At 63.5% G+C, this 56246-nt stretch carries 56 protein-coding genes, 1 tRNA gene and 1 pseudogene (2 of these 58 cut by a window edge); 39 read left to right on the top strand and 19 right to left on the bottom strand.

Annotation, left to right across the window (positions count from 1 at the left end):
• Window positions 1–1154 carry the 3' portion of a DEAD/DEAH box helicase gene (locus LB565_RS07710; protein ID WP_224582519.1) on the top strand. Its footprint begins 286 nt before the window's first position, so the window shows 1154 of its 1440 coding nt (coding positions 287–1440); the start codon falls outside the window, past its left edge; the stop codon is at window positions 1152–1154.
• A 72-nt stretch (window positions 1155–1226) separates the two neighbouring features.
• Here the strand turns inward: LB565_RS07710 and LB565_RS07705 are convergent, their stop codons facing one another.
• On the bottom strand, window positions 1227–2216 hold the full coding sequence (locus LB565_RS07705; protein ID WP_224582518.1) for an alpha/beta hydrolase: 990 nt from the start codon (window positions 2214–2216) through the stop codon (window positions 1227–1229).
• 84 nt (window positions 2217–2300) lie between these two features.
• Window positions 2301–3149 carry an SDR family NAD(P)-dependent oxidoreductase gene (locus tag LB565_RS07700; RefSeq protein WP_224582517.1) on the bottom strand — a complete coding sequence of 283 codons (849 nt, stop codon included), beginning with the start codon at window positions 3147–3149 and terminating at the stop codon, window positions 2301–2303.
• A 190-nt stretch (window positions 3150–3339) separates the two neighbouring features.
• On the opposite strand from LB565_RS07700, the gene LB565_RS07695 reads away from it, so the two are divergent.
• From LB565_RS07695 to LB565_RS07675, 5 genes are all read left to right on the top strand, one after another.
• Window positions 3340–4374, top strand: coding sequence for a cysteine synthase A (locus LB565_RS07695; protein ID WP_224582516.1), 1035 nt, complete (start codon window positions 3340–3342; stop codon window positions 4372–4374).
• Window positions 4374–5117 carry an alanyl-tRNA editing protein gene (locus LB565_RS07690; RefSeq protein ID WP_224582557.1) on the top strand — a complete coding sequence of 248 codons (744 nt, stop codon included), beginning with the start codon at window positions 4374–4376 and terminating at the stop codon, window positions 5115–5117. The genes LB565_RS07695 and LB565_RS07690 overlap by 1 nt, the downstream gene beginning before the upstream one ends.
• A 30-nt stretch (window positions 5118–5147) precedes the next feature.
• On the top strand, window positions 5148–5999 hold the full coding sequence (sseA, locus tag LB565_RS07685; RefSeq protein ID WP_224582515.1) for a 3-mercaptopyruvate sulfurtransferase: 852 nt from the start codon (window positions 5148–5150) through the stop codon (window positions 5997–5999).
• A complete protein-coding gene (locus LB565_RS07680) occupies window positions 5999–6562 on the top strand; it encodes a GNAT family N-acetyltransferase (RefSeq protein WP_224582556.1) in 564 nt (187 codons plus the stop codon). The genes sseA and LB565_RS07680 overlap by 1 nt, the downstream gene beginning before the upstream one ends.
• Before the next feature lie 111 nt (window positions 6563–6673).
• Window positions 6674–7141: a DUF1203 domain-containing protein gene (locus LB565_RS07675; RefSeq protein WP_224582514.1), complete on the top strand. Its 468-nt coding sequence runs from the start codon at window positions 6674–6676 to the stop codon at window positions 7139–7141.
• Window positions 7142–7568: 427 nt separating this feature from the next.
• Here LB565_RS07675 and ald read toward each other — a convergent pair whose 3' ends face one another.
• The gene (gene ald, locus LB565_RS07670) at window positions 7569–8684 is read right to left on the bottom strand and encodes an alanine dehydrogenase (RefSeq protein WP_128260656.1); all 1116 of its coding nucleotides are present in this window, start codon (window positions 8682–8684) and stop codon (window positions 7569–7571) included.
• A gap of 206 nt (window positions 8685–8890) precedes the next feature.
• On the opposite strand from ald, the gene LB565_RS07665 reads away from it, so the two are divergent.
• Complete coding sequence (locus LB565_RS07665; protein ID WP_040982960.1) at window positions 8891–9364, top strand: Lrp/AsnC family transcriptional regulator; 474 nt, start codon at window positions 8891–8893, stop codon at window positions 9362–9364.
• Here the strand turns inward: LB565_RS07665 and LB565_RS07660 are convergent.
• Window positions 9361–10020 carry a 5-formyltetrahydrofolate cyclo-ligase gene (locus LB565_RS07660; RefSeq protein WP_224582513.1) on the bottom strand — a complete coding sequence of 220 codons (660 nt, stop codon included), beginning with the start codon at window positions 10018–10020 and terminating at the stop codon, window positions 9361–9363. The genes LB565_RS07665 and LB565_RS07660 overlap by 4 nt on opposite strands.
• Window positions 10021–10193: 173 nt before the next feature.
• On the opposite strand from LB565_RS07660, the pseudogene LB565_RS07655 reads away from it, so the two are divergent.
• The 16 genes and pseudogenes from LB565_RS07655 (at window position 10194) to LB565_RS07585 (ending at window position 24833) form a co-directional block, all read left to right on the top strand.
• Window positions 10194–11457, top strand: a pseudogene (locus tag LB565_RS07655) (NAD(P)/FAD-dependent oxidoreductase).
• Window positions 11458–11655: 198 nt separating this feature from the next.
• The gene (locus LB565_RS29810; protein ID WP_263488404.1) at window positions 11656–11784 is read left to right on the top strand and encodes a hypothetical protein; all 129 of its coding nucleotides are present in this window, start codon (window positions 11656–11658) and stop codon (window positions 11782–11784) included.
• A gap of 102 nt (window positions 11785–11886) precedes the next feature.
• Window positions 11887–12177 carry a Dabb family protein gene (locus LB565_RS07650; protein ID WP_224582512.1) on the top strand — a complete coding sequence of 97 codons (291 nt, stop codon included), beginning with the start codon at window positions 11887–11889 and terminating at the stop codon, window positions 12175–12177.
• 69 nt (window positions 12178–12246) lie between these two features.
• Window positions 12247–13119 (top strand): VOC family protein, encoded by an 873-nt coding sequence (locus tag LB565_RS07645; RefSeq protein WP_224582511.1) that lies wholly within the window; start codon window positions 12247–12249, stop codon window positions 13117–13119.
• Window positions 13116–13961 (top strand): 3-deoxy-8-phosphooctulonate synthase, encoded by an 846-nt coding sequence (gene kdsA, locus LB565_RS07640; RefSeq protein WP_224582510.1) that lies wholly within the window; start codon window positions 13116–13118, stop codon window positions 13959–13961. The genes LB565_RS07645 and kdsA overlap by 4 nt, the downstream gene beginning before the upstream one ends.
• A 136-nt stretch (window positions 13962–14097) precedes the next feature.
• Window positions 14098–14463, top strand: a complete 366-nt coding sequence (locus LB565_RS07635; protein ID WP_095765629.1) for a PRC-barrel domain-containing protein — start codon at window positions 14098–14100, stop codon at window positions 14461–14463.
• A gap of 388 nt (window positions 14464–14851) precedes the next feature.
• Window positions 14852–16126 (top strand): phosphopyruvate hydratase, encoded by a 1275-nt coding sequence (gene eno / locus LB565_RS07630; RefSeq protein WP_224582509.1) that lies wholly within the window; start codon window positions 14852–14854, stop codon window positions 16124–16126.
• 156 nt (window positions 16127–16282) lie between these two features.
• Window positions 16283–16606, top strand: coding sequence for an FtsB family cell division protein (locus tag LB565_RS07625; protein ID WP_095818097.1), 324 nt, complete (start codon window positions 16283–16285; stop codon window positions 16604–16606).
• A 175-nt stretch (window positions 16607–16781) separates the two neighbouring features.
• Window positions 16782–17819 carry a pyruvate dehydrogenase (acetyl-transferring) E1 component subunit alpha gene (gene pdhA, locus LB565_RS07620; RefSeq protein WP_224582508.1) on the top strand — a complete coding sequence of 346 codons (1038 nt, stop codon included), beginning with the start codon at window positions 16782–16784 and terminating at the stop codon, window positions 17817–17819.
• 15 nt (window positions 17820–17834) lie between these two features.
• Window positions 17835–19229, top strand: coding sequence for a pyruvate dehydrogenase complex E1 component subunit beta (locus LB565_RS07615; RefSeq protein WP_224582507.1), 1395 nt, complete (start codon window positions 17835–17837; stop codon window positions 19227–19229).
• 18 nt (window positions 19230–19247) lie between these two features.
• The gene (locus tag LB565_RS07610) at window positions 19248–20615 is read left to right on the top strand and encodes a pyruvate dehydrogenase complex dihydrolipoamide acetyltransferase (RefSeq protein ID WP_224582506.1); all 1368 of its coding nucleotides are present in this window, start codon (window positions 19248–19250) and stop codon (window positions 20613–20615) included.
• 133 nt (window positions 20616–20748) lie between these two features.
• Window positions 20749–21387 carry an SGNH/GDSL hydrolase family protein gene (locus LB565_RS07605; protein ID WP_224582505.1) on the top strand — a complete coding sequence of 213 codons (639 nt, stop codon included), beginning with the start codon at window positions 20749–20751 and terminating at the stop codon, window positions 21385–21387.
• Window positions 21388–21414: 27 nt separating this feature from the next.
• Entirely contained in the window at window positions 21415–22863 is a 1449-nt protein-coding gene (gene lpdA / locus LB565_RS07600; protein ID WP_224582504.1) for a dihydrolipoyl dehydrogenase, read from the top strand.
• A 156-nt stretch (window positions 22864–23019) separates the two neighbouring features.
• Window positions 23020–23277 (top strand): GlsB/YeaQ/YmgE family stress response membrane protein, encoded by a 258-nt coding sequence (locus LB565_RS07595; RefSeq protein ID WP_095765464.1) that lies wholly within the window; start codon window positions 23020–23022, stop codon window positions 23275–23277.
• Window positions 23278–23405: 128 nt separating this feature from the next.
• Window positions 23406–24371 carry a lipoyl synthase gene (lipA, locus tag LB565_RS07590; protein ID WP_095765463.1) on the top strand — a complete coding sequence of 322 codons (966 nt, stop codon included), beginning with the start codon at window positions 23406–23408 and terminating at the stop codon, window positions 24369–24371.
• A gap of 6 nt (window positions 24372–24377) precedes the next feature.
• On the top strand, window positions 24378–24833 hold the full coding sequence (locus LB565_RS07585; protein WP_224582503.1) for a type II toxin-antitoxin system RatA family toxin: 456 nt from the start codon (window positions 24378–24380) through the stop codon (window positions 24831–24833).
• On the opposite strand, the gene LB565_RS07580 is transcribed toward LB565_RS07585, so the two are convergent.
• On the bottom strand, window positions 24830–25318 hold the full coding sequence (locus LB565_RS07580) for a CinA family protein (RefSeq protein ID WP_224582502.1): 489 nt from the start codon (window positions 25316–25318) through the stop codon (window positions 24830–24832). The two genes, LB565_RS07585 and LB565_RS07580, sit on opposite strands and share 4 nt — an antisense overlap.
• The gene (locus LB565_RS07575; protein ID WP_224582501.1) at window positions 25315–26544 is read right to left on the bottom strand and encodes a bifunctional 2-C-methyl-D-erythritol 4-phosphate cytidylyltransferase/2-C-methyl-D-erythritol 2,4-cyclodiphosphate synthase; all 1230 of its coding nucleotides are present in this window, start codon (window positions 26542–26544) and stop codon (window positions 25315–25317) included. The genes LB565_RS07580 and LB565_RS07575 overlap by 4 nt, the downstream gene beginning before the upstream one ends.
• Window positions 26545–26684: 140 nt before the next feature.
• Here LB565_RS07575 and dusB point away from each other — a divergent pair, with 140 nt between their 5' ends.
• The 8 genes from dusB (at window position 26685) to hflX (ending at window position 36868) form a co-directional block, all read left to right on the top strand.
• Complete coding sequence (dusB, locus tag LB565_RS07570; protein ID WP_224582500.1) at window positions 26685–27713, top strand: tRNA dihydrouridine synthase DusB; 1029 nt, start codon at window positions 26685–26687, stop codon at window positions 27711–27713.
• The gene (locus tag LB565_RS07565) at window positions 27710–28852 is read left to right on the top strand and encodes a two-component system sensor histidine kinase NtrB (RefSeq protein ID WP_224582499.1); all 1143 of its coding nucleotides are present in this window, start codon (window positions 27710–27712) and stop codon (window positions 28850–28852) included. The genes dusB and LB565_RS07565 overlap by 4 nt, the downstream gene beginning before the upstream one ends.
• The gene (gene ntrC / locus LB565_RS07560) at window positions 28849–30309 is read left to right on the top strand and encodes a nitrogen regulation protein NR(I) (RefSeq protein WP_224582498.1); all 1461 of its coding nucleotides are present in this window, start codon (window positions 28849–28851) and stop codon (window positions 30307–30309) included. The genes LB565_RS07565 and ntrC overlap by 4 nt, the downstream gene beginning before the upstream one ends.
• A gap of 121 nt (window positions 30310–30430) precedes the next feature.
• A complete protein-coding gene (locus tag LB565_RS07555; protein ID WP_224582497.1) occupies window positions 30431–32722 on the top strand; it encodes a sensor histidine kinase NtrY-like in 2292 nt (763 codons plus the stop codon).
• Window positions 32712–34073: a sigma-54-dependent transcriptional regulator gene (locus LB565_RS07550; protein ID WP_224582496.1), complete on the top strand. Its 1362-nt coding sequence runs from the start codon at window positions 32712–32714 to the stop codon at window positions 34071–34073. Before LB565_RS07555 ends, LB565_RS07550 begins: the two co-directional genes overlap by 11 nt.
• Before the next feature lie 154 nt (window positions 34074–34227).
• Entirely contained in the window at window positions 34228–35091 is an 864-nt protein-coding gene (locus LB565_RS07545; RefSeq protein ID WP_224582495.1) for a D-amino-acid transaminase, read from the top strand.
• A gap of 142 nt (window positions 35092–35233) precedes the next feature.
• Window positions 35234–35479 (top strand): RNA chaperone Hfq, encoded by a 246-nt coding sequence (gene hfq / locus LB565_RS07540; RefSeq protein WP_006202172.1) that lies wholly within the window; start codon window positions 35234–35236, stop codon window positions 35477–35479.
• Window positions 35480–36868 carry a GTPase HflX gene (gene hflX / locus LB565_RS07535; protein WP_224582494.1) on the top strand — a complete coding sequence of 463 codons (1389 nt, stop codon included), beginning with the start codon at window positions 35480–35482 and terminating at the stop codon, window positions 36866–36868.
• Between the two features lie 8 nt (window positions 36869–36876).
• Here hflX and mazG read toward each other — a convergent pair whose 3' ends face one another.
• The gene (mazG, locus tag LB565_RS07530; RefSeq protein ID WP_224582493.1) at window positions 36877–37701 is read right to left on the bottom strand and encodes a nucleoside triphosphate pyrophosphohydrolase; all 825 of its coding nucleotides are present in this window, start codon (window positions 37699–37701) and stop codon (window positions 36877–36879) included.
• Window positions 37702–37783: 82 nt separating this feature from the next.
• A complete protein-coding gene (locus LB565_RS07525; protein ID WP_224582492.1) occupies window positions 37784–38968 on the bottom strand; it encodes an aromatic amino acid transaminase in 1185 nt (394 codons plus the stop codon).
• A gap of 132 nt (window positions 38969–39100) precedes the next feature.
• Here LB565_RS07525 and LB565_RS07520 point away from each other — a divergent pair, with 132 nt between their 5' ends.
• The 5 genes from LB565_RS07520 to LB565_RS07500 all read left to right on the top strand — a co-directional run bounded on the left by LB565_RS07520 (window position 39101) and on the right by LB565_RS07500 (window position 42605).
• Entirely contained in the window at window positions 39101–39634 is a 534-nt protein-coding gene (locus LB565_RS07520) for a sigma-70 family RNA polymerase sigma factor (RefSeq protein WP_411970616.1), read from the top strand.
• The gene (locus LB565_RS07515) at window positions 39631–40404 is read left to right on the top strand and encodes an anti-sigma factor family protein (RefSeq protein ID WP_224582490.1); all 774 of its coding nucleotides are present in this window, start codon (window positions 39631–39633) and stop codon (window positions 40402–40404) included. Before LB565_RS07520 ends, LB565_RS07515 begins: the two co-directional genes overlap by 4 nt.
• Before the next feature lie 17 nt (window positions 40405–40421).
• Window positions 40422–41138 (top strand): Bax inhibitor-1/YccA family protein, encoded by a 717-nt coding sequence (locus LB565_RS07510; RefSeq protein ID WP_224582489.1) that lies wholly within the window; start codon window positions 40422–40424, stop codon window positions 41136–41138.
• Window positions 41139–41315: 177 nt separating this feature from the next.
• Window positions 41316–42191: an aldose 1-epimerase family protein gene (locus LB565_RS07505; protein ID WP_224582488.1), complete on the top strand. Its 876-nt coding sequence runs from the start codon at window positions 41316–41318 to the stop codon at window positions 42189–42191.
• Between the two features lie 3 nt (window positions 42192–42194).
• Window positions 42195–42605, top strand: coding sequence for a hypothetical protein (locus LB565_RS07500; protein ID WP_224582487.1), 411 nt, complete (start codon window positions 42195–42197; stop codon window positions 42603–42605).
• Window positions 42606–42621: 16 nt separating this feature from the next.
• On the opposite strand, the gene LB565_RS07495 is transcribed toward LB565_RS07500, so the two are convergent.
• The 10 genes from LB565_RS07495 to LB565_RS07450 all read right to left on the bottom strand — a co-directional run bounded on the left by LB565_RS07495 (window position 42622) and on the right by LB565_RS07450 (window position 53451).
• Entirely contained in the window at window positions 42622–43536 is a 915-nt protein-coding gene (locus LB565_RS07495; RefSeq protein WP_224582555.1) for an agmatinase, read from the bottom strand.
• Window positions 43537–43730: 194 nt separating this feature from the next.
• Window positions 43731–44573 carry an alpha/beta fold hydrolase gene (locus tag LB565_RS07490; protein ID WP_224582486.1) on the bottom strand — a complete coding sequence of 281 codons (843 nt, stop codon included), beginning with the start codon at window positions 44571–44573 and terminating at the stop codon, window positions 43731–43733.
• 311 nt (window positions 44574–44884) lie between these two features.
• A complete protein-coding gene (locus tag LB565_RS07485; protein WP_224582485.1) occupies window positions 44885–45706 on the bottom strand; it encodes an MBL fold metallo-hydrolase in 822 nt (273 codons plus the stop codon).
• 3 nt (window positions 45707–45709) lie between these two features.
• Window positions 45710–46504, bottom strand: coding sequence for a TatD family hydrolase (locus LB565_RS07480; protein WP_224582484.1), 795 nt, complete (start codon window positions 46502–46504; stop codon window positions 45710–45712).
• A complete protein-coding gene (gene metG / locus LB565_RS07475) occupies window positions 46504–48048 on the bottom strand; it encodes a methionine--tRNA ligase (RefSeq protein WP_224582483.1) in 1545 nt (514 codons plus the stop codon). The genes LB565_RS07480 and metG overlap by 1 nt, the downstream gene beginning before the upstream one ends.
• Before the next feature lie 127 nt (window positions 48049–48175).
• Window positions 48176–49231 (bottom strand): DNA polymerase III subunit delta', encoded by a 1056-nt coding sequence (locus tag LB565_RS07470; protein WP_224582482.1) that lies wholly within the window; start codon window positions 49229–49231, stop codon window positions 48176–48178.
• Window positions 49228–49902: a dTMP kinase gene (gene tmk / locus LB565_RS07465; RefSeq protein WP_224582481.1), complete on the bottom strand. Its 675-nt coding sequence runs from the start codon at window positions 49900–49902 to the stop codon at window positions 49228–49230. The genes LB565_RS07470 and tmk overlap by 4 nt, the downstream gene beginning before the upstream one ends.
• 72 nt (window positions 49903–49974) lie before the next feature.
• A complete protein-coding gene (locus LB565_RS07460; protein WP_224582480.1) occupies window positions 49975–51153 on the bottom strand; it encodes a D-alanyl-D-alanine carboxypeptidase family protein in 1179 nt (392 codons plus the stop codon).
• A gap of 115 nt (window positions 51154–51268) precedes the next feature.
• On the bottom strand, window positions 51269–52525 hold the full coding sequence (locus tag LB565_RS07455) for a septal ring lytic transglycosylase RlpA family protein (RefSeq protein WP_224582479.1): 1257 nt from the start codon (window positions 52523–52525) through the stop codon (window positions 51269–51271).
• 557 nt (window positions 52526–53082) lie between these two features.
• On the bottom strand, window positions 53083–53451 hold the full coding sequence (locus tag LB565_RS07450; protein ID WP_224582478.1) for a YybH family protein: 369 nt from the start codon (window positions 53449–53451) through the stop codon (window positions 53083–53085).
• A gap of 314 nt (window positions 53452–53765) precedes the next feature.
• Between LB565_RS07450 and LB565_RS07445 the strand changes: the two genes are divergently transcribed.
• Window positions 53766–53855: transfer RNA gene (locus LB565_RS07445), tRNA-Ser, on the top strand.
• Between the two features lie 415 nt (window positions 53856–54270).
• Here LB565_RS07445 and LB565_RS07440 read toward each other — a convergent pair.
• Window positions 54271–54546 carry a hypothetical protein gene (locus LB565_RS07440; protein ID WP_224582477.1) on the bottom strand — a complete coding sequence of 92 codons (276 nt, stop codon included), beginning with the start codon at window positions 54544–54546 and terminating at the stop codon, window positions 54271–54273.
• Window positions 54547–55137: 591 nt separating this feature from the next.
• On the opposite strand from LB565_RS07440, the gene LB565_RS07435 reads away from it, so the two are divergent.
• Together LB565_RS07435 and LB565_RS07430 are read left to right on the top strand one after the other, a co-directional pair.
• Window positions 55138–55545 carry a DUF930 domain-containing protein gene (locus tag LB565_RS07435; protein ID WP_224582476.1) on the top strand — a complete coding sequence of 136 codons (408 nt, stop codon included), beginning with the start codon at window positions 55138–55140 and terminating at the stop codon, window positions 55543–55545.
• 166 nt (window positions 55546–55711) lie between these two features.
• Window positions 55712–56246, top strand: the 5' portion of a protein-coding gene (locus LB565_RS07430; protein ID WP_224582475.1) for a TerC family protein. The gene runs 152 nt beyond the window's last position; 535 of the gene's 687 nt are visible here — the first part of the coding sequence; the start codon lies at window positions 55712–55714; its stop codon lies off the right edge, out of view.

Below are 56246 nucleotides of genomic sequence, written 5' to 3'. Positions count from 1 at the left end.
CCGTGCAGATCGAGGACACCATCAAGATCCTCGCCAAGGGCGCGCATGTCTCGACCGCGCTGGTGCTGGGCGGCGTCTCGCGTTTCAGCCAGGTGAAGAAGGTTGCGCCCGGCGTCGACATCCTGATCGCCACCCCCGGCCGGCTGACCGATCTGGTGCGCGAAGGCGACCTCATTCTTGCCGACACCAAATGGCTGGTGCTGGATGAGGGCGACCGCATGCTCGACATGGGCTTCATCAACGACGTCAAGCGCATCGCCAAGGCGACCGCGGCCGACCGTCAGACGGTGCTGTTCTCGGCGACCATGCCGAATGAAATCGCCGAATTGGCAAAGGGCCTTCTGAAGAACCCGATCCGCGTCGAAGTCGCGCCGCAGAGCACTGCGGCAGCCGAGATCGTGCAGAGCGTGGTGCTCGCCCGCACCAAGCAGAAGCGCCAGGTGCTGTCCAAGATGCTCGCCGACGAGGCAATGCGCTCGGTGATCGTGTTCTCGCGCACCAAGCACGGTGCCGACCGCGTCACCAAGGACCTTGCCCGTGACGGTTTCGAGGCTGCGGTCATCCATGGCAACAAGTCGCAGAACGCACGCCAGAAGGCGCTCAACGATTTCCGCGACGGCTCGGTTCGCATCCTGGTCGCGACCGATATCGCGGCGCGCGGCATCGACGTGCCCGGCATCAGCCATGTCGTGAATTTCGACCTGCCGGACGAAGCGGAAAGCTACGTCCACCGTATCGGCCGCACCGGCCGCAACGGCAGAGACGGTATTGCGATCACGCTGTGCGATCCTTCGGAAAACGCCAAGCTGCGGCAGGTCGAGCGCATCATCCGCATGAAGCTGCCGGTCGTCGCGGACCATCTCGGCAGCCCGGATCCGCAGCGCGACCCCAGGGAAAAGACCGAGCGTCATTTCGAACCGGCCAATGACCGCGAGCATCACGGCGCCCGCCGCGATGGCCGCCGCCCTGGCAACGGTGGCGACAACAAGCGCTTCGGCGGCCAGCCTTATGGCGAGCGCGCTCCGAAGCCTCAGGGCGAACGCCCGGCTGCGGCCAAGCCGAATGGCTCGAGCAAGCCCGACGGCTTCAAGCGCTTCAAGGGCAACAACAAGCGCCGCTTCGGCGGCAAGCGTCCGGCGAACCGGGCCGCTTGAGCCTAGCAGAATCAGGCGAACAGGAACGGCCGGAGCGATGCTTCGGCCGTTTTTCACTCCACTGGCCTGACTTCACTGGCCTGACTGCTGCTGCATCAGCGCCTTCACCCACACCACGATGCGTTGGGTAAGGAAGGCTGTGGTTTGCGGCGACAGCACATCGCCGGCGATGACGTGATTGTCCGGATCGCCGGTGTCGTCGACCGGCACCAGTTCGTGCGGGCCGCCCCAGCGCCCGGCGATCTCGCGCGTGCGGTCGGGCCGCACCACCTTGTCGGAATCCGAGAAGATGAACAGGGCAGGGATTTTCGCCTTCTCGACCGGCGCCTCATAGGCAAGATTGGTGAGCGCCGCCATCGGCAGCACCGACTTCATGGGATATTTGGTGGTCCAGAATTTCTCGTGCAGCGCATTGCGCGCAGGGAAGCTGCGCTCCTTGCCGCCGACAAGCTCGGCGAGCTGCCGGCCCCAGGGCATGATCAGCAACTCGGCGCCGGAGGCCTTGACGCCGAAATTCGGCGATATGAACGCGATGGCCACGACATCGTCGGATGCGCCCGGCTGCGTGGCGGCCCACGCCGCCAGCGAGCCGCCGGTCGAGGTTCCGATGACGATCACCTTGTCGCCGATGGCGCGGCCGATGGCCAAGGCCTCCTCATAGTCGTTTATCCACGCATTCACGCTGCCCTGCGCCATCGCCGCGCCGTCCTGGCCATGCCCGGTCAGGCGCGTGTAGAACAGGTTGGCGTCCAGTTCCTCCGCGATATCGTCCGGCAAGGGGCGAACCTCGCCCTTCGAGGCGGAAAAGCCATGGATATAGACGATGGCCAAAGGCGTCTTGGCGTGGACCATCGGATTCGCCCAGATAATCTCCTTGTCGAGGCCGTCGCGGATGTTGGGCACGGCAGCCTCTTCACGCGCCAGATAGGCCTGCGGATCATCGCCGATCACCGATGGATTGAAATGGATTGTAGTGTCGACCGGCACGCGCGGGCCGAGAAAGAAGCCGGCGACCAGGATGACTGCAAGGCCAAGCACCGCCAGCACGATCCGCCGCCCCATTACAGTCTCCAAATAATGATTCTCAACCTATGGCCGTACCCGCCGGCAGGCAATCGCCGTTTCGCCGGCTTATGTAGCCCCTACCTATGTGGCCTTGTCGCGGGATGGGTTTTTATCGCCAGGCAGCCTGCGATCGAAATGCAATGGCCGCCCCCACCAGTGGGTGGTGAGCCCGATGACGAAGCGGCCGATCGGTCGCGGCAGCAGGCCGAGCAGCTTCAACAGCCAGCTTATGTGGTACGGGAAGGTGACTTCGAAGCCGCCCTTCCTGATGCCGCGCGCCATGCGGCGCGACGCGCGGTGCACAGGCATGAGGCCCGGCATCGGCAGCTTGTTCTTTTCAGTCAAAGGCGTGTCGATGAATCCCGGATTGATGACCTGGACCCGGATGTTCATCTTGTCGAAGTCGTATTTCAGCGACTCCGCCAGGATGTTGATCGCGGCCTTGGTGCCGCCATAGGCGGCCGTCGTCGGCCAGCCGGAATAGGCAGTGACCGATCCGACCAGAACGACATGGCCGCGCCCGCGCACGCGCATATGCTCGACGACCGGCACCACGCCGTTGACGATGCCGAAATAGTTCACGGCAAAGGAGCGATGGAAATCGCGCACCACCAGATTCTCGCCGGGGGTGGCGATGTAGTTGCCGGCGTTAAAGACGGCAAGCACGATCGGCCCCATCTGTTCCTCGATCGCGGCGGCCGTGCGCGCCATACCGTGCTCGTCGGTCACGTCGCAGGGAAAGGATCTCACATGTCCCGACATTTGCGCCGTTTCGACGATCAGCGTCTCGACCGGATCGTCCGGCAGCGACGTCACCGCCACGGCATAGCCTTGATTGGCGAGATCCTTGGCCAGTGCGCGCCCAAGCCCACTGCTGCCGCCCGTGATCCAGGCGACACCGTCTTTTGGATTGGCCCGGTAGAGTGTCATGGGGTGTCCTGCGGATGTTCCGGTTTGCTCTAGCGGCGATGAAATCGGTTGAAAAGAGCGGTTTGCACCTGGCGTTGAAATGATTGCGAGCATTGCACCATGCGGAATGCGACTGGACCAGGCAAAATCTTGCCTTGAAACCGCGGCGTCCGGTTTTTAGGGTCTCGCCGCACACATGAAGGAATCCCGCATGCCCCGTTCTGTGATCGAAGCGATCGGCAACACGCCCCTGATCCGGCTCAACAAGGCTTCGGAGGCGACCGGCTGTGAGATTCTCGGCAAGGCCGAGTTCATGAATCCGGGGCAATCGGTGAAGGATCGGGCCGGCCTGTTCATCATCCGCGACGCCGAACAGCGTGGGCTGCTCAAGCCAGGCGGGCTCATCGTGGAAGGGACTGCCGGCAACACCGGCATCGGCTTGACGCTGGTCGCCAAGGCGCTCGGCTACCGCACCGTGATCGTCATCCCCGACACGCAGAGTCAGGAAAAGAAGGATGTGATCAAGATCCTGGGCGCGGAGCTCATCGAGGTGCCCGCCGTGCCCTACAAGAACCCAAACAATTACATAAAACTGTCCGGCCGGCTTGCCGAGCAACTGGCGCGCTCGGAGCCGAACGGCGCGATCTGGGCCAACCAGTTCGACAATGTCGCGAACCGCGACGGTCATATCCGCACGACGGCCCAGGAAATCTGGGCTCAGACCAACGGCAGGGTCGATGCCTTCGTTTCGGCCGTAGGCTCCGGCGGCACTCTCGCCGGCGTCGCGCTTGGCCTCAAGGGCAAGAGCAAGGACGTCAAGATCGCGCTCGCCGATCCGCTCGGCGCCGCGCTCTACAGTTTCTACACCAGCGGCGAGTTGAAATCGGATGGCAACTCGATCACCGAGGGCATCGGGCAAGGCCGCATCACAGCCAATCTCGAAGGCTTCACGCCGGATTTCTCCTACCAGATCCCGGACGAGGAAGCGTTGCCCATCATCTTCGACCTGATCCAGGAAGAGGGGCTTTGCGTCGGCGGCTCGACCGGCATCAACATCGCCGGCGCCATCCGGCTGGCGCGCGACCTCGGACCCGGCCACACAATCGTGACGATCCTTGCCGACTACGGCACGCGTTACCAGTCCAAGCTCTTCAATCCGGAGTTCCTGCGCGGCAAGAATCTTCCGGTGCCGGGCTGGATGGAAGAGAAAATCGACATTTCCGTGCCGTTCGAAAAGGTGGCATGATGGCGCACAGGACCGAGGCGCTGTTTCGCGACGACGCCTATCAGAAGACGGCCGAAGCCGAGGTCGTCGCCATCAACGATCGTGGCGGCATCCTTCTCGACCGCACGATCTTCTATGCAACGTCCGGTGGGCAGCCGGGCGATACCGGCATGCTCGAACGTGCCGACGGCGGCCGCATCGCGATCGCAGCCACCATCACCGGCGAGACCAAGGAGGAGATCATCCATGTGCCGGCCCCCGGGCAGACGCTCCCCGCGGTCGGCGAAAGGCTCAAGCTTCTGATCGACTGGGAGCGGCGGCACCTCCTGATGCGCATGCACTCCGCCTGCCACCTGCTGACCGTGGTCTGTCCGTTTCCGATCACCGGGGCGGCGGTCGCGGAGGACGACAGCCGCGTCGACTTCGACATTCCCGACGCCGGCTTCACCAGGGAGGATGTGACGGCTCGGCTGATGGAGCTGGTGCGCGCCGACCATCCGATCTTCACTCGGCTGATCACCGACGAGGCGCTGGCCGCCAATCCCGGCCTGGTCAAATCGAAGAACGTCCGCCCGCCGGTCGGCACCGGCAAGATCCGCCTGGTCTTAATCGGCGACAACGGCTCGATCGACAGCCAGCCATGCGGCGGAACGCATGTGAGGTCGACCGGGGAGGTCGGCGACATACATATCGGCAAGATCGAGAAGAAAGGCCGCGAGAACCGGCGATTCCGCATCCGCTTCGGGCCGATGCCGGCGAACTGACGTCAAAGCTAGGCGGGGCAGGAGAATAGAATGGCGCAGGACAGTCCCTTCATAGTCGACGCCGACTGGCTGCAGAAGCGGCTTGGCGAGCCCGGCCTCACCATTATCGACGCCTCCTGGTATCTGCCGGCGCAAAAGCGCGACGCCCGCGCCGAATACGATGCCGCCCACATCCCCGGAGCGCGCTTTCTCGACCAGGACGCGGTTTCCGATCCGGATTCGAAACTGCCGCACACATTGGCGTCGCCGCAGCACTTCGCTCAATATGTCGGCGCCATGGGCGTTTCGGCCGACGACACCATCGTCGTCTATGACGGGCCCGGCCTGTTCTCGGCGCCGCGCGCCTGGTGGATGTTCCGCGTCATGGGCGTCTTCCAGGTCTACATCCTCAATGGCGGATTTGACCGCTGGAAGGCCGAGGGCCGGCCCGTGACGGCCGAACCGACCAAGATCGCGCCGAGTGTCTTCTATGCCGATTTCGACAAGGACCGGGTTGTAGGCCTCGACGAGATGCGCAGGATCGTCGGCAGCCAAGGGAGCCAAATCGCCGATGCGCGATCGGCCGGCCGCTTTGCAGGCACCGATCCGGAGCCGCGGCAGGGCGTCCGTTCGGGCCATATGCCGGGTGCGCATAATGTCCCGATCACGGCGCTTGCCGAGAATGGCGAGCTGCTGCCGAAGGATCGCCTGCGCAAGGTGATCGAGGATGCCGGCATCGACCTCTCGAAGCCCGTTGTCACGTCCTGCGGCTCGGGCATCACGGCGGCGGCGATCACGCTGGCGCTGGAGACGCTCGGCCATACCGACAACCGGCTTTACGATGGGTCCTGGACCGAGTGGGGCAGTCTCAGCGACACACCGGTGGTGACGGGGAAAGAATGATGGAAAACAGCGCGCTGCAAGATATCGATGTCACCGTCACATTCCTGGAGATGCATGCGGCGCCGGCGGTTTCACCGCCGATCCCCTATAATCGCCAGATCGCGCTGCTGAAGACGAAAGATATCCCGCTCCATTTCTACCGCTATCTGATGGATCGCGTCGGTCGCAAATGGCACTGGGTCAATGTGCTGAGGCTCAGCGACGAGGAGCTCGCCGCCGGCTTGCACCGCGAGGACCGCGACATCCGCGTGCTCTATCTCGACGGCGCCCCCGCCGGCTTCTTCGACCTCAAGCCGCATCTTCCGGACGAAGTGGAGCTCGCTTATTTCGGCATGATGGAGCATGCGCATGGCCAGGGCATCGGCCGATGGTTCCTTGGCGCCGCGATCTCGGCGGCCTGGGCATATGGGCCAAGGCGCGTTACCGTGCAGACCTGCACCCTCGATCATCCGGCGGCTCTGCCGCTTTACCAGAAGCTCGGCTTCACGCCGGTGGCGCAGAAGAAAGAGGTCGTCCATCCGCTGACCTTCGCCGAGCGCTCGGCCAGCGTCATGCGAGACTAGAGCAATTCAGCAATTCCAGGACTGGTGAGAAACGGTTCCGCCAGTCAGGAATCGGGTGGGAGGCACTGTCGCCAAGGCATAATTTCCGGAGATCGACACCGGAGATTTGTCATGACCATCCAGTTCAAAGCCTTGCCGACCGAAGCCGTGCGCGCCTTGCAGCGGGGAGGGTCCGATGCCTATGGCCGCAGCCCGGAGCACCGCATTTCCGACGGCGACGGCGTGCCCTGCAGGCATTGCCTCAGGAACGTCGCCGAGGGTGACGGCTATCTGATCGTTGCCTACCGGCCGTTCCCGGAACTGCAGCCCTATGCCGAAACCGGCCCGATCTTCCTGCATGCCGACGAATGCGAGCGCGCCGCCGACGGGGATGCGCTGCCGGAAATGCTCGAAGGCAGCGACTACATCGTCAGGGGCTATGGCAAGGACGATCGCATCGTCTATGGCAGCGGCGCGGTCACGCCGACGGGCGACATCGCAGCTCGCGCGACAGCACTGCTTGAGCGCGACGACATCGCCTACATCCATGTCCGGTCGGCGCAGAACAATTGCTATCAATGCCGCATCGAGCGGCCATGATCCAAAAAAAAGCCCGCCGATGGTCGGGCGGGCCGTTGGAGGGTCTGACAGAAGCTGCCGGCAAGTGCTGTCCGGGCCGGACTTGTCCGACCGGGCAAGCAGCTCAGGCCGCCAGTAACGTCGCCTGTCTAGGCGTCTTTCCTGTCGGGCGAATGTGAAGCATTTCACACAAGGAGCACAATGGCCGGGAAGATGGAAACCGGACCTTCCAAGAACTGTCGTATTCCCGTCGTACTACTGCGCTAAACAGTAATCGTTGATGATTTGTCGACCGCGGATGGACCGGCGACAGATCGCAACATCGAGGAAGCGGGGCTTTTGCTCCGCTTTTTTGTTGCCCGGATTCGGGTGGGGATTAAGTTTTGCGCGCAAAAAAGCCCGCCGGAATGACCCGGCGGGCGCGACAGGAGGAAGTTCTGGCCGGATGTCAGGCGGCGAGCACCGCCTTCGGCTCGACCATTTCGTAGCCGAGCGCCTCGGCGACGGCGCGGTTGGTGATCTTGCCCTTATGGACATTGAGGCCGTTGCGCAGGTGGTGGTCATCGACCAGCGCCTTGAGGCCCTTGTCGGCGAGCTGCAGGCCATAGTGCAGCGTCGCGTTGTTGAGCGCGTGCGCCGAAGTGACCGGCACGGCGCCGGGCATGTTCGCGACGCAATAATGGATCACGCCGTCGACCTCATAGGTCGGATCGGCGTGGGTCGTGGCATGCGAGGTCTCGAAGCAACCGCCCTGGTCGATCGCGACGTCGACCAGCACCGAGCCCTTCTTCATGCCGGAAAGCATTTCGCGGGTCACGAGCTTGGGCGCCGCGGCGCCCGGAATCAGCACGGCGCCGATGACGACATCGGCCGAGAAGCATTCTTCTTCCAGCGCTTCGACGGTCGAGTAGCGGGTATGGACGCGGCCGCCGAAAATGTCGTCGAGCTGGCGAAGGCGCGGGATCGAGCGGTCGATGATGGTGACGTCGGCGCCGAGGCCGGCAGCCATCTTGGCCGCGTGCAGGCCGACGACGCCGCCGCCGAGCACCGTGACCTTGCCGGGCAGCACGCCGGGTACGCCGCCGAGCAGCACGCCACGGCCGCCATTGGCCTTCTGCAGCGCCGTCGCGCCGGCCTGGATCGACAGGCGGCCGGCGACTTCCGACATCGGCGCGAGCAGCGGCAGGCCGCCGCGATCGTCGGTCACGGTTTCATAGGCAATCGCGGTGACGCCTGAAGCAAGAAGACCCTTGGTCTGCTCCGGATCCGGAGCCAAATGGAGATAGGTGTAGAGGATCTGGCCGTCGCGCAGCTGGACCCATTCGTTTGGCTGCGGCTCCTTGACCTTGACGATCATGTCCGACTTGGCGAACACGTCGGCGGCCGTCTTGGCGATGGTGGCGCCGGCGGCGCGATAGGCGTTGTCGTCGGCGCCGATGCCGGCGCCAGCACCGGTCTCGACCAGCACTTCATGGCCATGCGCGACATATTCGCGGACCGAGCCCGGCGTCAGGCCGACGCGATATTCGTGGTTCTTGATTTCCTTGGGGCAGCCGACACGCATCTTTCTTCTCCCTGTCCGCGCCCTTCAAGGGGCGCTCTCACTGTCGCTCGTGCATGTCACCGGGTCGAAAATGCGGAGGGTGGACACGCAGTAACCGCAGTCAACCACGAATCGTTCCGTATGTGTTTGCGAATGCACTTGCGGCAATGGTCTCTCTTCGATAATCGTTGCGAAAAACGACTTGAAATTCGCAGGAACCACGAAAAATGCGGCTCGACAGGATTGATATCGCCATTCTGGAGACTTTGCAGAAGGATGGCCGGATCCCCAATGCGGCGCTTGCCGAGAAGGTCGGCCTTTCCCAATCGGCCTGTTCCCGCCGGCTCGACAATCTGGAGAAGTCCGGAACCATCCGCGGTTACCACGCGCGGCTGTCCAATTCCGCGCTCGGCCACCAGATGACGGCGATCGTGCACATATCGCTGTCGGGGCAATTCGAAAAGACGCTGTCGGATTTCGAGGCAGCGATCAAGCGCTGCCCGAACGTGCTCTCCTGCCATCTGATGTCGGGCGAATACGACTACATCCTGCGCATCGCGGCGAAAGATCTCGTCGACTATGAGCGCATCCACAAGGAATGGCTGTCGGCCATGCCGCACGTGACCAAGATCAACTCGTCCTTCGCACTGCGCGAGATCGTCGATCGCACGGCGGTCGGGCTGCGGCCGGAGATGGCTTAGACCGCTGCGGCTTCGGTCACCACAGTCGTCATTGGGATATCGTGCGGCTGCGGGTAGATGGTCGGAATGCGCTGCAGTTCGTAGCCGACGCCGATGACCAGCGGCCTGAACGGCATTGCGGCAAGCGTGCGATCGTAAAAGCCGCCGCCATAACCCAGCCGATAGTTACCTGGATCGATGCCGACGATCGGCGAGATCACGATGTCGGGCAGCACCGGGTCGCCCTCGGCCGGGATCGGAATGTTCCACACGCCCTTTTCCAGCCGGTCACCCTGTTTGTAGGCGCGAAACACCAGCGGCTGCCCCTTCTCGATGACGACGGGCAGCGCGGTGCGCCCACCGCGCTCGTTGATCGAGGCCATCCAGCCACGCAGATCCGGCTCGCCGCGAAACGGCCAATAGAGGCTGACCATCCGGCCGTCTATGTCGCCGATCAGCGCGTCGATGCCTTCGGCGATGCGTGCCGACATGACGGCGCGCGCGTCGGCTGAAACGGCGAGGCGGGCATTGATAAGCCGCTCGCGCTCCGCCTTGCGCCATCGCCTGACATCGGCCCAGTCGGAGAGCGGCTCCCGATATTGCGGGTCGAGTTCATGCATGAAGCAGGGCGGCGATGCGTATTGGGCCAGCCCGTCGTCGTCGCGATTATCAGCCATGATAAGGTCCTGTAATGCTGTCTCACGCTATACCTGTGGCGAGGCGCGCCCCATGTGCATTCGCGACGCCACGCGACGACTCTGGGGCATGTTTCCTGCCCGGCAAGATGTTGTTGCAATGCACAAAAACACTTACATCCAGTGTGGTAGCTTTACGTCGCGAGGTGGATGAAATGAGCGAAACCGAGCATCATGTCGTGGTCGTTGGCGCCGGGTTCGGCGGGCTCGAACTCACCCGTGCACTGTCTGGCGCACCGGTGCGCATCACGATGATCGACAAGCGCAATCACCACCTGTTCCAACCACTGCTTTACCAGGTGGCGACGACGTCGCTGGCGACCTCGGAGGTTGCCTGGCCGATCCGTCATCTGCTGCGCAGGCGCAAGGACGTGACGACGCTTCTCGGCAATGTCACCGGCATCGATCGCGTCGGCAAGCGCGTGCTGCTCGAGGACGGCAGCTCGATCCCTTACGACACGCTGGTGCTCGCCACCGGCGCGCGCCACGCCTATTTCGGCCATGACGAATGGGAGCCGTTCGCACCGGGTCTGAAGACGCTCGAGGATGCCACGACGATCCGGCGCCGTATCCTGCTCGCCTTCGAGCAGGCCGAGCGCGAAACCGATCCGGCCAGGCGCCAGGCGCTGCTGACGCTGGTCATTGTCGGCGGCGGGCCGACCGGCGTCGAGCTCGCCGGCACCATTGTCGAGCTTGCAAATGACACGTTGCGCGGCGAGTTCCGCAATATCGACACGCGGCAGGCGCGCGTCGTGCTGATCGAAGCCGGCGACCGGATCCTGGCTAATTTCGCGCCGCAGCTTTCCGACTATGCCCGCAAGGCGCTGGAACGGCTGGGCGTCACCGTTGAGCTCGGGCGCCCCGTCACTAAGCTCGATGCCGAAGGCGTCGTCTTCGGCGACAAGCGCCTGCCGGCAAGAACGATCATCTGGGCGGCCGGCGTTGCCGCTTCGCCGGCGGCCGAATGGCTGGGAGCGCCGGCCGATCGGGCGGGCAGGGTGATCGTCGAACCGGACCTCACCGTGCAGGGCAATCCCGACATTTTCGTCATCGGCGACACCGCATGTGCTGCGGCCGGATGGGAAGCCGGTGCCGGGCGTGGCGCCTTCCGCCAAGCAGGAGGGCAAGCATGTCGCCGCGACGATCAAGGCGCGGCTTGCCGGCGACACGGCGACCCGTCCCTTCCAGTACCGGCATGCCGGCGACCTGGCGACGATCGGCAAGCGCGCCGCCGCCATCGATTTCGGCTGGATCAAGCTCACCGGCTGGCTCGCCTGGTGGCTTTGGGGCATAGCGCACATCTATTTCCTGATCGACTTCCGCAACCGCCTCGCGGTCTCGCTTAGCTGGCTATGGATTTATCTTACCGGCCAGCGCAGCGCGCGCCTGATCACGCAGGGCGACGACGACAAGAGTTGATTCCCTGGCCGTCGCCTGCCGGCAGCGGAGATGCCTGATGGCCGATCGCAGTTTCATTGCGTCGCCTCACGAGCGTGGCTTCGCGTTCATGCGGCGCAGGCGCCGCTGGCCGAAAGCGCCAGGCAAAAGCGGTGAACTGGAACAACTGCCGTCGCCCCCCCCTCTGGTTCCGCACTTCCACATGCGATAGTTTTAGACATGCGTTATGTGATCGTCATCGCCGCCATCGCCTTCTTTCTGATCTGGGATGGCCTCTACAACCATGGTCACTACCTAGATGTGACCGTGCGGGAAATGTCGCGCATCGTGCGCCTCGTTACTGGGTGAGGCCTTGACGTTTGCGCGCTGCGGGCGCGACATCGTTGCCGGTTGACGCCCAGGCCCCGCTCCCACAAAAACGCCGCTGAATCGAAGATCAGGGAGGCTGGCTTGATCCGGCACATCGTTTTCTTCAGCGTGCGGCGCAAGGAAGATGTCGAGACCGTGCGCTCGGGCCTGCTGGCGCTCGGCAAGATTCCGCACTCCAAGCATTTCGAGGTGACGCTCAACACCAAGGTCGACCTGTTCTCCAACGCGATCGACGTGGTCGTCTATGCCGAGTTCGCGGACGAGGCCGCCCTTGCCGCCTACAAGGCGCATCCGATTTACGCGGATACCACAAACAAGGTGAAGCCGCTGCGCGAATTGCGCTATTCTGCGGATGTCGTGGCCGCTGCCTGAGCGGCAAAGCCGCGGCCAACGGTTCGGTGCACTTGAACCGCCAGCCGGAATGAGGCACACCGCGCCGGCATGATCGAAAGCTCCGCCCATCCGCTCGACCATCTCGTGCTGCCGACACCGAGCCTCGATGCCGTCCGGTCGCGTCTGACCTCGCTCGGCTTTGTCGTCGCACCCACAGGCGTCCACCCCTTCGGCACGGAGAATGCTTGCGTCTTTTTCGCCGACGGCACCTATCTCGAGCCGTTGGCGGTGGCAGATGCGCAGGCGACGGGACAGGCGATTGCGGCCGGCAATGTCTTCGTAGCGCGCGACCGCCTTTATCGCGAACGGCTGGGCGAGGAGGGCTTTTCCGCCGTCGTGCTTGGAACCGGCCATGCCGATGCCGACCATAGGCGCTTTGTCGAAGCCGACCTGTCGGCCGGCGACATGCTGGGTTTTTCACGTGCCTTCACCGACACGAACGGAAAGAGCGATACGGCGTCCTTCAAGCTGGCCTTCGTGGCCGACAAGCAGGCGAGGGACGCCTTCCTCTTCGCCTGCGAGCGCGTGAACCCGCCGAAGATCGATCGCACGGCGCTCCAGGCGCATGCCAACGGCGTAACCGGCATCGTCGAAGTGATCGCGGTCAGCGACGCGCCGCCCGCGCAGATCGGACTGGTCGCGATCGCCGCAGGCGCGAAGGCGGACGGTAACGCGGTGCGGCTGCCAAATGCGATCCTGAGCATCGTCACGCCCGAAAGCTACGCGCAGCGCTTCGGTCTAGCGGCCGAGCCTTCGCCGCATTTGCGCTTTCAAGCGATTGTTTTCTCGGTCCGCGACAAAGCTTCAACGTTACGCGCGCTTGCGGCCAGCGCCATCGATCACAACATGTGCGGCACTGACATCGTCGTTCCACCGGCGCTCGGGCAGGGCGCCGCCTTCATCTTCCGGGAGATCCCATGAGCCAGCCCCTGGCGCCCAATTCATCGGTAACCGTCGGCAAGGTCGTCTTCGCCAACAATGCGCCGCTGTCGCTGATCGCCGGCCCGTGCCAGCTCGAATCGCGCCAGCACGCTTTCGACATGGCCGGCGCGCTGAAGGAACTGACGGAACGGCTGGGAATCGGCCTCGTCTACAAGACCAGCTACGACAAGGCCAACCGCACCTCGCTGTCGGCGACGCGCGGCGCGGGGCTCGACGCGGCGATGCCGATCTTCGACGATCTGCGCAAGACGTTCTCGCTGCCGGTGCTGACCGACGTCCACACCGAGGAGCAATGCGCGATCGTAGCGCCCCATGTCGACGTCCTCCAAATCCCGGCCTTTCTGTCGCGCCAGACCGACATGCTGGTCGCCGCGGCCAGGACCGGCAAGGTCATCAATGTGAAGAAGGGCCAGTTCCTCGCGCCCTGGGACATGAAGAATGTCGTCGCCAAGATCACCGGCTCCGGCAATCCGAACGTGCTTGCCACCGAGCGAGGCGTCTCGTTCGGTTATAACACGCTGGTCTCGGACATGCGCGCGCTGCCGATCATGGCCGAGATCGGTGCCCCGGTAATTTTCGACGCAACCCATTCCGTACAGCAGCCGGGCGGGCAGGGCGGCTCCTCCGGCGGCGAACGGCGCTTCGTCGCGACGCTCGCGCGCGCGGCCGTTGCAGTTGGCGTCGCCGGTGTCTTCATCGAAACACATCAGGACCCCGACAATTCGACATCTTCGGATGGTCCCAACATGGTTCCTTTCAAGGACATGCCGGCGCTGCTGAAAAAGCTGATGGCCTTGGACCGGATCGCCAAGGGACACTGATTCCGGCGACGTATCTCGAACTTGCATCAGGTTATGGTGAGCCGGCGTTGCCTCACCGACGGCTGAGCAAGTCGTCGGGAACCTTAGCGCGCTCCTCTCATTGTCAGTGCATGCATTCAACGAGAGGAGCACCATCATGACCACACCGTCCGGGCATACCGAAGCCATTGCCGCCTCGCGCGTCATCGGCACGTCTGTCTACAACACCGAAGGCAAGAGCATCGGCAGCATCGAGGACGTGATGCTGGACAAGATGTCGAACGGCATCATGTTCGCCGTGATCGGTTTCGGCGGCTTCCTTGGCATGGGCGAGAAGTATCACGCCGTTCCGTGGGCGACGCTCGACTATGACGAGGACAGAGGCGGCTACGTCGTGCCGTTCACCAAGGAGCAGCTCCAGGCTGCGCCCGCCTATTCGATCGACGAGCTGACCGGCGCCGACGGCGAAGCCGCCCGCGATGCTTCATTCCAGTATTACCATGTGAAGCCCTATTGGCATTGATCGCACGATCGGCAAGCTGGAAATCGAAAGGCCCCCGACATAAAGCCGGGGGTCTTTGACGTTTAACTACTCCGCTGCGTTGAGAGTCGACAGCTCTGCCGAGCTCTGCTGAGGTTTCTGATCGTCGCATGACGTCAGGAACGCCGCCCGATGAGGAACAAACTCACGATACCGCTCAACTGGGACATGGCGAAACTCCTCCTGTTTCGCCCCGCGCGAACGCGACCATAGATGAGAAAATCACGCAACGCGCATGACTTATGATGACAGAAATTTGCGCTTCGTGAATCCGGCCCGCGGCAATAATTGCGGCAGCGCCGATTGCCTTTTGCGCCGCTTTGGCTAAGAGGGGCGCGACGCTTCAATCGATCAATCGGGGACATCGCAAATGACCGCCATCATCGACATTGTCGGGCGTGAAATCCTGGACAGCCGTGGGAATCCGACCGTCGAGGTCGACGTGGTGCTGGAAGACGGCTCCATGGGCCGTGCCGCGGTGCCCTCGGGTGCATCGACCGGCGCTCATGAAGCGGTCGAGCTGCGCGATGGCGGACCACGCTATCTCGGCAAGGGCGTTCATCGCGCCGTCGAAGCGGTGAATGGCGAGCTGTTCGAGGCGATCGGCGGCATGGAAGCCGAGAACCAGATCCATATCGACCAGACGATGATCGAGCTTGACGGCACGCCTAACAAGAGCCGGCTCGGCGCCAACGCCATCCTGGGCGTGTCGCTGGCGGTCGCCAAGGCCGCGGCCGAGGCCGCCGGCCTGCCGCTCTATCGCTATGTCGGCGGCACCAAGGCGCACATCCTGCCTGTGCCGATGATGAACATCATCAATGGCGGCGCGCATGCCGACAACCCGATCGACTTCCAGGAGTTCATGATCCTGCCCATCGGCGCGCCGACGCTGCGCGACGGCGTGCGTTGGGGCTCGGAGATTTTCCACACGCTGCGCAAGAAGCTCAAGGACGCCGGCCACAACACCAATGTGGGCGACGAGGGCGGCTTCGCCCCCAACCTGAAGAGCGCGCCGGCGGCGCTCGATTTCATCATGGAATCGATCGAGAAGGCCGGCTTCAAGCCAGGCGAGGATGTCGCGCTCGGCCTCGACTGCGCGGCGACCGAGTTCTTCAAGGACGGCAACTACGTCTATGAGGGCGAGAAGAAGACCCGCGATCCGAAGGCGCAGGCCAAGTATCTCGCCAAGCTGGCTGCCGACTATCCGATCATCACCATCGAGGACGGCCTTGCCGAGGACGACTGGGAAGGCTGGAAGATCTTGACCGATCTGATTGGCAAGAACACCCAGCTCGTCGGCGACGACCTCTTCGTCACCAACACGGCGCGGCTGCGCGACGGCATCCGCATGGGCGTCGCCAATTCGATCCTGGTCAAGGTCAACCAGATCGGCTCGCTGACCGAGACGCTCGACGCGGTCGAAACGGCGCACAAGGCCGGCTACACCGCCGTCATGTCGCACCGCTCGGGCGAGACCGAGGATTCGACCATTGCCGACCTCGCGGTCGCCACCAATTGCGGGCAGATCAAGACCGGCTCGCTGTCGCGTTCGGACCGCATGGCCAAATACAACCAGCTCATCCGCATCGAGGAAGAGCTCGGCAAGCAGGCGCGTTACGCCGGCAAGTCGGTGGTCAAGGGCTGATCCGGCCTGTTCGAGCAGTCTGAAAAGGGCGGGGCATTCCCGCCCTTTTTCATTTCCGGCGGTCCTGCAACAGGTCGTCCGTAACCGTCCATTAAGCACAATCGGGCGAAATACGACTCATGGCCGCTTGCGTTCGCGGCCGCGAGGGTTCGGGTCATGTGGACACGTCAGCACAAGCAGAGAAACACCGGCAGGCTAATCATCCCTTCGCTTTGCGTGCTCTTCCTGGCCTATTTCGGCTTCCATGCCTATCACGGCGAGTTCGGCATCTACTCCAAATATCGGCTCGAGGCCCGGGCGGTTGAACTGCAGGCCCAGCTTGATGCCGTGAAGGCGCGCCGGATCGACTTCGAGCGCCGTGTCCAGCTGATGCATGAGGGCACGCTGGAGAAGGACATGCTTGACGAGCAGGCCCGAAAGGCGCTCAATCTGTCCCAGCCCGACGAAATTACCATCATGCTGCCCGCCCCAACGAAATAACCGAATTACGGTTAATCGCCCTTATTTGCAATGATTATAATCGCTTAGATGCATGCCAGCCATGCATTTTTCAGCATGGCGCAATGCATCCTTGCATGTTAGCCTCGCGCAAATCGGTGGGGAGGCGATCGATCTCCCTGAATGTCCGCAAAGAGACGCCAACAGGGAGTGACGCATGGCCACCGCCGCCAAAAAAGCGCCCGCCAAATCCAGATCCGACAAACAGCCCAATCTGTCAGCACCCAAGCCCGCTGATTTCACCAAGGAAGAAGAGCTTTCCGCCTACCGGCACATGCTCTTGATCCGCCGCTTCGAGGAGAAGGCCGGCCAGCTCTACGGCATGGGCTTCATCGGCGGCTTCTGCCATCTCTATATCGGCCAGGAGGCCGTCGTCACTGGCATGAAGATGGCGCTGGTCGAAGGCGACCAGATGATCACCGCCTATCGCGACCACGGCCATATGCTGGCGATGGAACTGTCGCCGCGCGGCGTCATGGCTGAGCTCACCGGCCGCCGCGGCGGCCTGTCGAAGGGCAAGGGCGGCTCCATGCACATGTTCTCCAAGGAGAAGCATTTCTATGGTGGCCACGGCATTGTCGGCGCGCAGGTGTCGCTCGGCACCGGTCTCGCCTTCGCCAACCGCTACCGCGACAACAAGAACGTATCGCTGACCTATTTCGGCGATGGCGCTGCCAACCAGGGGCAGGTCTATGAAAGCTTCAACATGGCCTCGCTGTGGAAGCTGCCGGTGATCTACATCATCGAGAACAACCGCTACGCCATGGGCACGTCCGTGTCGCGCTCGTCGGCCGAGACCGACTTCTCCAACCGCGGCGCCTCCTTCAAGATCCCCGGCATCCAGGTCGATGGCATGGACGTGCGCGCCGTGAAGGCCGCGGGCGACCTCGCTGCCGAATGGTGCCGCGCCGGCAATGGCCCGCTGATCCTCGAGATGCAGACCTACCGCTATCGCGGCCATTCGATGTCCGACCCGGCGAAATACCGCTCCAAGGAGGAAGTGCAGAAGATGCGCTCCGAGCACGACCCGATCGAGCAGGTCCGGGTGCGGCTGCTCGACAAGAAGTGGGCAAGCGAGGACGAGCTCAAGGCCATCGACAAGGAAGTCCGTGACATCGTCGCCGACGCCGCCGAATTCGCCCAGAACGACGCCGAGCCGGATCCGTCCGAGCTCTGGACCGACATCGTACTCTAAGGAGAGGGCAAGGACATGCCGATCGAAATTCTCATGCCCGCGCTCTCGCCGACGATGGAAGAGGGCAATCTTTCCAAATGGCTGAAGAGCGAAGGCGATAAGATCGTCGCCGGCGATGTCATCGCCGAGATCGAGACCGATAAGGCGACGATGGAAGTCGAAGCCGTCGACGAAGGCACGCTGGCCAAGATCGTGGTTCCTGCCGGCACCGAAGGCGTCAAGGTCAACGCGGTCATCGCCGTGCTCGCCGTCGACGGCGAGGATGTCGACGAGGCCGGCGAAGGCATCGGCGAAGAAGAACCCGCCAAGGCTGAGAAAGCCGCACCGGCCCCGGCCCCCGCCGCGGCCAAAAGCGAGACTGCCGCTCCTGTCGCCGCCGCGCCGAAGACGGAGATCGCGGCGGACCCGGACATTCCCGCCGGCACCGAGATGGTTTCGACCACGGTGCGCGAAGCGCTGCGTGACGCGATGGCCGAGGAAATGCGCCGCGACGGCGACGTCTTCGTCATGGGCGAGGAGGTCGCCGAATACCAGGGTGCCTACAAGATCACGCAAGGCCTGCTGCAGGAATTCGGGCCGCGCCGCGTCGTCGACACGCCGATCACCGAGCACGGCTTTGCCGGCGTCGGCGTCGGCGCCGCGATGGCCGGGCTTAAGCCGATCGTCGAGTTCATGACCTTCAACTTCGCCATGCAGGCGATCGACCAGATCATCAACTCGGCCGCCAAGACGCTCTATATGTCCGGCGGCCAGATGGGCGCGCCGATCGTGTTCCGTGGTCCCAACGGTGCGGCGGCCCGCGTCGCCGCGCAGCACTCGCAGTGCTATGCCGCCTGGTACAGCCATATTCCCGGCCTGAAGGTGGTGATGCCCTATACGGCCGCCGACGCCAAAGGCCTGCTCAAGGCGGCGATCCGCGATCCGAACCCGGTCATCTTCCTCGAGAACGAGATCCTCTACGGCCATTCCTTCGATGTGCCGAAGCTCGACGACTTCGTGCTGCCGATCGGCAAGGCGCGCGTCCATAAGCAGGGCAAGGATGTGACGATCGTCTCGTTCGGCATCGGCATGACCTATGCGGTCAAGGCGGAGGCCGAGCTGCGCGGCATGGGCATCGATGCCGAGATCATCGATCTCAGAACCGTCCGGCCGCTCGACTTCGACACGATCATCGCCTCGGTGAAGAAAACCAACCGTCTCGTGGTGGTGGAAGAAGGTTTTCCGCAGAACTCGGTCGGCGATCACATCGCCAACCAGGTCTCGCAGCGCGCCTTCGACTTCCTCGATGCGCCGGTGATCACCATCGCCGGCAAGGACGTGCCGATGCCGTACGCGGCGAACCTCGAGAAGCTGGCGCTGCCAAACGTCGGCGAAGTCGTCGAGGCCGTCAAAGCCGTTACCTATCGCTGAGCCGGTCGGGAGGACATCATGCCAATCAACATCACCATGCCGGCGCTCTCTCCGACCATGGAAGAGGGCAATCTGTCAAAATGGCTGGTCAAGGAAGGCGATAAGGTTTCGCCGGGTGACGTGATCGCCGAGATCGAGACCGACAAGGCGACGATGGAAGTCGAGGCCGTCGATGAAGGCACGGTCGCCAAGCTTGTGGTTCCGGCTGGCACCGAGGGCGTCAAGGTCAACGCGCTGATCGCCATCCTGGCTGGTGAAGGCGAGGATGCCGCGGCCGCCGCCAAGAGCGGCGGCGCCGCCGCGCCCAAGGCCGAAGCGCCGAAAGCCGACGCCCCGAAGCCCGAAGCGCCCAAGGAAGCAGCCAAACCGGCGGCAGCCGCTGCGACGCCTGCACCGGCGAAGGTTGAGTCCGCTCCCGTCGCCAACGGCCACGCCGCCGGCGATCGCGTCTTCGCATCGCCGCTGGCCCGCCGCATCGCCAAGGATGCCGGCGTCGACGTGAAGGCGCTGACCGGTTCCGGCCCGCATGGCCGCGTGGTGAAGGTCGATGTCGAGGCGGCGATCGCTTCAGGCGGCGTTCCGGCTGCGAAGGCGCCCGCCGGCGCCCCATCCGCTCCGGCGCCTGCACCCAAGCCGATGTCGGACGACCAGGTGCTGAAGTTGTTCGCCGAGGGCTCCTACGAACTCGTGCCGCATGACAACATGCGCAAGACCATCGCGCGCCGCCTGGTCGAGGCGAAATCCACCATCCCGCATTTCTATTTGACGCTGGACTGCGAGCTCGATGCGCTGCTTGCGTTGCGCACGCAGTTGAATGCCGCCGCACCAATGAGGAAGACCGAGAAGGGCGAAGCTCCGGCCTACAAGCTCTCGGTCAACGACATGGTGATCAAGGCCATGGCCATGGCGCTGATGGCGGTGCCGGATGCCAACGCCTCCTGGACCGAGAACGCCATGATCAAGCACAAGCACGCCGATGTCGGCGTTGCCGTCTCGATCCCCGGCGGCCTGATCACGCCGATCATCCGGCATGCGGATGAAAAGACGCTGTCGGTCATTTCCAACGAGATGAAGGACCTGGCAAGCCGCGCCCGCAGCCGCAAGCTGAAGCCGGAAGAATATCAGGGCGGCACGACGGCGGTGTCCAATCTCGGCATGTTCGGCGTCAAGGACTTCGCCGCCGTCATCAACCCGCCGCACGCGACGATCCTGGCGGTTGGCGCAGGCGAGGAGCGGGCAGTGGTGAAGAACGGCGAGATCAGAATAGCCACCGTGATGTCGGTGACCTTGTCGACCGACCACCGTGCCGTCGACGGCGCGCTTGGCGCGGAGCTGCTCGGCGCCTTCAAGCGCTTGATCGAAAACCCTATGGGCATGCTGGTGTAAGAAGGGAAAAGGCGGTGCGGAAATCCTTCACCAGCCTTTTCGCCTTGATCATTTTCAATCCCGACGGCGAGCTCTTCTCACGACGGCGCGGCAGGCGCTCGCAGCCGGGTTTCGGCAAGTGTGGGGCAACCGCATGAAGACAATTCTCTGCTACGGCGACTCCCTGACCTGGGGCTACGACGCCGCCAACCTCGGCCGCCATGCGCTGGAGGACCGCTGGCCGAGCGTTCTCGGGGCCGAACTCGGGGGCGGCGTCGAGGTCATCGCCGAAGGCCTCAACGGCCGCACCACGGCATTCGACGACCATCTGGCTGGTGCCGATCGCAATGGCGCCCGCGTCCTGCCGACGATCCTGACCAGTCATGCGCCGCTTGATCTCGTCATCATTATGCTCGGCGCCAACGACATGAAGCCCTGGATCCACGGCAATCCGGTCGCCGCCAAGCAGGGCATGGAGCGGCTGATCAACATCGTGCGCGGCCATGACTATCCGTTCGACTGGCCGGCGCCACAGATCCTCATTGTCGCGCCCCCTGTCGTGACACGCACCGACAATGCCGAATTCAAGGAGATGTTCGCCGGCGGTGACGACGCGTCCAAGCGGCTGGCACCGCAGTATTCCGCGCTGGCAGACGAGGCCGGCTGCGGTTTCTTCGACGCCGGCACCGTCGCCACCACCACGCCGCTCGACGGCGTCCATCTCGATGTCGAGAACACGCGTAGGATCGGCCAGGCTCTGGCGCCGCTCGTGCGCATCATGCTCTCACTCTAACCTTCAGAAAGATCAGGGAGAAAACCCGTGGCTGAATCCTACGACGTCATCATCATCGGCTCGGGCCCGGGCGGCTATGTCACGGCGGTGCGTTCCGCCCAGCTCGGCTTCAAGACGGCAATCGTCGAGCGCGAGCATCTGGGCGGCATCTGCCTCAACTGGGGCTGCATCCCCACCAAGGCGCTGCTGCGTTCGGCCGAGATCATGCATTATTCGGATCATTTGAAGGATTACGGGCTGAAGCTTGAAAGCGGTAAAATCATCCCCGACACCGCCGCCGTGGTCGACCGCTCGCGAAAAGTGTCGCTACGGCTCAACACCGGCGTCGGCTTCCTGATGAAGAAGAACAAGGTCGATATCATCTGGGGCGAGGCAAAGCTTTCGAAGCCGGGTGAGCTCGTCGTCTCGAAAACCGCGAAGAAGGCGATGGAACCGCAGCCGCCGGTGCCGAAGGGCGTCAAGGGCGAGGGCACCTACACGGCCAAGCACATCATCCTGGCGACCGGTGCCAGGCCGCGCGCGCTGCCCGGCATCGAGCCGGACGGCAAGCTGATCTGGACTTATTTCGAGGCGATGGTGCCGAAGGAAATGCCGAAGTCGCTGCTGGTGATGGGCTCGGGCGCCATCGGCATCGAATTCGCCTCTTTCTACCGCACCATGGGCGCCGACGTGACGGTGGTCGAGCTGCTGCCGGCGGTGATGCCGGTCGAGGACGCCGAGGTCTCGAAATTCGCGCAAAAACAGTTCGAGAAGCAGGGCATGAAGATCCTCCTCGAGGCCAAGGTGACCAAGGTTGAAAAGGGCGCCAATTCGGTCACCGCGCATGTCGAGATGAAGGACGGCAAGGTCGAGAAGATCACCGCCGACCGCATGATCTCGGCCGTCGGCGTGCAGGGCAACATCGAGAATCTCGGCCTGGAAGCGCTTGGCGTGAAGACGGACCGCGGCTGCGTGGTCGTCGACGGCTACGGCAAGACCAATGTGCCCGGCATCTACGCGATCGGCGACGTGGCCGGCCCGCCTATGCTCGCCCACAAGGCCGAGCACGAAGGTGTGGTCTGTGTCGAGAAAATCGCCAATTTCCCAGGCGTGCACCCCATCGACAAGCTGAAGATCCCGGGCTGCACTTATTGCAGCCCGCAGGTCGCGTCCGTCGGCCTGACAGAAGCGAAGGCCAAGGCGGAAGGCAAGGATATCCGCGTCGGCCGCTTCCCGTTCAGCGCCAACGGCAAGGCCATCGCGCTCGGCGAGGACCAGGGCTTCGTCAAAACCATCTTCGACAAGAAGACCGGGCAACTGCTCGGCGCGCATATGGTCGGCGCCGAGGTGACGGAACTCATCCAGGGTTTTGTGGTGGCTATGAACCTGGAGACGACTGAGGAAGAGCTGATGCATACGATCTTCCCGCATCCGACACTGTCGGAGATGATGAAGGAGAGCGTGCTCGACGCCTATGGCCGCGTTTTGAACGCATGACAGGTCACCAATCGGTGATAAGTCACCAATCGGTGATCGATGGCCAATCCGTGCTAAATTGGTCGGGCGAGACTCACACGCGGCAGCCGGAGAAAGCTGACGGCAAGGCGGTTCGTATCCGGATTCATTTTCACCTGATCGAGGAGGAATTGGCACATGCATATGAATGGCGTCGGCTGGATCGCAGCCATCATCGTCGGCGGCCTAGCGGGCTGGCTGGCCGAGATGGTCATGAAGAGCAACACCGGTATCTTCATGAACATCATCATGGGGATCGTCGGTGCGATAGTGCTGAACGCGATCCTGCAGGCTCTCAACATCCAGTCCTTCGGCGTCGGCTGGGTCGCCTATCTGATTACCGGCTTCATCGGCGCCTGCCTGCTGATCTTCGTCGGACGGCTCGTGCGTCGCTGACCCAAAGCCACCGTTATGCGAAAATGGCCGTGGCGGCATGCGCTGCCGCGGCCTTTTTCTTTGTCCCGAAAAGTCCTAGATGACGAAAGACAGGCGGCTGGCGAAATCGCGGCCGCGAAGGGTTTGAGATGGTCACAGTCGTAGACACGATCGCCAACCGGCCGCGCCCGCGGCATCCCGAGAAGGCGCACAGGCCCGACCAGGAGGTGCTGCGCAAGCCCGACTGGATCCGGGTCAAAGCGCCGGTTTCGAAGGGCTATGCCGAAACGCGCGAGATCGTGAAGTCGCACAAGCTGGTAACGGTGTGCGAGGAAGCCGGCTGCCCGAATATCGGCGAGTGCTGGGACAAGAAGCACGCCACCTTCATGATCATGGGCGAGATCTGCACGCGCGCCTGCGCCTTCTGCAATGTCGCGACCGGCATCCCGACCGCGCTCGATCCGGATGAGCCGGCGCGCGTGGCGCATGCCGTAAAGCAGATGGGATTGAGCCACGTCGTCATCACCTCCGTCGACCGTGACGATCTGGCCGACGGCGGCGCGCAGCATTTCGCCGATGTCATCCGCGCCATCCGCAAGGCAACGCCTTCGACGACGATCGAGATCCTGACGCCCGACTTCCTGCGCAAGGACGGCGCGCTGGAAATCGTCGTCGCGGCCAAGCCCGACGTCTTCAACCACAATCTTGAAACCGTGCCGTCGAATTACCTGACGGTTCGCCCCGGCGCGCGTTATTTCCACTCGATCCGGCTTTTGCAGCGGGTCAAGGAACTCGACCCGTCGATCTTCACCAAATCCGGCATCATGGTCGGCCTCGGCGAGGAGCGGAACGAGGTGCTGCAGTTGATGGACGATCTGCGTTCGGCCAATGTCGACTTCATGACCATCGGCCAGTATCTGCAGCCTTCCAAGAAGCACCATCCGGTGATCCGCTTTATCCCGCCGGACGAGTTCAAGTCCTATGAGACGATCGGCAAGACGAAGGGTTTTCTCCTCATGGCGTCGAGCCCGCTGACGCGCTCCTCGCACCATGCCGGCGAGGATTTCGCCAGGCTGCGCGCGGCGCGCGAGGCGCAGCTCGCGAAGGCCAGCTGACCTTCAATGCCGAAATTCGAGGCGACACGCCACGTCGCGCATACCCCCGACGAGATGTTCGCGCTGGTGGCGGACATTGAGGCTTACCCGCAATTCCTGCCGCTCTGCGAATCGCTCACCGTGCGCTCGCGCAAGGAGCGTGACGGCCGCACCATCCTGGTTGCCGACATGAGCATCGGCTACAAGGCGATCCGCGAGACCTTCACGACCCAGGTGCTGCTGAAGCCTGACGAGAAAGCGATCGACGTCAAATACATAGACGGCCCGTTCAAATATCTCAGCAACATCTGGCGCTTCGACCCCGCGGCGAGAGGCTGCGAGGTGCATTTCTTCATCGACTACGAATTCAAGAGCCGGATACTCGGCGCCGTGATGGGCACGATGTTCGACCGTGCCTTCCGCATGTTCTCGGAAGCCTTCGAGAAACGGGCAAACGTGATTTACGGTGTAAAGCCCGCCTAACGTTCGCCCAGCGCCCGCAACCCGAGTTGCAGCGCGTGCCGCACTGTCTCATGCCGGATGAATTCGCGGCCCTTGTGGCCGAACAATTGCCGCTCCGCGACGATCGGCTGTCCGGCAAGCGCTATCCCGAACCAGACAAGGCCGACCGGCTTATCGGCCGAGCCGCCGCTGGGGCCGGCAATGCCGGTGACGGCGAGCGACAGGCTTGCTTGCGAATGCGTCAGCGCGCCCGCGGCCATCTCCAGCACCGTCTCGCGCGAGACCGCGCCATGCGCGTCGAGCGTGGCCTTGGAAACGCCGAGCATCTCCATCTTGGCTTCGTTGGAATAGGTGATGAAGCCGCGATCGACCACGGCGGAAGACCCGGCGATATCGGTCAGCGCGGCTATGATCAGGCCGCCGGTGCAGCTTTCGGCCGTCGCCAGCATGATGCCGCGCTGCTGGCAAGCCTGGAGCAGGGCATTTGCGAGTTCGGCGTTGCTCATGCCGGCACGTCTCCCGGATAGACGACGCTGGCCGTGGCGATCGCGGCGATGCCTTCGCCGCGCCCGACAAAGCCGAGCTTCTCGTTGGTCGTGGCCTTGATCGAAATGCGCTCGGGCGCAATGCCGAGCATGGCCGAAAGCGTCTCCGTCATCGCCGCGCGATGCGGCCCGACGCGCGGCGCCTCGCAGATCAGCGTGACGTCGGCATTGGCGATGCGGCCGCCGCGCTCGCGCACCAGCTTGGCCGCGTGCTCGACGAAAATCTTCGAGGCAGCACCCTTCCATTGCGGATCGGACGGTGGGAAATGCGTGCCGATATCGCCAGCGCCGCAGGTCGCGAGCAGCGCGTCCGTCAGCGCGTGAAGCCCGACATCGGCGTCCGAATGGCCGGACAGTTTTCGCTCATAGGGAATGGCGACGCCGCAGAGCGTTACATGGTCGCCGGGCTCGAACGCGTGCACATCATAGCCATTGCCGGTGCGAATATCCGGGAAGCGCTGCTGCGCGCTCGAAAGCCGCTGGTCGGCCAATGCGATGTCCCTTGCCCAGGTGAGTTTGACGTTGTCCGGCGATCCGGGAACAATCTTGACCGGTATCTGTGCCCATTCGGCGATCGCCGCGTCGTCGGTGAACTCGGTCTTGCCCAGGTGATGCGCTTTCTCATGCGCGGCGAGCAGCGGCCAGAACGGAAAACCCTGCGGCGTTTGCGCGGCATGAAGGCCGGCCCTCGACACCGTCTCATCGATCATGCCGGCCGCCGATTCCCGCTTCAGCGTGTCAGCTACGGGCAGTGCCGGCAGCGCGCCCTGGCGCTCGCCGATGGCTTCGATGGTGCGGTCGATCAGCCCGGCGTCGACGAAGGGTCGCACAGCGTCATGCACCAGCACTTTTGCCGGTGCCTGCTCCCTCAGCGCCAGGAGGCCGAGCCGGACGGACGCCTGGCGCGAAGGGCCGCCGATCACGGCGACAAGACGATTGCCATGCGCTTCGGCCGCGCGTTGGAAGAGTTCGGCGTCGTCGGCATGGATGGCCACGACCACGGGACCGATCATCGGATGGGAGAGGAAGATATCCAGCGTATGCGCGATGACGGCACGGCCGCCGATGCGCTGATATTGCTTCGGACCGTCGGCCTGCCCCGCGCGCGCGCCACGGCCGGCGGCAACGATCACCACCCCGATCCCGCCGCGTGGGGCGGCCGCTTGCTTTTCGCTTGCCTCGCTCATTCCGATCGGTCCTAGTCGGGGTGATGGCCGAAGGCCAGCATTTTCCAAAATGCGCCTTAATGTGGCGTCATTGCGCGTTGCACAATGCCACACTTCTGGCTAGAGAATGTGCAACGATCGAACATGCTTGGTTTTTGTGCATGGCTGAACTGACCACATTGGCATCGCCACTTGATGTCGGCGGGATAAAAATCCGCAATAGGGTTTTCCTGGCGCCGATGTCCGGCATCACCGACGAGCCGTTCCGGCAGCGTGCCCACGCGCATGGCGCGGGGCTGGTCGTTTCGGAAATGGTGGCGAGCGGCGAGTTGGCCAAGGGCAGGGCCGGCTGCGACCTGCGCATCCGCCATTCCGGCCTGCCGGTGCATATGGTGCAGCTCGCCGGCCGCGAGGCGATCCATATGGGCGAGGGCGCGCGAATCGCGGCGGGCGAGGGCGCCGATATCATTGACATCAACATGGGCTGCCCGGCGAAGAAGGTGACCGGCGGCTATGCCGGCTCGGCGCTGATGCGCGACCTCGACCACGCCCTGTCGCTGATCGAGGCGGTAGTCCGCGCCGTATCGGTGCCGGTGACGGTGAAGATGCGGCTCGGCTGGGACGAGAGCGCGCTCAACGCGCCGATGCTGGCGCGCCGCGCCGAACAGGCCGGCGTCAGGATGGTGACCGTGCACGGCCGCACACGCTGCCAGTTCTATCAGGGCAAGGCCGACTGGCGCGCCATCGCGCGCGTCAAGCAAGCCGTTTCGATCCCGGTGGTGGCCAATGGCGATGTCGGCTCGCCGGAAGAGGCGGCGATCATCCTCGAACAGTCCGGCGCCGACGCGGTGATGATCGGCCGCGCGCATTACGGCGCGCCGTGGGTCGCGGGCAACATTGCGGCCGCCGCGACTGGCGCATCCGCTCAAGGCATTCCGCAAACGCCACAGACGCTCGCCGACTATGTCGTCTCGCATTACGAGGACATGCTCTCGCTCTACGGCATAGAAAGCGGGCTGCGCCAGGCGCGCAAGCATCTCGGCTGGTATCTCGACCGCCATGCTCCCGATGTTTCAGCCGAGCAGCGCAAAGCCATTCTCACGTCCTTCGAGCCGAGCGAGGTCATTGCAGGCTTGCGCAGTGTGTTTGCCGACAGTTCGCCATCGATCAGCTTGCGGAGCGCCGCATGAAGGCCGATGTTTCCCGGCAGGCCGATATGGCGGATGCCGCCAATATCGTGCTCAACACCATCCGCCGCCCGGTGATCATGGTCGATCCCGACGGCTTCGTCACTTTCGCCAACGCCGATGCCGAGGACTTCTTCCGCTCCAGCGCGAATATGCTTGCCCGCAACACGCTCGCCAAGCTGGTGCCCTTCGGCAGCCCATTGCTGACGCTGGTCGACCAGGTGCGCGAGCGCCGCGCGCCGGTCAACGAATACCGCGTCGACGTGTCGTCGCCGCGTCTCGGCATCGAGAAGATGGTCGATCTCTATGTCGCGCCGGTGCCGGAGTTTCCGGGCTCGGTCGTCGTCATGTTCCAGGAACGGTCGATGGCCGACAAGATCGACCGCCAGATGACGCACCGCGGTGCCGCGCGCTCCGTCACCGGTCTTGCCGCGATGCTCGCCCATGAGATCAAGAACCCGCTCTCCGGCATCCGCGGCGCTGCCCAGTTGCTCGAGCTTTCCGCTTCCGACGAGGATCGCGCGCTGACCCGCCTGATCACCGACGAAACCGACCGTATCGTCTCGCTGGTCGACCGCATGGAAGTGTTTTCCGACGAGCGGCCGATCGAGCGTTACCCGGTCAACATCCACGTCGTGCTCGATCATGTGAAGGCGATTGCCAAGAACGGTTTTGCAAGGCGAATTAAGATTTTGGAGGAATATGATCCATCATTGCCTCCGGTCTTCGCCAACCGCGACCAGCTGATCCAGGTCTTCCTCAATCTGGTCAAGAACGCCGCCGAGGCGATCGGCGCCGACCCGCAGGGCGAGATCGTGCTGTCGACGGCCTTCCGCCCCGGCATCCGCGTCTCCGTGCCTGGCACGCAGGACCGGGTCTCGCTGCCGCTGGAATTCTGCGTGCATGACAACGGCCCCGGCGTTTCCGAGGACATCCTGCCGATCCTGTTCGATCCGTTCATCACCACAAAGCCGAACGGCTCCGGCCTCGGGCTGGCCCTGGTCGCCAAGATCGTCGGCGAGCATGGCGGCATCATCGAATGCGATTCGACGCCGCGCGGCACCAATTTCCGCGTCCTGATGCCGGCCTGGAAAGAGATTTCGCAAGGCTCGGGCGACGAAGCTGAAGGAGACCGCAAATGAGCGCTCGCGGCAATATTCTGGTCGCCGACGACGATGCGGCGATCCGCACCGTGCTCAATCAGGCGCTGTCACGCGTCGGCCACGAGGTGCGCGTGACCTCCAATGCCTCGACGCTGTGGCGCTGGGTCGCGGCGGGCGAGGGCGATCTCGTCATCACCGATGTGGTGATGCCCGACGAAAACGCCTTCGACATGCTGCCGCGCATCAAGAAGGCGCGACCAGAGCTGCCGGTCATAGTGATGAGCGCCCAGAACACCTTCATGACCGCTATTCGCGCCTCCGAGACCGGCGCCTACGAATATCTGCCGAAACCGTTCGACCTGACCGAACTGCTCAACATCGTCAACCGGGCGCTGGCCGAGCCGAAGCGGCCGAAGCTCGATGCCCGCGCGGAAGACCAACCGGAGACGATGCCGCTGGTCGGCCGCTCCGCCGCCATGCAGGACATCTACCGCATGCTGGCGCGCATGATGCAGACCGACCTCACGGTCATGATCAGCGGCGAGTCCGGCACCGGCAAGGAACTGGTGGCGCGCGCGCTGCATGAATATGGCCGTCGCCGCGGCGGCCCGTTCGTGGCCATCAACATGGCGGCGATCCCACGCGACCTCATCGAATCGGAGTTGTTCGGCCATGAGAAAGGCGCCTTCACCGGCGCCCAGAACCGCTCCAGCGGCCGGTTCGAACAGGCGGAGGGCGGCACGCTGTTTCTCGACGAGATCGGCGACATGCCGATGGAAGCGCAGACGCGGCTTCTGCGCGTGCTGCAGCAGGGCGAATATACCACCGTCGGCGGCCGCACGCCGATCAAGACCGATGTGCGCATCGTCGCGGCCACCAACAAGGACCTGCGCACGCTGATCAACCAGGGCCTGTTCCGCGAGGATCTGTTCTACCGTCTCAATGTCGTGCCGCTCAGGCTGCCGGCGCTGCGCGAGCGTTCCGAGGACATTCCCGACCTAGTGCGGCACTTCTTCAAGCAGGGCGCCAGCGAGGGCCTGCAGACCAAGCGCATATCGTCCGGCGGCATCGAGCTCATGAAGCGCTATCCCTGGCCGGGCAATGTTCGCGAGCTGGAAAACCTGGTGCGCCGGCTGGCCGCCCTCTACTCGCAGGACGAAATTTCGTCGGAGATCATCGACTCCGAGCTCAAGACCGGCGAAAGGCCGGTCGTGCCGGACGGCGGCGCGCTCATCCCTGACGATCTGTCGATCGGCCAGGCGGTCGAGCATTTCCTGCAGCGTTATTTCGCCTCCTTCGCCGGCGAATTGCCGCCGGCCGGGCTCTACCAGCGCATTCTTGCCGAGGTCGAGTATCCGCTGGTGCTGGCTTCGATGACGGCGACACGCGGCAACCAGATCAAGGCCGCGGAGCTTCTCGGGCTCAACCGCAACACGCTGCGCAAGAAGATCCGCGAGCTTGGCGTCAACGTCTACAAGTCGGCCAGGCAGCCGTAGCGTCACCTCATCCCCTCGGTGAATTTTGTCTGGGAAAGATTATCTTCCCGGCCACACTTGTTGCATAATCGCCACAATGCGTTGCATACATCCGACGCGATGACCGACTGTGTACCACTACATGGCAGCTGAGGCTCCGACCCTGAACCAACAGCTTTTCAACCAGACCGGCACGCGTGACGGGCGGCGGTTGCTGGCGTTGCCCGGCGTGGTCGCCATTGCCGGCGCGATAATCACGGCGGCCATCTCGTTTGCGATCCTGGTCGGCGCAACGCCGATCGCGCCGACCGCCGACGCGACCTGGGCCTTGATCGCGGCCAATGCCGTCTTTGTCCTGTTCCTGATCGCCTTGATTGCCCGCGAGGTGCGTCGCATCGTCCTGGCGCGGCGCCACGGCAGGGCTGCCTCGCGGCTGCATGTGCGCATCGTCGCCATGTTCGCGCTGGTTGCCGCCATCCCGGCCATCATGGTGGCGATCATCGCCTCGATCACGCTCGACATCGGCCTGGACCGCTGGTTCGAAATCCGCACCAAGACGATCGTCAACTCGTCGCTGTCGATTGCCGACGCCTATGTGCAGGAGAACGCGCGCAACCTCCAGGGTACGACATTGTCGATGGCCTACGATCTCGATGCCTCGCGCACGCTCTACGGCCTCGACAAGGGCGGCTTCCTCGACCTGTTGAACAAGGAAGCTGTCGGCCGCGGACTGGCGCATGCGGCCCTGATCAAGCCGGACGGCTCGTTCGTCATGAACGCCAGGACCGACGCCGATTTCCCCATGCCGGAGCCGCCCACGGGCGCTGTCGACACCGCGGCCGATGGCAAGCCGGTGCTGATCGAGCCGCGCACCCGCAACATCATGGGCGCCATCATCAAACTGCGCGAGATCGAGGGGCTTTACCTCTACACGATCCGGCTGGTCGATCCCGACGTGATCAAGGCGCGCCAGATCGTCAGGGGCAACACCGACGAATACCGCAACCTGGAAGACAATCGCCGGACCTCGCAGGTCGCCTTCGCGTTGCCTTATCTGTCGCTCACGCTGATCATCACGCTTTCGGCAATCTGGACCGGCATTGCGGTCGCCGACCGGATCGTGCGGCCGATCCGCCAGCTGATCGGCGCAGCCGACGAGGTGGCGACCGGCAATCTCGATGTTGCCGTTCCCGTGCGTCAGTCCGATGGCGACGTCGCTTCGCTCGGCGAGACCTTCAACAACATGATCCTGGAGCTCAAATCGCAACGCAACGAGCTGCTCTCGGCCAAGGATCTGATCGACGAGCGCCGGCGGTTTTCCGAGGCGGTGCTCGCCGGCGTCACGGCCGGCGTCATCGGCGTCGACCCCTACGGCACCATCACCATCGTCAATCGCTCGGCCGAGACCATGCTGACCATTTCGGCAAATGCGACGCTCGGCCAGAATCTTTCGGCGGTCCTGCCGCTTGTCGGTCGCGTGTTCGAGATCGGGCGGCAGTCCGGCAAGCCGGTCTATCGCGAGCAGGTGACCTTCTTCCGCACCGGCCTGGAGCGCACCTTCAATGTCCAGGTCACGGTCGAATCCGGCGACGACGGCGAGGAGGAGAAATCCTATGTGGTCACCGTCGACGACATCACAGATCTTGTCCAGGCGCAGCGTTCGTCGGCCTGGGCGGATGTGGCGCGGCGCATCGCGCATGAGATCAAAAACCCGCTGACGCCGATCCAGCTCTCGGCCGAGCGCATCAGGCGCCGCTACGGCAAGGTCATCACCGAGGACCGCGAGGTCTTCGACCAGTGCACCGACACCATCATCCGCCAGGTCGAGGACATCGGCCGCATGGTCGACGAGTTCTCGGCCTTCGCCCGCATGCCGAAGCCGGAGATGAAGGCGATAGATCTTCGCGAGTCGTTGCGCGAGGCGTCCTTCCTGGTCGAGGTCAGCCGCTCCGACATCACCTTCGAACGCGACTTCGGCAGCGAGCCGTTGAAAGGCACTTTCGACAGCCGCCTGATGGCTCAGGCCTTTGGCAACGTCATCAAGAACGCGGCCGAGGCGATCGACGGACTTGATGCGAAAGGCCGTTCGGACGGCACAATCCGGATTCAGGCCGGACGCCAAGATGGCGCCATACGAATCGACGTTATCGACAACGGCAAGGGGCTGCCGCGCGAGAATCGCCAAAGGCTTCTCGAGCCCTATATGACGACGCGCGAAAAGGGCACTGGGCTTGGCCTCGCTATCGTCAAGAAGATCGTGGAGGACCATGGCGGCCGTCTCGAATTGCACGACGCGCCGCCGGATTTCCATGGTGGCCGGGGCGCGATGATCTCGATCATCCTGCCGCCGGCAACGGTCGTAGCCGCGCCGCCACGCGGTGAAGGCCGAAACGAACACGAACGAGAAACTGAAAAGGTCGATAATGGCGTCTGACATTCTCATCGTCGATGACGAGGAAGACATCCGCGAACTTGTCGCCGGTATACTGAGCGACGAGGGTCATGAAACCCGCACGGCACATGATGCCGATAGCGCGCTTGCGGCGATCGCCGATCGCGCGCCGCGGCTGATTTTCCTCGACATCTGGCTGCAGGGCTCGCGCCTCGACGGCCTAGCGCTGCTCGACGAGATCAAGACCATGCATCCCAGCATGCCGGTGGTGATGATCTCCGGCCACGGCAACATCGAAACGGCGGTGTCGGCCATCCGGCGCGGCGCCTACGACTTCATCGAGAAACCGTTCAAGGCCGATCGCCTGATCCTGATCGCCGAGCGCGCCCTGGAGACATCCAAGCTGCGGCGTGAGGTTTCCGATCTCAAGCAGCGCAGCGGCGAGACCTTCGACCTGATCGGCATGTCGTCGGCCATGAGCCAGCTGCGGCAGACCATCGAGCGCGTCGCGCCCACCAACAGCCGCGTCATGATCGTCGGCCCTTCCGGCTCCGGCAAGGAACTGACGGCGCGCGCCATCCACGCGCTGTCGTCGCGCAAGACCGGTCCGTTCGTCACGCTAAGCGCGGCCACCATCACGCCCGAGCGCATGGAGATCGAGCTGTTCGGCACCGAATCGAACGGCACCGAGCGCAAGGTCGGCGCGCTGGAAGAAGCGCATCGCGGCATCCTCTACATCGACGAAGTCGCCGATATGCCGCGCGAGACGCAAAACAAAATCCTGCGCGTGCTGGTCGAGCAGCAGTTCGAGCGGGTAGGCGGCACCAAGCGCGTCAAGGTCGATGTCCGCATCATCTCCTCGACCTCGCAGAACCTCGAGGCGATGATCGCCGACGGCCGCTTCCGGGAGGACCTCTACCATCGCCTGGCGGTGGTTCCGGTCATGGTGCCGGGGCTCGCCGAGCGGCGCGAGGACATCCCCTACCTTGTCGACAATTTCATGAAGCAGATCGCGCGCCAGGCCGGCATCAAGCCGCGCCGCATCGGCGATGATGCGCTGGCCGTGCTGCAGGCGCATAACTGGCCGGGCAATGTTCGCCAGCTGCGCAACAATGTCGAACGACTGATGATCCTGGCGCGAGGGGACAATCCCGATGCTCCGATCACGGCCGACCTTCTGCCCTCCGAGATCGGCGACGTCATGCCACGCACGCCCAACCAATCGGACCAGCACATCATGGCGCTGCCGCTGCGCGAGGCACGCGAGCAGTTCGAGAAGGACTATCTGATCGCCCAGATCAACCGCTTCGGCGGCAACATCTCGAAGACGGCCGAATTCATCGGCATGGAACGGTCCGCCTTGCATCGCAAGCTGAAGTCGCTCGGCGTCTAGGCAATCCCACGAAAAGTGTGCAGCGGTTAGGCTCGGCGGCTCCGCCGTAGCTTTTCGTCCCGAATTGCATAGAACCGGCTTGGCCCACGCGATTGTTCATTACGGCCAGGGGCGGAATCACCTAAGAAAGCCGGATATTTCCCTGAGGATGCCCATGCCGCGCATTGCCTATGTCAACGGCCGCTATGTCGCCCATGCCCAAGCCAGCGTCCATATCGAGGACCGCGGCTACCAGTTCGCGGACGGCGTCTATGAGGTCTGCGAAGTGGCGCACGGCCATATCGTCGACATGCCGCGCCATCTTGCCCGGCTCAAGCGCTCGCTGAAGGAACTGTCGATCGCCTGGCCGGTCTCGGAAGGGGTGTTGCCGATGCTGCTGCGCGAGGTGGTCAATCGCAACGGCGTGGTCAACGGCCTGGTCTATTTGCAGGTGACGCGCGGCGTCGCCAGCCGCGAATTCGTTTTTCCGCCGGCAGGCACGAAATCTTCCCTGGTCATAACCGCCAGGAAAGCCGATCCGGCCGCGAGTGCAAAGCGGGTGGAGAGCGGCATCAAGGTCATCACCGTTCCGGAGAACCGCTGGGACCGTGTCGACATCAAGAGCACGGGCCTCTTGCCCAATGTGCTCGCCAAGCAGAAGGCCAAGGAAGCGGGTGCCCAGGAAGCCTGGTTCGTCGATACCGATGGCAACGTCAAGGAAGGCGGCTCGTCAAACGCCTGGATCGTCACCCGCGACGGCGTCCTGGTGACCCGGCCGGCCGAGCACGGCATCCTGCGCGGCATTACCCGCACGACGCTTTTCGATGTCGCCGCCAAGCTCGGCCTCAAGATCGAGGAGCGCGGCTTTTCGGTCGCCGAAGCCAAGGCAGCCAGGGAGGCGTTCATCAGTTCGGCGACGACAATTGCCATGCCGGTGGTCGAAATCGACGGCACGCCGATCGCAAATGGCCATCCCGGTTCTATGACACTTTCGTTGCGGCAGGCCTTTTTTGACATTGCGGAAAAAAGTCCAGCCTGATAACCGCACAACTGGAATGAACCTCAACTATCTCGTTCTGCTTGCCTTTGTATCGGCAAGAGGGGGTTTGCGCGCTTGACAGGTGCCGCGTAATTTGGCGCATTGGCCGCAAACCGAAGGGGATCGGCGAAAGACAAGAAAAATGGCGGAACGATCGCAAAACCTTCAGGACCTGTTCCTGAATTCAGTTCGCAAGAGCAAAAATCCACTTACCATCTTCCTCATCAACGGCGTGAAGCTGACCGGCGTCGTCACTTCGTTCGACAATTTTTGTGTGTTGTTGCGGCGTGACGGGCACTCCCAGCTCGTCTACAAGCACGCTATTTCCACGATCATGCCGAGCCAGCCGGTTCAGATGTTCGATGGCGAGGAAAGCCAGGGCGCCTGATTGGCACGTGAGAAAGACGCGAACCGTAGCGTTCGCGGAAAACAAGGACATCAACTCGGGCCGGAAACCAAGGATCCGACCCGGGCCGTCGTTATTGTGCCGGTGCTTACCCGCCAGCCGCGCGGCGACGATGAATCGAGCCGTCCGCGCCTGAGCCGCTCGGCGGATGCACGCCACGACGAAGCGGTCGGACTTGCCAGCGCCATCGATCTCAACCCGGTTCATACCGCGGTGGTGACGGTTGCCGATCCTCGGCCGGCCACGCTGCTCGGCAGCGGCAAGGTGGCCGAGTTCGCGGATATCGTGAAGGAACGCAAGGCGGAGCTGGTCATCGTCGACCATCCGCTGACGCCGGTGCAGCAGCGCAATCTCGAAAAGGAACTGAACGCCAAGGTGCTCGATCGCACCGGGCTCATCCTCGAGATCTTCGGCGAGCGGGCGCGCACGAAGGAAGGCACGCTGCAGGTCGAGCTTGCGCATCTCAACTACCAGAAGGGCCGGCTGGTGCGAAGCTGGACCCACCTCGAGCGGCAGCGCGGCGGCGCCGGTTTCCTCGGCGGCCCCGGCGAAACCCAGATCGAATCCGACCGTCGCATCCTGCAGGACAAGATCACCAAGCTGAAGCACGAGCTGGAAACGGTGCGGCGCACGCGCGACCTGCACCGCGCCAAGCGCAAGAAGGTGCCGTTTCCGGTGGTGGCGATCGTCGGCTACACCAATGCCGGCAAGTCGACGCTGTTCAACCGGCTGACCGGGGCAGGGGTGCTGGCCGAGGACATGCTGTTCGCAACGCTCGATCCGACGTTGCGGCGCGTGCGGCTGCCGCACGGCACGCCGGTGATCCTGTCGGATACGGTTGGCTTCATTTCCGATCTACCGACGCATCTTGTGGCCGCCTTCCGGGCGACGCTGGAAGAGGTCGTCGAAGCCGATCTGGTGCTGCATCTGCGCGACATCTCCGACCCGGACACAGCCGCCCAAGCGGAAGATGTCGAACGCATCCTTGGCGATCTCGGCGTCGATGCCGCCGATGCGAACCGTGTGATCGAGGTCTGGAACAAGATCGACCTGCTCGACGAAGGCAATCGCGAGCGGCTGCTTGCCGAAGGGGTAAGCGGCAAGTCTCCACCGATCGCCATATCGGCGGTGACCGGCGAGGGCATCGACACGCTGAAAGCGCTCATCGAGGCGCGCGTGTCGGGCGAGCTGGAAACGATGACGGTGACGTTGAGTCCGTCCCAGCTCGGCCAGGTCGACTGGCTCTACCGCAATGGCGATGTCGTTTCGCGCACCGACAATGAAGACGGCAGCGTCACCCTTTCGCTGACGGCCACGCACAGCGCCCGGCAGGAGATAGAGAACCGCCTGCATCGCAAGAGCGGCAGCTAACCGGCTGTTTATTTGGCGCTTTTGGCCTGCTGCCAGAGCGCTTCCATCTCGTCGAGCGTTGCCTTCTCCAGCGAACTGCCAGAAGCCGCCAAGGCCTGCTCGACATAGTGGAAGCGCGAGCGGAACTTTTCATTGGTGCCGCTGAGCGCCGCTTCCGAATCGAGCTTGAGGTGTCGGCCGAGATTGACGACGGCAAACAACATGTCGCCGAACTCGTCCCTGATTGGAGCCGCGTCACCGGTGGCGAGCGCTTCGCGCAATTCGCCGATCTCTTCCTCTATTTTGTCGAGGATCGGGGCTGCTTCGCTCCAGTCGAAGCCGACACGCGCTGCTTTTTCCTGCAGCTTCAGGGCGCGGGTCAGGGCAGGGAGGCCGACCGGCACGCTGTCGAGATAACCCTTGCCGTGATCTTCCGGATCGAGCCCGCGCGCGATGCGGGCGTCGCGCTTCTCGGCCTTTTCGGCTGCCTTGATCTTCTCCCACATGCCCTTGGCCATGCCGGCGCTGCGTGCCTTCTCGTCGCCAAAGACATGCGGATGGCGGCGGATCATCTTGGTGGTGATGGCTTCGACGACATCGCCGAAAGCGAACTCGCCGATCTCCTCAGCCATCTGCGCATGATAGACGACCTGCAGAAGCAGGTCGCCCAGCTCCTCGCGCAGATCGTCGAGATCGCCGCGCGCGATCGCATCGGCCACTTCATAGGCTTCCTCGATCGTATAGGGCGCGATGGTCGAGAAATTCTGCTCGATATCCCAAGGGCAGCCGGTCTTCGGCGCCCGCAGCGCCGCCATGATCTCGATCAGCCGTGAAATGTCTTTCGAGGGTTTCATACAGCAAACCCTAGCGTGCAGCGCGGTGGGCGACCAATCCCGCCGGCCGGCAAATGCCTATTGTCCACAGCTGCGCGGGCTTTCAGTCGAGCACCGAGACGATCGCCTTGGCGAGATCGTCCATGCCCTCCTCCGGCAGGCCGGCCACGTTGATGCGGCTGTCGCCGACCATATAGACGGCGTGCTCGGTGCGCAGGCGTTCGACCTGCGCCTCGGTCAGCCCAAGCCTCGAAAACATGCCGCGATGGCTGGCGACGAAATCGAAGCGGTCGGAGTTGGACTGCCGGCGCAACGCCTCGGCGAAAGCGACGCGCAGCCTGAGCATGCGCAGCCGCATCTCCTCGAGCTCCGTCTCCCAGTCCTTTTTCAGGCCGGCGTCCTCGAGCACCATGCGCACCGCCGCCGCACCGTGATCCGGCGGCATCGAATAAAGCGCGCGCGCCGCCGCCAGCATCTGGCTCGTCGCCACATCCGCCTGGGCGCCGCCCTTGGCCATGATCATCGCCGCACCCACCCGGTCGCGATAGACGGCGAAATTCTTCGAGCAGCTCGAGGCGACGACCATTTCCGGCACCTTGCCGGCCAGCAGCCGCAGGCCGGCGGCATCGGCGTCGAGGCCCTCGCCAAAGCCCTGATAGGCGATGTCGACGAAAGGCACGAGGCCGCGATCCAGCAGGACATCGGCGACCTTGGCCCACTGCGCGATATCGAGGTTGGCGCCGGTCGGGTTATGGCAGCAGCCATGCAGCAGCACGACATCGCCGCTGTTGGCCGTGTTGAGCGCCGCCAGCATCTCGTCGAAGCGGACTGCGCCCGATGCGGCGTCGAAATAAGGATAGTCGCGAACCCGCAAACCAGCGGCGCGCATCACCGGCAGATGGTTCGGCCAGGTCGGGTCGGACAGCCAGACCGTCGCGCCGGGGCGCGTGCGCTGCAGAAGCTCGGCCACCAGCCTGAGCGCGCCGGAGCCGCCCGGCGCCTGCGCCGCGCGGATGCGCGAATGGTCGGCCTTCTCGCCAAAGGCGAGCTTGATCATGGCCGTATTGAAGGTCGTATCGCCGGCAAGGCCGAGATAGGTCTTGGTGTCCTGGCTCGCCAGCAGCCGCTTCTCGGCCTCGCGCACGGCGCGCATCACCGGCGTCTTGCCGTCGATATCCTTGTAGACGCCGACGCCGAGGTCGACTTTGCCGGGCCGTGGATCGTTGCGATAAAGGCCGATCAGGGCAAGGATCTTGTCGGCGGGCGCGGGCTGCAGGGTCTCGAACATCGAAAAGGACTCCAATGGCGGCGGAGTGATACGCAAATCGATCCCGCCGCGCCAGCGGTTTCCGCGGTGCCGGCAACACGAAAGAAATGCCGGGCAGGGGATTAAAATCCCTACATGCTCCGTAAACAGGGCATGAAACGGTCGATGGCACGCTTCGATATCGTCGGGCAGTTGGGATCGCTGCGGCGCTATGCGCGCTCGCTGACGCGCGACAGCACTGAGGCCGAGGATCTCGTGCATGACGCGCTGGTGCGCGCCTATGAGCGGCGCGCGACCTTTCGGTCAAGCGGCAATCTGCGCGCCTGGCTGCTGGCGATCGTACACAACATCTTCATCGACCGCATGCGCTCGCGCCGCTCCGAGACGGCGCGCATCGAACAGGCCGGCCTTGTCGCCGATCAGAGCGTGCCGGCCTCGCAGCACCATTCGGTGCGCCTGTCGCAGGTCCGGGAAGCGTTTCTTTCGCTGCCGGAGGAACAGCGCTCTGCGCTCCATCTCGTCGCCATCGAAGGGCTTTCCTATCAGCAGGCCGCCGAAGTCATCGGCGTGCCGCTCGGAACGCTGATGTCGCGCATCGGCCGCGCGCGTGCCGCGCTGCGCGAGATGGAGGAGGGCGCCGCGCCGAAAACCAGGCCTCATCTCAAGATCGTGGGAGACGATCAATGACCGTCGTTGTCGACCCCGTAACCGATGCCGATCTCGACGCCTATGTCGACGACCAGCTGGATGTCGCCCGCCGCATCGAGGTCGAGGCACACCTCGCCGCGCGTCCGGAAGTGGCGGCGCGCGTGATGTCGGATCTGAGGACCCGCGACGAACTGCGCGTCGCGCTTGCCGGGCCGGTCGGCAGGGCGCGTCCGGCTACGACCGAAGCGGCGCGGCGGCTGGAAAGGGCGCTGGCCAGGGGACGTATGCTTGCCGTGCTGCAGCGGGCGGCGGCCGCGGCCGTTCTGGTCGCGGCAGGCTGGCTGGCCAACGGTATTTTCGGGCCGATCGCCGTCACCAAGGTGGTCGCTTCGACGCAGCCGCCGGCCTATGTCGAGGATGCCGTCAGGGCACACCGGACGACCTTGGTGCGCGAGACGATGCCGTCGCAGCAGGAAGCACCGGGCTACGACGCCGACGAGATCCGTTCCGCCACGGCAATCGTCATGCCGTCGCTGCCCGACGACTGGAAGGTCCGCGACGTCCAGGTCTATCCCTCGCAATTCGGCCCGAGCGTCGAGGTGGCGGTCGAGACCAGGGACCTCGGCCTTGTCTCGCTGTTCGCCATCAGGCCGGGAACATTCGATGTCGTGAAGCCGACGGTTGCGCCAGCCGACGACATCTCAACCGCGTATTTCCAGATCGGCGAGGTTGCCTATGCGGTGGTCGGACGCGGCGACGCCGGCAACCTCGACCGTGCCGCCGAGAAACTCGCCAGAACACTCTACTGAGCACCAAGGAGAACCAAATGAACAGCCCCAATCTGGGATACCGAATGGGCACCGGCGTCCAGGCCGGAGCCGTCTACGACGAGGGCCTGCGCAAGCACATGCTGCGCGTCTACAACTATATGGGCCTCGGCCTCGTCGTCACCGGCCTCGTCGCCTTCTTCGTGGCCTCGACGCCGGCGCTTTATGTGCCGATCTTCTCCAGCCCGCTGAAATGGGTGGTGATGCTGGCGCCGCTCGCCTTCGTCATGATCTTCTCGTTCAAGATGCAGACCATGTCGGCCGCGGGCGCGCAGGCGATGTTCTGGGCCTTCTGCGCGGTCATGGGCCTGTCGCTCGCCTCGGTGTTCCTGGTCTTCACCTCGACCAGCATCGCGCGGACCTTCTTCATCGCTGCCACGATGTTCGGCGCCACCAGCCTTTACGGCTACACGACCAGGCGCGACCTGACGCAGTTCTCGTCCTTCCTGATCATGGGCCTGATCGGCGTGGTGATCGCCAGCATCGTCAACCTGTTCCTCGGTTCGACCGCGCTGCAATTCGCCATCTCGGTGATCGGCATTGCCGTCTTCATCGGCCTCACCGCCTGGGACACGCAGACGATCAAGGAGCAGTATGCGGAGAACTTCGATGCGGAATCGCAGCAGAAGCTCGCCGTCTTCGGCGCCTTCTCGCTCTATCTGAACTTCATCAACATCTTCCAGCTGCTCCTGAATTTCACCGGCGAGCGCGAATAAGCCGGACCATAGCGGTAACGCTGCTGACCTCGAAATGGCCGGAGGGAAACCTCCGGCCATTTTTTGTCGACTGCGCACCAAAGTGTCCATGACCGAGGGCGATCTGCCTGCCGCGCTTGAGTTCACGCGCGGCCTTTTGCTAGCCTGCCGGCCAACCCAGCCAGCTGCGAGGACGCAATGGACCAGCTGACGCTTCACGCTGACGGTATTTCGGTGACCATCGTCGGGCAGGGGGCCGAACTAGTCTCGCTGCGCGATGGCGACGGCACCGAGCTTCTGTGGCAAGCTGGCCCCGCCTGGCGTCGTCATTCGCCGGTCCTGTTCCCGATCGTCGGCCGGCTCAAAGGCGACCAGTTGCGGCACCGCGGCCAAACCTATCCGATGACGCAGCACGGCTTTGCCCGCGACCGGGGCTTTGCCTGGGCGGAGCAGGGGCCTACCTCCTGCACACTGGTCCTGACGGACGACGCCGAGACCCGGACGCACTATCCCTTCGCCTTTCGTCTCGCCATCGGCTACGAGCTAAAACCACGGCAACTCGGCGTGACCTTCGAGATCGCCAATACCGGCGACCAAGCGCTGCCGGCCTCGATCGGCGCGCATCCGGCGTTCAACTGGCCGCTGTTGCCGGAACTGCCGAAGGAAGCCTATCGGCTGACCTTCGCCGAAAATGAGCCGGCGCCGGTCCGCCGCCTAAAGGACGGCCTTTTGCTGCCCGCCCCGCAACCGACGCCCATCGAGGGAAGGACGCTGCCGCTTTCGGAAAGATTGTTCGACGACGACGCCGTTATCTTTGACAAGCCGGTGAGCAAGAGCGTGCGCTACGCCGCCGGCCGCGGGCCGGCGATCGAGATGTCCTGGCAGGGATTCAATGAGCTGGGCATCTGGTCCAAGCCTGGCGGCGCGCCCTTCCTGTGCATCGAGCCCTGGCACGGCATCGCCAGTCCCATCGATTTCGGCGGCGAGTTCGCCGACAAGCCGGGCGTCATGCTGATCGAGCCGGCCGGCCGGCGCGTGCTGAGTTACCGGATCGGCCTCAGCCGGGAGCCATAGGGCATGGCATACGCCATCAAGGCCGAGATCGAGGACCCGGCGGCGGAGAGGTTCGTGTTCGCCGCCCAGAAAACCATGTATGGCGGCAAGCGCATCGCCGAGGGCGACGTCATCTTCCTGTTCGCCAGCGAGAACGAAGGCGGGCAGGGGCTTGTCGCGCGCGGCGTCGTGACGTCCTCCGAGGCCACTCCCAGACGTCCGGATCTCGAACGGCAGACGCCGCGCGTCAGCGTTGCCGTCCGCCGCACCGCCTTAGCGGCGAGACGTTTGGGTCGCAATGAGCTCAAGCGCTTCAAGGATTGGAAGGACGGCCGGCCCGAGACCGAGCTCAACTTCAAATTCTACCGTCAGGCAACCAACAAGATCGTTGGTGTTTCAGACGAGGCATCGGCGTTTCTGAACAGCTTTTTCTAGACCATCCGATCGGATCTCAGCCGGTCTGCCGGACAATGGTGCCGATCACGTTGGCAAGAAGCCGCGATGCGGTGATGGCCGACAGACCGTCAATATCGGCGGGAGGATAAAGCTCGACAAGGTCGAATCCAGCAATGCTGGCCCGCTTGCCGAGCCCCGCGATCAGGTCGATCGCCTGCGTGTAGGTGAGGCCGCCAGGCGTGCGCGCCGCGACGCCGGGCATGATTGAGGGATCGAGGCTGTCGCAGTCGAAAGTGACGACGACATGCGCGCCTTCCGGAATATGCCGCAAAGCGGCTTCGACGCCCTGGGCGTGAACCTCGCGGGCCGTGACGAAGCGGCTGCCGTAGCGCCGCGCCGCTTCAATTTCGCCGATGCGTGCGCTGCCGACGCTGCGCAGGCCGACCTGCACCATGCCGGCTACATGCGCCATCTCGCTCGCCCGGCGCATCGGACTCGAATAACCGTAGCGTTCGCCATGCACCTCGTCGCGCCAGTCGATATGGGCGTCGATCTGCAGGATCCAGATTGGCCCGTGATCAGCAAAGCCGGCCAGGAACGGAATGACGACGGAGTCATCGCCGCCAAGCAGGACCGGTACGGACGGCAGGGACAGAGCTTCGCGTGTTTTCGCCTCGATGCGGGCCCGGTTGCCAGCATTGTCATGCATGGTGGTCGCGATGTCGCCGGCATCGACGCAGCAGACCGGTCCGCCGTCGAACAGCGGGCCGCCGAGGTCGAAATCCCAGTGCTCCACCAGCGGAATGTCATCTTGGCTTGCAGCTCGGATGGCGTCAGCGGCCAAGGCATGGCCGCTGCTGTCCTGGCCGCGATAGGTGCTTCCATGACCCGCCCCGAAGATCACGGCTCGCGGCACACACCCGTCGGCGAGGCGATCGGGAAAGCCGAGAAAGGAAGGCGAGGCGGTCATTTTCTGGATGCTTTCATTGTTGCGCCGCGGCGCGATGGGAGCTTTGGGCAGGGTAGTTGCTTCGGCCTGGAGTTTTGCGACAATTCGCATCTCGCGCAACACAGTGGGGTTACAGCAACGGCCAGAATATTGATGCCGGACAATGTAGCCCAGGAGTCGGCCGGCGTTCAGGTCGGCCAGACTCAAGGCCTGTTCTATTGCCGTTCCAGGAAGTCGACCATCAGCGACGCAGCTTGGTTGGCATGCGTTTCCAGCAGGAAATGAGGCCCGTCGAGAATGTGTGCTTCCATCCTCGGCAGGGCCTGCATCCATGACAGCGTCTCTGCCAGGTCGAAGAACGTGTCGTGCCGGCCCCACAGCATCAAGGCGCGGGGCTGCCTGCGCCGCAGATAGTCGGCAATTGCGTCGAAGTGAGCGACGTAATTGCCATAGTCCGCAATGAGCGCGCGTTGCGTCTCCATGCGTCCGGGGCGCTGCATCACGCGCCAGTCTTCCTCCCAGTTCTCGTCCGGAATTTGTGCGGCCACATCGTCGGGAACACCTGCCACATACTGGTCGCGCGTGCCCTCGAAGGTCAGATGCGCGGTGGCTTTCGCTTCATTGTCGGCGTTCGGATTGGCCCAAAAGTCCTGCGTCGCCTTCCATGATGGCCCCATTCCGCTCCGATGGGCGTTGGCGTTCTGGATGATCAAGCCCAGCACCGCATCGGGAGCCTGCATGGCTATCCGCAGCCCGACCGGCGCGCCAAAGTCATGAAGGTAGATGTAGCGGGGCCCGACCGAGAGGTGGCCGAGCAACTCCGACATCGCATCGGCAAAACCATCAAAGGACGGGTCGGGCAGAGCATTGGACATGCCGAACCCGGGCAGGTCGGGAGCAACCACATAAGCCACCTTCGACAATGCGGGAATAACGTGGCGAAAGGTCCTGGAGGAACTCGGAAAACCGTGAAGAAGCAGAAGAGCCGGTTTGGAGGGCTCTCCAGCCGTGAGGAAAGACAATTCCGTGCCGCTTGCCAACTCAATCCGTGAACGCATGCAAAGGTCCTCAAACCGCTCACCAGGCCAACGCGAGGTTCGGCGATTGAGTTCCGAACACTTGCTGCCGCAACGAGGGACGACTCCTACTCGTACCCGTCAATGCGCAACACCATCGTGCGGCTAGCGAGCAGGGACATCGCGCTTTCGACATCTCCGTGCCCACGTCAGAAAGTCGCATAAGATAGATTATGGAACTAACTCGTCGGCCGCATATGCTGACGGCGACAAACTCCGCGGTAGCGTTTCGACTTCGAGATCGCAGCAGAAGGTTCGACAGACGAACTGCGGCGCCGACCGAACAGCTGTCGCTATCGTTCTGACTCGTAAGGAATTTCGATCACCATGCCGTCATAGGCCGGCGCCACGTGCTCCGGCGTCTCGGCCATTACGACGGCATAGTCGAGCGGCACATGCATATGCGTCAGCACGGCATTCCTTGGCGCCAGCTTTTCAATCCATTCCAGCGCCTGGCCGAGCGACAGATGGCTGGGATGGGTGTTGTACTGCAGCGCATCGATCACCAGCATATCGAGGCCGCGCAAACGCTCAACGGTGGCGTCCGGGAAGCCGCTGATATCAGGGCAATAGGCAAGCCCGCCGATACGGAAGCCGAGCGAGATGATATCGCCATGGAACTGCGGCAGCGGCTCAAGGGTGAGGGCGCCCCCCTCGCCTTCGATCACGACCGGACTCGCGTGATCGATGATGTGGGCCTCGACGATCGGCGGATAGGAACTGCCGGGTGGCGTCTCGAAGCAATAGCCGAACGCCTGGCGCAGCCGCAGCATGGTCGGCTCGTCGGCATGGATGTCGATGCGACGGCGTTGCTCGAGCACATAGCCGCGCAGATCGTCGATGCCGTGGATGTGGTCGGCATGCGGATGCGTGTAGACGACCGCGTCGATGCGCTTGACCGAGGCCAGCAGCATCTGCTCGCGGAAATCCGGCCCGGTGTCGATGACGACCGTCGTGCGCGCGCCATTGGCGGCAATCCGCTCGACCAGGGCGGCCGTGCGCATGCGCCGGTTCTTCGGGTTCTTGGAGTCGCAATTGCCCCAATCGCCGGTGATGCGCGGCGTGCCGGGCGATGAGCCGCAGCCAAGAACGGTAAAGCGCAGCCGCTCGCTCATGCTTCAGCCCGCAGCCGTTTCGGGACGCGGCATTTTGGTGAACAGCCTGAAGAAGTTCCCGGTGGTGATATCGGCGATCTCGGCCTCGCTGACGCCGATGGTCTCGGCGAGCACCTTGGCCGTGTTCGCCACATAAGCCGGCTCGTTGCGTTTGCCGCGATGCGGGACCGGCGCAAGGTAGGGCGCGTCGGTCTCGACCAGCAACCGGTGGCGCGGCACATCGGCGGCAATGGCGCGCAGTTCGGCGGAGTTCTTGAAGGTTAGGATACCGGAGAAGGAGACATAGCCGCCCAGGGCCACGCCGACTTCAGCCAGCCTGCGTCCCGACGAAAAACAATGCAGGATGAAGGGGAAGGCGCCCTTCCTTGTTTCGTCCTCGAGGATTGCCGCCATGTCCTCGTCGGCATCGCGCGCATGGATGACCAGCGGCAGGCCGGTCCGGCGCGCGGCGGCGATGTGGGTGCGAAAGCCTTGCGCCTGCGCATCGCGCGGCGCCTTGTCATAGTAATAATCGAGCCCGGCCTCGCCGATCGCCACCACCTTGGGATGGCCGGAAAGCCGCACCAGCTCGTCAGTGGTGACGTCCAGCTCTTCCGCCGCATTGTGCGGATGGGTGCCGACAGAGCAATAAACCTCATTGAAAGATTCAGCGATTTCAAGGACCTGCTGAAATCGCCTCACGCGCGTCGAGATCGTCACCATGCGACCGATCCCAGCGGCGAGAGCGCGGGCGACGACAGCCGCCCGCTCCTCGGCGAAGTCCGGAAAGTCGAGATGGCAATGGCTGTCGACCAGCATCAGGCGCTCTGCTCGACATAACGCGGAAACACGCCCTCCGGCGCCGGCAAGGCAGTGCCCGGCTCCAGCGCGTGGTCGGCATGGACGTGCTCGAAAGCGCGGCTCTCAGCGGGCACGGCCAACAGGTCGAGCAGCTTGGCGGCCGACCCTGGAATGAACGGCTGGCAAAGCAGCGTCACCCGCCGAACCACCTCGGCCGTGGTCCACAGCACGGTTTCCATGCGCTCCGGATTGGTTTTGCGCAGCGCCCATGGTTCCTGGGACGCGAAATAGCGGTCCGCTTCCGCAACCACGCCAAAAATCGCCGCCAGCGCCAGATGGATACCCTGCTCCGCCATCGCCCGGCGCGAAACGGCCAGCGCTTCGACCGCCTGGTCGAGGATCGCCGTGTCGGCTTCGGTTAGTTCGCCGCGCTTCGGCACGGCGCCGCCGCAGTTCTTGGCAATCATCGACAGCGAGCGCTGCGCCAGATTGCCGAGGCCGTTGGCGAGGTCGGCATTGGTCCGGTTGACGATCGCTTCATGGCTGTAGTTGCCATCCTGGCCGAACGGCACCTCGCGCAAAAAGAAGTAGCGCACCTGGTCGACGCCGTAGTGTTCCACCATCGTGAACGGGTCGATGACGTTGCCAACCGACTTCGACATCTTCTCGCCGCGGTTGAACAGGAAGCCGTGGCCGAAGATGCGCTTCGGCAGCGGGATCCCCGCCGACATCAGGAAGGCCGGCCAATAGACGGCGTGGAAGCGCACGATGTCCTTGCCGATGATGTGCGCGTCCGCTGGCCAAAAGCGCCATTTCTCATCGTTTTCATTTGGATAGCCGACGCCGGTGATGTAATTGGTCAAGGCATCGACCCACACATACATCACGTGCTTTTCGTCGCCCGGCACCGGCACGCCCCAGTCGAAAGTGGTGCGCGAGACCGACAAATCCTTCAGCCCCGATTTGACGAAGCTCATCACCTCGTTGCGGCGCTCGGCTGGGCCGATGAAATCGGGCTGGCTCTCGTAAAGCGCGATCAGTCTGTCCTGGTAGGCCGACAGCCGGAAGAAATAGCTCTCTTCCTCGACCCATTCCACCGGCGTTCCCTGCGGGCCATAGCGGATATTGTCGCCGCGGACCTCGGTCTCCTCCTCGCCGTAATAGGCCTCGTCGCGCACCGAATACCAGCCGGCATAGCCGCCCTTGTAGATGTCGCCATTGGCGGCCATCGCCTTCCAGATCGCCTGCGAGGACGCATAATGGCGCTCCTCGGTGGTGCGGATGAAATCGTCGTTGGACGCGTTGAGCGCGCTCGCCATGCGCCTGAAATCGGCCGAGTTGCGGTCGGCGAGCTCACGCGCCGTGATGTCTTCCTTGCGGGCCGTCTGCAGCATCTTGATGCCGTGTTCGTCGGTGCCGGTCAGGAAGAAGACTTGCCTGCCATCGAGCCGCTGGAAGCGCGCAAGCGCGTCGGTGGCGATCAGCTCATAGGCATGGCCGATATGCGGCTTGCCGTTCGGGTAGGAGATCGCGGTCGTGATGTAGAATGTGTCGCGTGACATGAATGAACCGTCATGAATATCTGAATGTGAGTTGTGGCGGTGGATATCGCATCGGAACGTCGATTGCCATCCCGAGGCCAATGCATGCCGCCCAAAACTGGGCCAACGGCATGCATCGAACAAGCCGTCACATTCGCATCGCAGAATTCAGGCGGTCGATCATGGTCAGGGCGTGCTGCTTCTTGTCGAGGTTGTAGGTCTCGGCCTCAGATATCGTGTTCAACGCCTCGTGCCAAGCCTCGGACAGGGTTTTGGCCCGAGCGAGATTGCCGGACAGCGCCGCTTCGCTGGCGGCGGCCGAAAGCAGGTCGAGCGCGCGGCGGTTGAAGATGTCAAACTGGATCGCCTGGTCGCGTCCCGCCACGGCCTCGGCAAGACGGTGGGCGCCGGCAATGTCGGGCTTCCTGGCCGCCACCAGCGCGTCGAGCGCTCCCGCGATCTCCAGCCCGCCATACTGAGTAAGCAGGATCGCGTTGCGGGCGCTGCCCCCTGCCCGCTCGGCCAGCGCGGCGCGCGCGGCCGGATCGTCCGGCGGCGGCGGCTCGACATTTTCCAGCACCGCCATCAGCTCGTCGGCGGCCAAAGGCGCCAGCCGCACCACCTGGCAGCGCGAGCGGATCGTCGGCAACAGGCTGCCTGGCGCATGCACGACAAGAATGAACAAAGTACGCGCCGGCGGCTCTTCGAGATTCTTGAGCAAGGCATTGGCGGCGTTGGTGTTCATGTCGTCGGCCGGATCGACGATGACGACGCGGTAGCTGCCGTCATGCGAGGTCATCGACAGGAAGCGGCTGACCTTGCGGATCTCATCGACGGTCAGCACCGTCTTGAAGCTCTTGGTCTTGTCGTTGGCCGGACGGGTGAGATGCAGCACTGAAGGATGCGCCCCGGTGGCGATCTGGCGAAACAGCGATGAGGCCGGATCGGGAACGGCAAGCGTGTCGGGCGCCGTCTTGAAATCCGGATATCTCAGAAGATGATGCGCCATGTGGAACGCCAGCGTCGCCTTGCCGATGCCTTGGGGCCCGGCGAAAATCAGCGCATGCGGCAGCTTGCCGGTGCGGTAGGCGCTGGCAAGCATCCCTGCCGCCGTCGCGTGGCCGATCAGCCGCGGCGTTTCGGCGGGCTCGGGCACGCCGTCCAGCGTGTCGTGCTGTTCGGGGGCGATGCGTTCGAAGATCATGCCGGCGCCGTCTCAATCCTTTGCGCCGGCATCCGCTCTTCCAGCGCTGCGAAGACGGCGGCGGTGACGACATTCTCCACCGTATCGGGATCGGCGGAGGCGTCGATAACGACGCATCGCTCCGGTTCGGCCGCGGCGATCGCCAGGAAAGCCTCGCGCCGTCGCCGGTGGATGGCCAAAGTCTCCTTCTCGAAGCGATCGGCCGCGTCACCGGCGCCGCGCCGCGCGGCGGCCCGCTTCAGGCCTTCAGCGGGATCGATGTCGAAGATCAGCGTCATGTCGGGCATCATGCCGTTGATGGCCACCGCCTCCAGCGCCTTCATGAAATCGGCATCGAGCCCGCCGGTGACGCCCTGGTAGACGCGAGAGGAATCGATGAAACGGTCGCACAGCACGATCGAGCCGCGCTCGACCGCCGGCCGGATGACCTGCTCGACATGGTCGGAGCGCGCGGCGGCGAACAGGATCGCCTCCATCTTCGGGCCGAACGGCTCGGCCGCTCCCGACAGAAGCACATGCCTTACGGCCTCGGCGCCGGGCGATCCACCCGGTTCGCGGCTGACCAGGACCTCGTATTTCTTGGCGCGCATGCGCCGCGCCAGCCGCTCGATCTGCGTCGACTTGCCTGCTCCTTCGCCGCCCTCGAAGGTGATGAAAAATCCGCTCGCCAATCGAGATTGCCTCTGCTCGCGCTGGCCGCTGTCATAGCTCCCGTCCGACAAAAGGTCCACGAACTTGCCCGTTCACAAATGTTTCTGACGCAGCCAGCCGACAGCGAGTTCCTTGGCCGCGTCGAGCGCGCGCTGCGGCAGCGTGCCCACCTTTACCGACTCGGCGGCATAGAGCGGCGTCTGCTGGCTCAGCGTCTCGCCTATCCAAACGCGCAGTTCTCCGACAGGTTGCCCCTCCTCGACCGGTGCCGACACCGGACCTTGGTAGACGATTCTGGCGGTCAGCTTGTCGCGATTGGCTATCGGCAAAAAGATGTCCACGGGACCTTTGGCTTTCAAGGCCAGGCCGGATTTGGCGCCGCCGAAGACCTGTGCTTCCCCGACCACCTCGTCCTTGGCGAAGATCTCGGTCTTCTGGAATGACCGCGATCCCCATTCGAGCAGCTTGCGCGCCTCTTCGGAGCGTTCGCGGTCATTGGCCAGTCCGCTGAGAGCGGCGATCACGCGCGTGCCGTTGTGACTGACGGTGCCGACCAGGCCGAAGCCCGCCTGCTCGCTGGCGCCTGCCACGAAGCCATCGGCCTCGATGCCCATGGCGATCAGCGGATTGCGGTTCCTCTGCGATATCTTGTTCCATGTGAAGTCCGGCTGGCCGTAATAGTGGAAGAACTCCGGATAGTCGCGCCACAGATGCAGCGCCAGCATCGCCAGTTCCCGCACCGTCGTCTGCTGCCCGTCGGCCGGCAGGCCGGTCGAATTGACGAAGGTCGATTTCGAGAGGCCGAGCTGACGGGCACGATCGGTCATCTGCGCGGCGAAATTCGCTTCCGAGCCCGCCATGCCCTCGGCCAGCACGATACAGCCGTCATTGGCAGCCTGCACGGTGACGCCCTGGATCAGATCCTCGACGCGGACCCCGGATTTGAGCTTGGCGAACATGGTCGAGGTTCCGGACGGCGCGCCGCCGGTGCGCCAGGCGTTTTCGCTGACGACAAAAGTGTCGTCGAGCGCGATCCGCTTCGACTTGATGGCGTTGAAGACCATTTCCATCGTCATCAGCTTGGCCATCGAGGCCGGCGGGATCGGCTTGTCGGGGTCCTTGGCGAAGAGCACGGTGCCGGTGTCGGCATCGATCATGAACGCCTGCGTCGCCTTGGTCTCGAAAAGTTGCGCGTTCGCCGGAATGGAGCAAAGCAGGACCAGCACCAATCCCAGAATGCTGTCGAAAGGCGGAAGAATGCGCAATTGCATGAAATGTCGACCCATCTGAGCAATACCGGAGGGTCGCCCCGGAATGCGCAAAGACTACCCCGCAGCCAAGCTATCAGGATTTTTTCAGCCGGATCAACGGGTAGCGTGAATTTGATCAGTTACGCACAACCAGCGCGTCCGGCGCGCCATGCGACCAGGCTGCCTGAAGCAGATCGTCGATGCTGCCATGGCCGTTCGGATAGACGTTGACCGCATACCAGTCATTGCCGTCGAATTCGGTGCGCTGGATCTCGGTCCGGCCGAATGGCTCGAGCGCCGCGGCGACGCGCTTTGCCTCCGCGGCTTCGTCGAAGGAGCCGGCGGCGACATAGTCGGACGCCTGTTCCTGGCGGTTCGATTTTCGCCACGACTGCAGGATATCGGCCGGCGACATGCCGCCGGAATCGAGCGCGGCAAAAACATCGGCGCGCTTTACCCGCTCATCCGCGTAGGACAGCGAAGCCATGGCGAAAGGCGAGTTCGCAGGAAGGCGGAGATCCGGCCGTTCCGGCACGATCGGTCCGAAATCGGGCAGCGCGACATCGCTGGCGCTCTGCACCGGGAAGGCTGCCGGCTGCACGGCAGGCTGCTCCGACAGCCCCGGCTGCGCGTCAAAAGCTTGCCCCGAATTGGTCAGCTGGCCCGGGAACGGCACGGCGGCCGGCGGCGCACCCACCGGCAGGCTCGGCGACGGGCCGTTCATAGCCACCATCACGCCGGTCGGCAGGCCGTCCGACGGATCCGGCCGGTTCTTGCCGGGGTGGTAGGAGGCAACCAGATACTGGTCGTCATCGCCGTCGAGCGGCGCGCGGCCGACATATTCCACCTTGACCCTGGCGGTGCCGACCTTGTCATAGTCGAGCATCTGCGCCGCGCGTTCGGAGACGTCGATGATGCGGCCTTCATGATAGGGGCCGCGATCGTTGACGCGCACGATCACCGAGCTGCCGGTCTCCAGATTGGTGACGCGGGCATAGCTCGGCAGCGGCATCGTCGGATGCGCCGCCGTCAGATGCGTCATGTCATAGACTTCGCCATTGGCGGTCAGACGGCCGTGGAAGGCATCGCCATACCACGAGGCCAGTCCTACCTTGGCGTAGTTCTTCTCTTCCTTGGGAAAGTACCACTTGCCGCGCACCTGATAGGGCTTGCCAAGCTGGTCGCGGCCGCCGCCGCGCCGCATGAACTGGACACGCGGGCTCGCTTTCACGCCATATTCGGATTCGGCGAAATATTCCTTGGAGCGGGCCTTCTTGTGGACCATCCCCTTCGGTTCGGGTTGTGAGGCGCAGGCAGCCAAAAGCAGGCCCGAAAGGGCGCACAGGGCGAAAGCAGAAGCGCGACGAAGACGCGGGCGCGCCGGAGTCTGCATGTTTTCGATTGTCCCCTACCGTGCTGCCACTCGACGGAGCCAAGCGTCCGCCGATGCCAGCAACACCTTGATCCCCAATCCCTTTTGCACAGGAATTGTTTATCACGATGTTAATCGATTATGGCAGCAAAAGGGCGAGATTATGGCGCAAGACGGTACCATCACCGCTCGGAAAGTCCGTGCTCTTCGAGAATGCCCAGCTGCGAACAGCGTCGGCCACAAGACCGAGGGCATCGAATCCGAATAAGAGTAAAGATTGTCCGCTAATCCGCCCTCGCATCGGACGACACCTGCTGGGCCGTCGCACGAGACAGCATGTCGCGCTTTGTCAGCACGGGTTTCTCGTAGGTTTTCTTCATGATTGCCCCCCTGTTAAAGTATTAGAAGATTGAGATTGACTGGCTTTTGCCGGCATTGTCAATGCATCGAATCGGCCAACAGGACGAAGCGGAAGCAACCTGGCTTCGGCCAAGGTCGGGGCTTACCATGCTTAAGTCGTACCGTACGTCAGCGCGATTGGGATGATCGCCGCCGTGCCGCTGTGGCCATCCATACATCTATCCGGTGGCGTCAGTACTGTTGAGACTGCACATCCGGATCAACCAACCTCCGCCAGCCTGATGCTCAAAGACACTCAGCGAGGTGCCGTTGCCCACCGCCTCTCCTTCCGAATAGGCAGCCAGTGTCCAAGCCAGATTTCCGGAGCTACCCGCTTCGATCACCTCAAGGGTCTTATTAGGCCCGGCATGTTGAACCCAAATTTCGTGCAGCGCCTCTATTGCCGCGCGTCCCCGCGCCGGAGGCCCATAGGGTGAATGCATTTCCGCGTTGTCGGTGAAGATAGCAGCACAGCCAGATGCATTCCCCGATCGGTACGCTGCGACATACACGTCCCAAAGCTCCTGCAGATCATCTCGGATCGACATAGTTACCTCCTTCGCCGCCCGATATAGTTTAGTTAATACTAATACGATCAGCTAGATCGCCGTCTCGTCCTGCGGATTTCCCCCAGCCGTCCCGGTGCATGTCGTTTCCGCCGGCCCCGGCAACGTAGCCCGTCGGGTCATGCCGAATATTCTTCCACACCTTTTGCCGCGACAGTTGGAAGGCGCAGCCGCAGTGGTTGACGCGGCCCCGGCAGCCGCACTACAGGAATGAAGCGCGAACCGGCCGGGAATGCCCTTCGGGTGCTAGCCGAATTGACCGGTCGCGATGACCTAAATGGTTGAAAAACCATAGCGGAGGGATGGCCGAGCGGTTTAAGGCACCGGTCTTGAAAACCGGCGTGGGCGCAAGTTCACCGTGGGTTCGAATCCCACTCCCTCCGCCACAACTATAATGAATTCAATTATCAAGGCGGCCGAAGAGGCAGAGAAAAGCCCGCCACCGTGAGGCAGCGGCGCGGTGAATAACCAAGGCTGACCCTCTCCCGGAACATTCGTCACTTAGTGCCAGTCGCTAAGCCGCGGCTTATCGCAGGCTGTATCGTTGTAGGACGGGAACGCTGGCATCGGCCTTGCACAGCAGAGACTGCCGGGTTGATCCCCGGCAGCTCGTCGGGCTTGAGGCAGTAGTTGGGGGCCTCGCCCGGCGAGTTTCAGCGAAAACCGGTGGAACGTAACCAAGCGGGGTATTCATGCAGCCTCGCTAATGTAACCTCCCTCCAGCCGACTCCACCACCCCGAGTCGGCTAGGCCCGGCGGTTCAACCCAACGCAACCCCAACGCGGGAACTGTCGGGCCGCTCTACTGGCAGGGCGTCCAGCCCTTCCGCCGCTTCGGAGCGTGATTGGTGAACTGGAGGTTCCGATCGTCGCGGCCGGCGGCGCGGCACTCATGGCAGTGAACCACCTTAATCAGGCTCCAGTGCATGCAGGAGTGATCCGGGCCGAGCCGATTCACCAATTCGGCAATGTTCAGGGCCGCGGTTCGCTTACAGGTGAGGCAATAGACAGATAGGCCCGTGCCGGCCTGGAGCTTCTTGCCAAGCGTGTCTTCAACGAAGGGATATTTATTGCCCATGGCGATAATCAGGCTTCCCGTTGGCGAGAACGCCAGCGCGCATTAGCTGCTCCGCGCGTTGCAATCCCGGTTTACCTACCCAAGGACTATGCGCCGAAAACCGTGAGATGGCCGCCAGGATGGCCGCTATCGTGCCGCCTCGTCCCGAGCCATGGTCAAGTCGAGCGATAGAGACTTGCGCGATGATCCTCTTGGCGATTGCGGTTGTTTCCGCCACTGTCGTCGCCCTGAAGCATCTCCCGCGCTAGTTCACGAAAAAATCCTGTAGCGACGCATGGCGAAGGTCTTCCTCGCCACGCAGATGTTTCACGCGGCCGATCAAGCCCGGCATGACCCATGTGTCGCCGGCCGTTTTATGTCCTTCGGTGCCTCGCCTCCGGCAGCTTTTTGACCCGCCTCTGTTGCCGATGACGACGCTTATCCGAGTGCCGCGCCGTGCCCGAAAGGCGGAGTTTTCAGTCCTTTTTTGGGCATCCGCTCCCGACCCCGACAAATGGCTTCCCGATGTGCAGCGAGAATAGCTCTGCTAGACCGGCTCGGCATGGCGCCGCGGTTGGTAAAACACCGTTTATTTGATTTCTCGGACAAAATATGCTGCTTCTCGCGCCCATGAAAAAGCTCTGTCTGATGGTTCTGGCGTCGTTGATGCTGGTCTTGCCGGCCAAGGCGATGGACAATGCGTTGCGCGCCGGCCTGATGAAACTCGATCCTGAGACCCGCCTCGAGCAGCGGTGTGACGCCGAGGTGCTCGACCGGATCAGCCACGACGATCATAACTACAAGGCCGACCGTGTCGTGGCCTACGCCTTCGCCACGCCGCAGATGAGCGCCGATGCCATCAAGAGCTCGGGCGCCGCCTTCCGTAGCAACGGCCAATGGTACCGGCTGAAGTTCAAATGCCAGACCGCGCCGGACCACATGCAGGTGCTGCGGTTCCGCTACAAGATCGGCGACGAAATCCCGGAATCCGACTGGGCCAAATATAATCTCTACGACTAATTTTCGGCCTTGCCCTTGCCGGCAAACACCCGAAATCCTTGACGGCTTGCGCCGGCGGCGTTGTTTTCCGGCGATGTCCAACCCTGCGTCTTGACGCCGATGGACCATGCCTTTAGGCCCGTCCGGGTAAAGGGCCACGTTCATTTCAGGCAAGGATTTCTAGTCGATGGAAATATTCACTGCCGCAGGCCTTTCAGCTCTCCTCCAGGTCGTCGCAATCGATCTCGCCCTCGCCGGCGACAATGCAATCGTGATCGGCCTTGCGGCAGCCGGCCTTCCCGCGGATCAGCGCAAGCGCGCCATCCTTGTCGGCATCGCGGCGGCCACGGTTCTGCGCATCGTCTTTGCCCTGATCACGCAATGGCTGCTGAGCATCGGCCCCATGCTGCTCATCGCCGGCGGACTTCTGCTTCTGTGGGTGTGCTGGAAGATGTGGCGCGAGCTGCGCGTGAGCCATGAGGATGAGCGCGACGCGACAGAAGCGCTGTCGAACGGCGACTACAACAAGGACGGCAAAATAGCCGGCAAGGGCCCGCGCAAGACCTTCTCGCAGGCCGCTTGGCAGATCGTCATCGCCGACGTCTCGATGTCGCTCGACAACGTTCTGGCCGTCGCCGGCGCGGCCATGAAGCATCCCACGGTGTTGATCATCGGACTGGCCCTTTCGATCGCGCTGATGGGCTTTGCCGCATCCTTTGTCG

This window comes from Mesorhizobium sp. CA14 (genome assembly GCF_020165195.1).
Classification (GTDB): Bacteria; Pseudomonadota; Alphaproteobacteria; order Rhizobiales; family Rhizobiaceae; genus Mesorhizobium.
This window is presented reverse-complemented; position numbering and strand designations above follow the sequence as displayed.

Bases quoted from the DNA above. Each gene is read 5' to 3' on its own strand.
- LB565_RS07705 (WP_224582518.1), bottom strand. From the start codon at position 2,216: ATGGGGCGGCGGATCGTGCTGGCGGTGCTTGGCCTTGCAGTCATCCTG.
- LB565_RS07700 (WP_224582517.1), bottom strand. From the start codon at position 3,149: ATGACACTCTACCGGGCCAATCCAAAAGACGGTGTCGCCTGGATCACG.
- LB565_RS07695 (WP_224582516.1), top strand. From the start codon at position 3,340: ATGCCCCGTTCTGTGATCGAAGCGATCGGCAACACGCCCCTGATCCGG.
- LB565_RS07690 (WP_224582557.1), top strand. From the start codon at position 4,374: ATGGCGCACAGGACCGAGGCGCTGTTTCGCGACGACGCCTATCAGAAG.
- sseA (WP_224582515.1), top strand. From the start codon at position 5,148: ATGGCGCAGGACAGTCCCTTCATAGTCGACGCCGACTGGCTGCAGAAG.
- LB565_RS07680 (WP_224582556.1), top strand. From the start codon at position 5,999: ATGGAAAACAGCGCGCTGCAAGATATCGATGTCACCGTCACATTCCTG.
- LB565_RS07675 (WP_224582514.1), top strand. From the start codon at position 6,674: ATGACCATCCAGTTCAAAGCCTTGCCGACCGAAGCCGTGCGCGCCTTG.
- ald (WP_128260656.1), bottom strand. From the start codon at position 8,684: ATGCGTGTCGGCTGCCCCAAGGAAATCAAGAACCACGAATATCGCGTC.
- LB565_RS07665 (WP_040982960.1), top strand. From the start codon at position 8,891: ATGCGGCTCGACAGGATTGATATCGCCATTCTGGAGACTTTGCAGAAG.
- LB565_RS07660 (WP_224582513.1), bottom strand. From the start codon at position 10,020: ATGGCTGATAATCGCGACGACGACGGGCTGGCCCAATACGCATCGCCG.
- LB565_RS29810 (WP_263488404.1), top strand. From the start codon at position 11,656: ATGCGTTATGTGATCGTCATCGCCGCCATCGCCTTCTTTCTGATCTGG.
- LB565_RS07645 (WP_224582511.1), top strand. From the start codon at position 12,247: ATGATCGAAAGCTCCGCCCATCCGCTCGACCATCTCGTGCTGCCGACA.
- kdsA (WP_224582510.1), top strand. From the start codon at position 13,116: ATGAGCCAGCCCCTGGCGCCCAATTCATCGGTAACCGTCGGCAAGGTC.
- LB565_RS07635 (WP_095765629.1), top strand. From the start codon at position 14,098: ATGACCACACCGTCCGGGCATACCGAAGCCATTGCCGCCTCGCGCGTC.
- eno (WP_224582509.1), top strand. From the start codon at position 14,852: ATGACCGCCATCATCGACATTGTCGGGCGTGAAATCCTGGACAGCCGT.
- LB565_RS07625 (WP_095818097.1), top strand. From the start codon at position 16,283: ATGTGGACACGTCAGCACAAGCAGAGAAACACCGGCAGGCTAATCATC.
- pdhA (WP_224582508.1), top strand. From the start codon at position 16,782: ATGGCCACCGCCGCCAAAAAAGCGCCCGCCAAATCCAGATCCGACAAA.
- LB565_RS07615 (WP_224582507.1), top strand. From the start codon at position 17,835: ATGCCGATCGAAATTCTCATGCCCGCGCTCTCGCCGACGATGGAAGAG.
- LB565_RS07610 (WP_224582506.1), top strand. From the start codon at position 19,248: ATGCCAATCAACATCACCATGCCGGCGCTCTCTCCGACCATGGAAGAG.
- LB565_RS07605 (WP_224582505.1), top strand. From the start codon at position 20,749: ATGAAGACAATTCTCTGCTACGGCGACTCCCTGACCTGGGGCTACGAC.
- LB565_RS07595 (WP_095765464.1), top strand. From the start codon at position 23,020: ATGCATATGAATGGCGTCGGCTGGATCGCAGCCATCATCGTCGGCGGC.
- lipA (WP_095765463.1), top strand. From the start codon at position 23,406: ATGGTCACAGTCGTAGACACGATCGCCAACCGGCCGCGCCCGCGGCAT.
- LB565_RS07585 (WP_224582503.1), top strand. From the start codon at position 24,378: ATGCCGAAATTCGAGGCGACACGCCACGTCGCGCATACCCCCGACGAG.
- LB565_RS07580 (WP_224582502.1), bottom strand. From the start codon at position 25,318: ATGAGCAACGCCGAACTCGCAAATGCCCTGCTCCAGGCTTGCCAGCAG.
- LB565_RS07575 (WP_224582501.1), bottom strand. From the start codon at position 26,544: ATGAGCGAGGCAAGCGAAAAGCAAGCGGCCGCCCCACGCGGCGGGATC.
- dusB (WP_224582500.1), top strand. From the start codon at position 26,685: ATGGCTGAACTGACCACATTGGCATCGCCACTTGATGTCGGCGGGATA.
- LB565_RS07565 (WP_224582499.1), top strand. From the start codon at position 27,710: ATGAAGGCCGATGTTTCCCGGCAGGCCGATATGGCGGATGCCGCCAAT.
- ntrC (WP_224582498.1), top strand. From the start codon at position 28,849: ATGAGCGCTCGCGGCAATATTCTGGTCGCCGACGACGATGCGGCGATC.
- LB565_RS07555 (WP_224582497.1), top strand. From the start codon at position 30,431: ATGGCAGCTGAGGCTCCGACCCTGAACCAACAGCTTTTCAACCAGACC.
- LB565_RS07550 (WP_224582496.1), top strand. From the start codon at position 32,712: ATGGCGTCTGACATTCTCATCGTCGATGACGAGGAAGACATCCGCGAA.
- LB565_RS07545 (WP_224582495.1), top strand. From the start codon at position 34,228: ATGCCGCGCATTGCCTATGTCAACGGCCGCTATGTCGCCCATGCCCAA.
- hfq (WP_006202172.1), top strand. From the start codon at position 35,234: ATGGCGGAACGATCGCAAAACCTTCAGGACCTGTTCCTGAATTCAGTT.
- mazG (WP_224582493.1), bottom strand. From the start codon at position 37,701: ATGAAACCCTCGAAAGACATTTCACGGCTGATCGAGATCATGGCGGCG.
- LB565_RS07525 (WP_224582492.1), bottom strand. From the start codon at position 38,968: ATGTTCGAGACCCTGCAGCCCGCGCCCGCCGACAAGATCCTTGCCCTG.
- LB565_RS07520 (WP_411970616.1), top strand. From the start codon at position 39,101: ATGAAACGGTCGATGGCACGCTTCGATATCGTCGGGCAGTTGGGATCG.
- LB565_RS07515 (WP_224582490.1), top strand. From the start codon at position 39,631: ATGACCGTCGTTGTCGACCCCGTAACCGATGCCGATCTCGACGCCTAT.
- LB565_RS07510 (WP_224582489.1), top strand. From the start codon at position 40,422: ATGAACAGCCCCAATCTGGGATACCGAATGGGCACCGGCGTCCAGGCC.
- LB565_RS07505 (WP_224582488.1), top strand. From the start codon at position 41,316: ATGGACCAGCTGACGCTTCACGCTGACGGTATTTCGGTGACCATCGTC.
- LB565_RS07500 (WP_224582487.1), top strand. From the start codon at position 42,195: ATGGCATACGCCATCAAGGCCGAGATCGAGGACCCGGCGGCGGAGAGG.
- LB565_RS07495 (WP_224582555.1), bottom strand. From the start codon at position 43,536: ATGACCGCCTCGCCTTCCTTTCTCGGCTTTCCCGATCGCCTCGCCGAC.
- LB565_RS07490 (WP_224582486.1), bottom strand. From the start codon at position 44,573: ATGCGTTCACGGATTGAGTTGGCAAGCGGCACGGAATTGTCTTTCCTC.
- LB565_RS07485 (WP_224582485.1), bottom strand. From the start codon at position 45,706: ATGAGCGAGCGGCTGCGCTTTACCGTTCTTGGCTGCGGCTCATCGCCC.
- LB565_RS07480 (WP_224582484.1), bottom strand. From the start codon at position 46,504: ATGCTGGTCGACAGCCATTGCCATCTCGACTTTCCGGACTTCGCCGAG.
- metG (WP_224582483.1), bottom strand. From the start codon at position 48,048: ATGTCACGCGACACATTCTACATCACGACCGCGATCTCCTACCCGAAC.
- LB565_RS07470 (WP_224582482.1), bottom strand. From the start codon at position 49,231: ATGATCTTCGAACGCATCGCCCCCGAACAGCACGACACGCTGGACGGC.
- LB565_RS07460 (WP_224582480.1), bottom strand. From the start codon at position 51,153: ATGCAATTGCGCATTCTTCCGCCTTTCGACAGCATTCTGGGATTGGTG.
- LB565_RS07455 (WP_224582479.1), bottom strand. From the start codon at position 52,525: ATGCAGACTCCGGCGCGCCCGCGTCTTCGTCGCGCTTCTGCTTTCGCC.
- LB565_RS07450 (WP_224582478.1), bottom strand. From the start codon at position 53,451: ATGTCGATCCGAGATGATCTGCAGGAGCTTTGGGACGTGTATGTCGCA.
- LB565_RS07440 (WP_224582477.1), bottom strand. From the start codon at position 54,546: ATGGGCAATAAATATCCCTTCGTTGAAGACACGCTTGGCAAGAAGCTC.
- LB565_RS07435 (WP_224582476.1), top strand. From the start codon at position 55,138: ATGCTGCTTCTCGCGCCCATGAAAAAGCTCTGTCTGATGGTTCTGGCG.